Origin of the sequence: Bradyrhizobium sp. SZCCHNS3016 (genome assembly GCF_032484535.1) — a bacterium.
In the GTDB taxonomy this organism is placed as follows: Bacteria; Pseudomonadota; Alphaproteobacteria; order Rhizobiales; family Xanthobacteraceae; genus Bradyrhizobium.
In genome coordinates, this window is the sequence record NZ_JAUETE010000018.1 from 57672 (window position 1) to 115342 (window position 57671).

The window sequence follows — 57671 nt, forward strand, 5'->3', positions numbered from 1 at the left end:
TCCTGAAGCTGATCTTGGAGCTGGTCTTGGGGCCTACCCGCATCTTGCGGCGCTGCGTGCGCGGGCCGAAAGCCCGCCGCTGAGCTACGAGCCGGCCCGCCGCGAGCGCGAAGGCGACGACGACGATCAGGACGAGCCGCGGCGGTGAGGCGAACCGCTCCTGGCGAAGCACCGACCGGAGCTAGGCCGGCAGTCCCGCTTCGTACCAGCGACGCGTCGCCCTGACGATGCGCACGACCGAGAGCATCACGGGGACTTCGACGAGAACCCCGACGACCGTCGCAAGCGCGGCCCCCGAGTCGAGCCCGAACAGGCTGATGGCGGCGGCAACCGCCAGCTCGAAGAAATTGCTGGCGCCGATCAAGGCGGCCGGAGCCGCGACGCACCAGGCCACGCCGAGCCGGCGGCTCAGCCAATAGGCGATGCCCGCGTTCAGATAGACCTGGATCAGGATCGGAACGGCAAGGATCGCGATGACGACCGGCTGCTTCAGGATCTGCTCGCCCTGGAAGCCGAACAGCAGCACGAGCGTACCGAGCAGCGCCGCGAGGGAGACCGGTTGCAGCACCCGCAAGGTGCGCTCCAATGCCCCGCCCTTCGTCCGCAACAAGGCGCGACGCCAGAGTTGCGAGATGATGACGGGCACAACGATGTAGAGCAGCACCGACAGCAGCAGGGTGGTCCATGGCACCGAGATCGAGGCGACGCCGAGCAGCAGGCCCACCAGCGGCGCGAACAGGAACACCATGATGACGTCGTTGAGCGCGACCTGGCTCAGCGTGTAGTGCGGCTCGCCGTCGCACAGATTCGACCAGACGAACACCATCGCCGTGCACGGCGCCGCCGCCAGCAGGATCAGACCGGCCACGTAGGACGACAACTGGCCTGCGGGAAGCATCGGGGCGAACACGTGGCCGATGAAAACGCTGCCGAGCAGAGCCATCGAAAACGGCTTGATCGCCCAGTTCACGACCAGGGTGACGCCGATGCCGCGCCAATGCTCCTTCACGTTGCCGAGCGCGGCGAAATCGATCTTCAGCAGCATCGGAATGATCATCAGCCAGATCAGGGCCGCGACCGGCAGATTGACCCGCGCCACCTCCGCCGACGCGACAGCCGCGAACAGCCCCGGCATCAGATGGCCGAGACCGATGCCGACGATGATGCAGAGCAGGACCCAGACCGTCAGATAGCGCTCGAAGATCGTCATCGGATCAGGCCACGTCGGAGCGGAACGACGTTGCGCCCTCGCCCGTCCCGATCTCGCGCAGCCGCGTGCCCAGCGACATCGAATCGATGCGACCGAGCGGCAGATTGATGAAGGCGTCGATCCGGTTCTTCAGATAGCGGAAGGCGGTCGTGAACGCCGCGAGCTTCTCCAGCTCCGTGCCTGCGGCCGCCGCCGGATCCTCGATGCCCCAATGCGCCGTCATCGGCTGCCCCGGCCAGATTGGACACGCCTCGCCGGCGGCGTTGTCGCAGACGGTGAAGACGAAATCCATCGCCGGCGCGCCGGCGATGGCGAACTCGCTCCAGCTCTTCGAGCGCAGATCGTCGGTCGGATAGTCCATGCGCCTGAGCAGCTCGAGCGCCAACGGATGCACCGCGCCCTTGGGCGTGCTGCCGGCCGAGAAGGCGCGGAAGCGGCCGGCGCCGTCCTTACGCAGGATCGACTCCGCCAGCACCGAGCGCGCCGAATTTCCGGTGCAGAGGAACAGCACATTGTAGACGCGATCAGACACGATTCTTCTCCTTGCGCTTGGGCGGACAGCAGGGGCTGAGGCTTGCGACGACGGGAGCGCAGACCTCCGGTCGGCCGCCGCAGCAGTCCTGCAGCAGAAACAGCGCGACCTTCTGAAATTGCGCGAGGTCGATGCGGTAGACGATCGATCGGCTGTGCCTGATCGAGCTGACGAGGCCGGCGCGCGCCAGCACGGACAGATGCGCCGACAGCGTGTTCTGCGGCACCTCCAGCAGACGTGCGAGCTCGCCGGCCGGCAGACCGTCGGGCTCGTGCTGCACCAGGATGCGAAAGGCCTGCAGGCGCGTCGGTTGCGCCAGCGCCGCCAAGGCCAGAACGGCTTGTTCGTTTTCCATATATCCAGAATTATCGATATATAGAGTCGGCGTCAAGGCCGACGAGCTCGAATGGTCAGTGTCGACGAACGGGAGACGAGGCGCCGGAAGGCTCATCGCAAGCGCAGGCGGGTGCCGTCGACGATGAGCTCGCCGTCCCGTTCCATGCGTGCCAGCGCACGATAGAGCGCCTCATGGGTGACGCCGAGCTCGGCGGCCCAGTCCTTCTTCGACCGGCCGAGCTCGACCTCGCCGCCCTCCCCTTCGGTCTCGATGAAATGCACGATCCGCTCGCGCGCCGTCTTCAGGCTGAGCCGCTCCGACTGCGCCCGGACCTTGCGCAACTCGCGGGCGAGATGATCGCACCATCGGTCCCCGATCTCGGGACGACGCAACGCTTCGGCGAAGGCCTTGCGGTCGATCGCGAGCAGCGCAGAGTCCTGTGTCGCGACGGCGTCGCAATGATACGTTGACTGATCGAGGCTGGCCTCGGCGAGAAAGCCCCGGCGGGCCCGCTGCAGGACGATGTCGTCGCCGGCGCGCGAGCTGCGCACCAGCCTCACTTCGCCGGTCAGCACGAAGAACATCGCCCGTGGCCGATCCCCCCGGCAGAACACCGTGCCCTGGTGCGGCACCTGGACGTGCCGGGTCTGCAACCGCGCGGCCGCCGGCAGCGCGGCAAGCAACGGCGACAGCCGTGCAAGGGCGCGCCAGTCGAGCGGCGGGCGCGTGCCCTCGGGCGGGAGATGGATGATCCTCGGCATATGATCAGGATCATATGTGCCGCCGGCTGCGCGGTCTAGGGAAGACGTCACCGCGTTCGCTCAAATGGAGGTCCTCATGCGCCTGCGTCTTGCCGCCATTTTGCTGGCCTTCGTTGCGTCCGCCGGCATCGCCACGGCGCAGCACCACGGCCATCACGACCACGGCAGCCACGGGGCGCTTCCGCCAGACCCGCGCGAGCGGGTGGCGTTTCCGCCCGATCTCGCCGAGCACACCCTCGCCAACATGCGCGACCATTTGCTGGCGCTGCAGCAGATCAACGACGCGCTTGCGGCGGGCGAGCCGGACAAGGCCGGCCAGATCGCCGAGCAACGCCTGGGGATGAGCTCGCTGCGGCTGCACGGCGCCGCTGAGGTCGCCGGGTTCATGCCGCAGGGCATGCAGGAGGCCGGAACGACGATGCACAAGGCGGCGAGCCGCTTCGCCATCGAAGCGCAGAACGCGGGCGTGACCGGCGAGCTCAAGCCGGCGCTGAAGGCGCTCGGCGAGACGATGGCCGCCTGCGTCGGCTGCCATGCCGGCTACCGGCTGAGATAGCGCGCCGGACGACCGACCGCGCGCGGCGCGCGCTCGTGGATATTTCCAATGTTCTAGAAATATCGTTTGACTCCGGCGGGCCGCATGCCGCATCCTTCACACCATGAAGCTCGATGACGCCGCTGCCCGCCTGGAAGCCCTCGGCAACACCACGCGCCTGAAGATCTACCGCGCGCTGGTGCGCGCCGGGCATGCCGGGATGCCGGTCGGCCGGCTGCAGGAGCGGCTGAAGGTCCCGGCGTCCACGCTGTCGCACCACGTCAAGACGCTGGTCGCGGTCGGGCTGATTTCGCAGATGCGCGAGGGCACGACGCTGGTCTGCCATGCCGAATACGACGTGATGCGCTCCCTGCTCGGCTTTCTGGTTTCCGAATGCTGCGTCGAGGAGCGCGACTGCGGCACCGCGAGGCCGGCGGCTTGATGATCTCGCCTTTTAATTCGATGCTTCTAGAAGTATAGGAGGAGTACATGACGGACGCCAAGACGGTCGCGATCATCGGCGCCGGCCCGGTCGGGCTGGCGGCAGCGGCCCATGCGCTGGCGCGCGGCCTGAAGCCGGTCGTGCTGGAAGCAGGTCCGGAAGCCGCGCATGCGGTGCGGCAATGGCAGCACGTCCAGTTGTTCTCGCCGTGGAAGTACAACATCGATACAGCGGCGGCGCGGCTGCTCGCTGCGACGGGATGGAATTCGCCCGAGCCCGAGGTCTATCCCACCGGGCGCGAGCTGATCGAGACATATCTGGTACCGCTCGCGACACGCACGGAGCTGCGCGACGTCGTCAGGACCTCGCATCGCGTCACCGCGATCAGCCGAGCCGGCTTCGACAAGGCCAAGTCGAAGGGACGCGCCGATGCGCCGTTCGAGATCCGCATCCACAACGGCAAGGGCGAGGCGGCGCTGCAGGCCGACGCCGTCATCGATGTCTCCGGTGCCTGGTTCTCGCCCAATCCTGCAGGCCACGGCGGGCTGCCCGCGCTCGGCGAGGCCGCGCATGCGGCGCGCATCGCCTATGCGATGCCGGACGTCCGAGGCGCGCAGCGCAGCCGCTATGCGGGCAAGGCGGTCGCGGTGCTCGGCGCCGGCCACTCGGCGATCGGCACCTTGATCGATCTGGCCGCGTTGGCCGAGGACGCGCCGGGCACGCAGGCGATCTGGCTGTTGCGCAGCGACGATCCGGCGAAGGCGTTCGGCGGCGGCAGCGCCGACCAGCTCGCCGCGCGCGGCGAGCTCGGCCTGGCCTTTGCCGCGCTGGTGCGTTCGGGCCGCATCCGGCTCGAGACCGGTTTCGGCGTCACGGGGATCACCGATGAGGACGGAAAGTTGCAGATCATCGCGGCCGGTGACCGCAGCGTCGGCGCGGACGAGCTGATCGTCGCCACCGGCTTCCGTCCCGATCTGTCGCTGCTGGCGGAGCTGCGCCTGCAGCTCGATCCGGCGATCGAAGCGCCGGTGGCGCTGGCGCCCCTGATCGATCCGAACGAGCATTCCTGCGGCACGGTACGGCCGCATGGCGCGCGCGAGCTGGCGCAAGCCGACGAGCCCGGACTCTATCTCGCGGGCATGAAGAGCTATGGCCGCGCGCCAAATTTCCTGATGATGACGGGCTATGAGCAGGTCCGTTCGATCACCGCCGACATCGCCGGCGACAAGGCCGCCGCGCAGCGTGTCGAGCTGAAGCTGCCGGAGACCGGCGTCTGCACCCGCGGCGGGCTCACGAGCATTGCAGCCCTGCCCGGCTGCTGTGGCGGACCGGCGCCGTCCGGCGTAGACAGTTGCTGTGCCGATGATGCCAAGGCCAAGGAGGCTGGCCGCAGCGGCTGCGGCTGTTCGTGACGTAGAGCCAAGCAGAGGTTTAACGGAATGCAGGCACGACGGCTGGGCGTGGTCATCGCTCTCGGCACCGCCCAGACGCTGGCCTGGGGATCGAGCTACTATCTGCCGGCGATCCTCGCCGACCCGATCGCCAGGGATCTTGGCCTCTCGAACAACTGGTTCTTCGGCGCGTTCTCGGCCTCGCTGATCATCTCCGGCCTGTTGGGTCCGCGCATCGGCCGCCAGATCGACCGCGTCGGCGGCCGTCAGGTGCTGTGCGCCTCCAACATCGTGCTGGCGATCGGGCTGGCGCTGCTCGGCCTGTCGCATTCGCTGTGGGTGATGGCGCTGGCGTGGCTGTGGCTCGGCGTCGGCATGGGGCTCGGCCTCTATGACGCCGCGTTCGGCGCGCTCGGGCGCATCTATGGCAAGGATGCACGCGGCGCGATCACCGGCATCACCCTGATCGCGGGCTTCGCCTCCACCGTTGGCTGGCCGCTGAGCACATGGGGGCTCGCGACGATCGGCTGGCGCGAGACCTGCTTCGCCTGGGCGATCGCGCATCTCGTGATCGGCCTGCCGCTCAATTTGTCGCTGCCGCGTGCAACGCAGATGGCGCCCGGCGAGGTGCCGACCGGCAAGCCGAACATCCCGCTCGACCGCCCGATGGTGCTGATCGCGTTTGCGATGGCCGCGGCCTGGACGGTGACCGCGGCGATGGCGGTGCATCTGCCGCGGCTGATGCAGGCGTTCGGCGCGACGCCGGCGCAGGCGCTGTTCGCAGGCATGATGATCGGGCCGGCGCAGGTCGCCGCGCGGGTGTTCGAGGCCGGCTTCCTCAGCCGCTTCCATCCGCTCGCCTCGGCGCGGCTCGCCTGCATCACCCATCCGATCGCCGCCGTGACGATCGGTCTGTTCGGCGGCGGCGCCGCGGCGGCCTTCGCGCTGCTGCACGGCTCGGGCAACGGCATCCTGACGATCGCTCGCGGCACCCTGCCGCTCGCGATCTTCGGCCCCGTCAACTACGCCTACCGGCTCGGCCTGATCGGGGCGCCGTCACGGATCTGCCAGGCCTTCGCGCCGCTGCTGTTCGGCCTGCTGATCGACGGGCTCGGCCGCGGCGTGCTGATCGTGTCGGCGAGCCTCAGCCTGTCGGCGCTCGCCGCCTTGATGCTGCTCCCGGCCGGGCGCGCCGAGGCGGCGGTGCCGCGCAGCACGACCGACAAGGCGGCCTGAGCCGGTAGCACTTCCTTAACCAGCTTTCTGCGCCCACAGCCCAACCTGCCGCTGCGGACGGGCATCCTGGGGCGCATATACGGAAAGTTGAAGGTTGGATTGAAGGATACCCGTGGTCATACGGGGGTGTTCACCACACGATGGCATTGCAGCGCAAACACATGCTTCGTGTCGGAGCGGTGGCCGCCTGCGTCGGGATCTTCCTGGCCGGCGCCGATTTGGCCGTGACCGCGCTGATCGGCAACCAGACCGCGCGGCAGCTCAGCGAGCTCAGCAAGGTGGCGCTGCGCCGCTCCGAGGCCGCGATCGACTCGGCCGGATCGATCCTGAACCGCCTGATCGCGAAAGGACCGATGGATTGCAGCGCCGTCGCGCTGCAGGCGCTGCGCCTTCACGTCTATCAAGGCACCATCATCAAGGACATCCGCACCGTCGATCGCGGCGGCGCGGTCGAGTGCGCGGCCTATTCCGAAACGCTCGAATTCGACAATGGCTGGGCGCGGCGCGACGAAATGTTCAAGTCCGCCGACGGCGAGCTGCGGCTGTTCCGCGTCGAGCAGTTCACCGGCGCCGCGTTCGGCGTGATGCGCGACATCGACGCGCAACGGTCGCTGGCGGCGATCCTGCGCATCGACCGCAACCTGCTGGACGTGATGCCGGTCGGCCTGCGCGCCGAGAGCAACGTCACCCTGACCCTGCCCGATGGCGAGCAGGTGGCCGGCTATCATCCCGATACATTAGCCAAGACGCCGGCGCAGACCGTCGCCTTCACCACCGTGTCCGACCGCTATCCGCTGCAGGCCACGATCCATGTGCGACCGCAGAGCCTGAGCGCGCGCCGCGACCTCGCTTATCTCCTGACGATGCTCGCCGCCGGCACGCTGGGCGGCATGTTCGGCCTGCTGCTGGCGAGCTATCTCAGCCGGCCGGTGGACCCGGTCGCCGAGCTCGATCGCGCGCTCGCGGCCAACGAGTTCAAGCCCTATGTGCAGCCGACCTTCCGACTGAAGACCGGCGACATCGTCGGCTGCGAGATCCTGGCGCGCTGGGAGAAGCCGGACGGCCGGCTGATCCCGCCGGTGAGCTTCATCCCGCTCGCCGAGAGCACCGACCGCATCGAGAAGCTGACCTGGCAGCTTCTCAAGACCGCCTTGCGCAGCCGGAGATGAAGCAGGACAAACTGTTCAAGCTGTCCGTCAACATCACCCCGCGCCATCTGCTCGGCGACCGCTTCATCGACGATCTGCGTAACACGGTTGCGTCGTCATCGGTCTCCCCCCGCCAGGTCGTGCTCGAGGTCACCGAGCGCGAGGAACTCGCCGATCTCGCCAAGGCGACTGATGTCGTGAAGGAGCTCAGCGAGCTCGGCTTCCGCGTCGCGCTCGACGACGTCGGCATCGGCCATAGTGGCCTGTCCTATATCCAGCGGCTGGGCGCGCGCATCCTGAAGATCGACAAGTTCTTCGTCGACGCGATCACCCGCGACCAGTCCGCCATCGTGGTGGTGCAGATGCTGGTGGCGCTGGCGCGCGAGCTCGACATGTCGGTGGTCGCCGAGGGCATCGAGCATCAGGAGCAGGTCGATGCGCTGATCGCCTGCGGTGTCGAGGAGGGCCAGGGCTACCTGGTCGCGCCGCCGCTGTCGCTCGGCCGTTTCAAGCAGTTCCTCGACGTGCACCGGGCCTCGGCCGTTCCCGGCCAGGCCGGCGAGCCGGAACTGGCCGCGTGACGGCGAGCCCGCGCGCGTCGGGCACACGCCTCACTGCCTGGTCATCTGTCCGCGGATCTCGCCGCCCGGGTTCGCCTGGGTGTGGACGTTGGCGTACCATTTGCCGGCCAGCAGATCGGCTGCCTGCGCATCGGTGATCACGGCGGAGCCCGTGATCGGCGGCTCCGGGCTCTTGAACGGCAGCACGATGCCGGCGTTCTTGCCGGGCTCGCTGGGCCCGTGGAAATGCGCGCCGATCGGCGGGCCGCTGAGGCCGGAGAACGTGACCTTCCAGCTCAGCGTCTTGGTCGCGGTGTCGAAGCTCGCTTCGGCCACGCCCGACGCGGCGGACGCGTTCGGCGGCACCTCGCTGGCGGCCTTGAGCTCGGACTTTAAGATGACGGTTTCGGCGCGAGCAATCGGCGCGGCCGCGACGCAGGCGACGGCGAGCAACGCCAAATGAACGAATGTCCGTCCCATGGTTTTCCTCCTAAATCGTTTTGTGCAGTCTCAGTGTTCGAGACCCCACGGGCAAGCCGATATTCCGTGGAACGCGTTAACAGCCCAGGCATGGGCAGCGGTCCCGGCCGCGTTGATTGAACAATCCGGACCCCTGTGCCAAACAGGACGGGAACACAAAGGCCTCGAAAGAAAGCCATGGCGGATCGAATGGTTGCTTCCAGGACGGCGCGCGGCAAGGTGGGGCGGCCTCCGCTCGAACGTGCCGGCGAGGTCGAGGAGCGCATTCTCGACGCGGCAAAGACGGTGTTCCTCGCAAACGGCTTCGAAGGCGCGAGCGTCGACGAGATCGCGCACACCGCGCGCGCCGGCAAGCCGACCATCTACGCGCGATTTCCCAGCAAGGCCGCGCTGTTCGCGGCCGTCATCGGCCGCCAGGCCGCGCGCAACACGCAGTATGAGAACCTGGTGCCGCAGGGCCGCACCTTCCGCGCCCGGCTGATCAGCCTCGGGCTCACCTTGATCGAGCGCGCCTTCGTCGAGGACACGATCGGCCTGATGCGCACCGCGATTGCGGAAAGTCCGCGCTTTCCCGAGCTGACGCTCGAGATCCAGGACACGGCGCGCAAGCGCGCCACCTGCAATGTGAGCCATGCGATCGGCGAGCTCGCGCGCGCCGAAGGTCTCGCCGGCAAGGGCGCCTTCTCGGCCGACCGCATCGAGGACAGCGCACGGATCTTCCTCGATCTCGTCGTGTTCGCCGTGCTGATCCGCAGTCTGCTCGGCGAGGACATGCGCGCCCTGAAGAAGGAAGCCCAGGCGCATGTCGAGAAGCGCGTCGACTTCTTCCTCGCCGCGACGACGTGATCCTAAATCTTTTTGTCCTTGCGCAGCTCCGGAAAGATCGTCTCGTCCTGCAGGATCACGTCCGCGGTGCGCTGATAGTGCGCCGTGAGCAGCGCAACCGCGCGTTCGGTGTCGGCGTCGAGCACGGCGTTCACGATGTCGGCGTGCTCGTCGCCGACGGGGCGTGACGGAAACGCCTTGCGGATCGACAGCCGGCGGTAGCGATAGAGCTGGTCGGCAAGCTGGCCGCAGAACGCGATCAGCGACTGCGAGCCGCAGTTCGAGATCAGGACCCGATGATAGATCCGGTGCAGCCTCTCCCACTCCGGATTGTCCTCGAACGTCGTCGCGCTGAGCGAGCGCGGCGCGCGGCTGAGCCGATGCTGCGCCAGCACCAGTTGCTCCTCCCAATCAGGCGTCGCCGCCGCCATCGACTCGCGCAGCGCCAGCGCCTCGACCCAGCAGCGCGTCTTGGTCAGCTCGGCGAGCTCGGCGCGGCTGATGTCCTTGACGTAGAAGCCGCGCTGCTCGCGCACCTCGACCAGTCCGTCGGCAGTCAGGCGGTTGAGCGCCTCGCGCAGCGGCGTCTGCCCGGTCTGATACGTCTCGGTCAAGAACCGCATCTGCAGCTTGCGCGACGGCGCCAGCCGGCCGGACAGCAGGTCCTCGCGCAGCCGGTCATACACATGACTCGCCTGGGTCGACGGGCCCTGCCCCTCGGCCTCCAAAACCGCATCCACGTCCGATCTCCTCTGAATCAGACGACATATATAGAGCCGGGCCACAGAACATAAAATTTATAAATTCTGATTGATTTCGATTTTTTCTGTAATAAAAGGGACGAGCCGGTTTCGCCGGCCAGGGATAGAAACGTCGCGCGTCCTCACCCGGGCATCGCGCAGGAGGACACGCTCATGACCCGGTTTCCGGTCGCGGCTCTCCGCAGCGTCGATCTGGGCACGCCAGATCTCGCGCGTTCGGAAGCGTTCTATCGACAGACCTGGGGGCTGGAGCGCGTCGCTGAGGCCCACGGCATCGTCTACCTCCGTGCGACCGGCAGCGACCATCATGTCGTGGCGCTGCACCGGAGCGAGCGCACCGAGCTGCAGGCGGTGACATTCCGCCTCGCCGATTCCAGTGATTTCGATGCCGTCGGCCGCAACGCCATCCATGAAGGCGCGACGCTGATCGCAGCGCCAGCGCCGAACCCCGGCCCCGACGGCGGCGTGATCATGAGCCTGCGCGGCCCCGAAGGCGGCGTGCTGCGCTTCGTGCATGGCGACATCAGGCACGACGCCAAGCCGCCGCGGCCCGAGCTCCCGGAGCGGCTCGCCCACGTCAACCTCAACAGCACCGATGTCGATCGTTCGGCGGCATTCTACCAGAAGGCGCTCGGCTTCCGCCTGACCGATCGCTCCGCGGCGATGGCCTTCGTTCGCTGCAATTCGGACCACCATGCCGTCGTGATCGCTGCGGCGAAGGTCAACGGGCTCAACCACGTCGCCTTCCTGATGCCGACCTGGGAGGGCGTGATGCGCGGCGCGGGCCGCATGATCGATGCCGGTCATCCGATCGCCTGGGGTGTCGGACGCCACGGCCCCGGCGACAATGTCTTCGCCTACTTCATTGATCCCGTCGGCACGGTCATCGAATACACCGCCGAGGTGCTGCAGGTCGACGACGACTATGTGGTGCGCGGACCGGAGCATTGGGTCTGGCCGCCTGGCCGCACCGATCAATGGGGCATCGCGCCGCCCAAGGCCGAGCACGTCAAGGCCGCGCAGCTCGCGGTCGGCTACGCCGCCTGACTCGCTTTCCAACTCCAGAGTTTCCAGATCCATGTCCGCCACGTCAGATCACAAGCATTTCGAGGTCGTGATCGTCGGCTTCGGTCCGACCGGCGCCATCGCCGCGAGCCTGCTCGGTATGCAGGGCATCAAAACGCTCGCGATCGACCGCGCTGTCGAGATCTACGACAAGCCGCGCGCGATCGCGCTCGATCACGAGATCATGCGGCTGTTCGACAATCTCGGTATCGCCGAACAAGTCAGCCGGTACGTCGCGCCGTTCCCGGCGTCCGAGCATTTCGGCGCGCAAGGGCAGTTGATCCGCCGCATCGACATGGTTGGCGAGCCCTATCCTCTCGGCTACACGCCGAGCATGGTGTTCACGCAGCCGCCGGTCGAACAGGTGATGCGCGATCGTGTCGGCCGCTGCCCATCCGTGACGATCGAGCTCGGCACGACGCTGGTCGACATCCGCCAGGACAGTTCTGCGGCGACGGTCGTGCTGAAGCGCGAGGACGGCACCACGCGCGAGGTCACCGCCGACTACGTGATCGCCTGCGACGGCGCCTCGAGCAGCGTGCGCCAGAAGCTCGGCATCAGCTTCGACGATCTCGATTTCGACGAGCCGTGGCTCGTGGTCGACCTCCTCGTCAACGACAGCGGCGTCGGCAAGCTGCCGAAGACAGCCGCTCAGTTCTGCAATCCGGCGCGGCCGACCACCTACATCATTGGTCCCGGTAACCATCGCCGCTTCGAGATCATGCTGCGGCCGGGCGAGGACCGACATGCGATGGAGCAGCCGGATCAGGTCTGGCAATTGCTCTCGCCCTGGCTCTCTCCGGACGATGGCGAGCTGTGGCGCGCGGCGAGCTACCGCTTCCACGCGCTGGTCGCAAGCCGCTGGCGCCGGGGCCGCGTCCTGCTCGCCGGCGATGCCGCGCATCAGCAGCCGCCCTTCATCGGCCAGGGCATGTGCCAGGGCCTGCGCGATGCAGCCAATCTGTGCTGGAAGCTCGCGCGCGTGTTGCGCGGACAATCGACCGCGGCCCTGCTCGACAGCTACGAGATCGAGCGCAGCACGCATGTGCGCGAGCTGACCACGCGCATCAAGGCGATCGGCCGCGTCATCTGCGAGCAGGATCCGGAGGCCGCAGCGGCACGCGATGCGCGTATCCTTGCCGAAGGCGGCGGCCTGCCGCGCACCATCACCCGGCAGGAGATCGTGCCGCCGCTGACGCAGGGATTGCTCGCGACCAAGGCAAACGCGGCCAATGGCACGCTGTTTCCGCAGCCCTGGATCGTCGGTGATGGCGGGCGTGCCCTGCTCGATACCGTCGCCGGCACCGGATGGCGGCTCGTCCTCGACGGGCGGGGCACGCTGAACTCGAGCTCGATCGACGCTGCGACCCGTGACGCCGGGATCGGTGCGATCGCCATCGGCGGTCACGGCTTGCACGAGGAGAGCGCGGTCGTCGCACGCTGGTTCGAACGCCTCGGCTGCAGCGCCGCGCTGGTGCGACCCGACCATTATGTCTACGGCGTCGCGACGGACGCGCCGGAGCTCGCCGCGCTGCTGAGCGAATTGAACGAACGACTGCACTAATCAAAACAAGAGACTATCAAACGGGGAAACGCCATGACGACAACATCGGACACCGCCAGACCCAGTGTGGGAGGACGCGCGATCGCCGTCCTCATCATGCTGTTCCTGTTCCAGACGCTGAACTTCTTCGACAAGCTGGTGTTCGGCCTCTCGGCCGTGCCGATGATGAAGGAGCTGGGTCTGAGCCCGAAGGAGTTCGGCCTGATCGGCAGCAGCTTCTTCCTGCTGTTCTCGCTGTCGGGCATGGCGGTCGGCATGTTCGTGGTCGGCCGCTTCCCGGTGAAGTGGCTGCTCCTGATCATGGCCGGTGTCTGGTCGGCGACGCAGATCCCGATCTTCTTCTCCGGCTCGATCGCGGTGCTGGTGATCTGCCGCATCATCCTCGGCGCCGGCGAAGGGCCGGGCCTGCCGACCGCGCTGCACGCCTGCTACAACTGGTTTCCCGCCGACCGGCGCAGCGTGCCGAGCGCCGTGGTGCTGCAGGGCATCAGCGTCGGTCTCTTGGCCGGCGGTCCGATCCTGACCTATGTCATCGTGAGCTATGGCTGGCGCACCGGCTTCCTGTTCTGCGGCCTGCTCGGGCTGGCCTGGATGCTCGGCTGGTTCTTGGTCGGCGGCGAAGGCCCCTACTCCGCCCTTGCGCCGGAGGCTTCGGCGGCGAAGGACAAGGCGTTGCCGGCGCGCGTGCTGTGGGCCGATCCGACCGTGATCGGCGTCATCATCATGTCGACCGCGTCGTACTGGATCGTCGGCATGTCCGCGACCTGGCTGCCGCCTTTTCTGCAGCTCGGGCTCGGCTACAAGCAGGTCGATGTCGGCTGGATCATCTCAGGGATCTATCTGTTCCAGTCGCCGCTACTGCTCGGCGGCTCCTGGCTGACGCAAGTTCTGCAGCGCAAGGGCTTCAGCCTGCGCGCCTGCCTCGGCCACGCTTCGGGGCTGGCGCTGCTCGCCGCCGGTTGCGCGCTGCTGCTGAGCATCGTCACCTCGGGCCCGCTGCAGCTCGCCTGTATCGCGATCGCCTTCGCCGCACCGAGCCTCACCACGATCTTCGGCCCCGTCGCGCTCGGCGCCGTGGCGCCGGCGATCCAGCGCGGCCGACTCATCGTCGTGATCTACTCCGGCAACGCGGCATCCGCACTGGTATCGAATGCGCTCACCGGCTGGATCGTCGGCGAGGCCGGAAACAACGCGCCGCTCGGTTACGCCCACGCCATGACATTCACCGCCGGCGTGCTGATCGTCGGCGCCATCTCGGCCTTCGCGCTGATCTTCCCGGAGCGCAGCATCGCGCGCTTCGCGAAATCGGCGCAAGAACCAGCTTCTCCCTCCGCCGTACCGGCGATTTCGACCTGAGGACATCGGATGAGATTTGCAAGCTTCACCATCGACAATGCGCCGACCTGGGGACTGGTCGAGGGCACTGAGATCGCCGATCTCGGTGCTATCCTGCGCGACCGCTTCCCCGACCTGAAATCGGCGATCGCAGCGGACGCGCTGAAGGAGGCGGCCGCAGCGGCCTCGGGCGCGAGGCGGTATCCGCTCTCCGCCATCAGCTTCCTGCCGGTGATTCCGAACCCTGACAAGATCCTCTGCATCGGCTTGAACTACGAGACGCACCGCAAGGAGACCGGCCGCTCCGAGGTCGAGACCCCCACGGTGTTCGGCCGCTTCGCCAACAGCCAGACCGGGCATCTCACCGACATCATCCGCCCGCGCGTCTCGACCGATCTCGATTTCGAGGGCGAGCTCGCCATCGTCATCGGCAAGCCCGGCCGCTACATCCCGCGCAGCGAGGCTTGGCAGCACATCGCCGGCTATGCCTGCTACAATGAGGGCAGCGTCCGCGACTTCCAGCGCCACACCCACCAGTTCACGCCGGGGAAGAATTTCCCGGCCACCGGCGCGTTCGGTCCGTGGCTGGTCACATCCGACGAGATCGACGATCTCGGCCCGCTCAGGCTGCAGACGCGGTTGAATGGCGAGGTGGTGCAGGACGCCACGATCAGCCAGATGATCTTCGATATCCCGCGCCAGATCGAATACTGCTCGTCGTTCACCCGGCTCGAGCCCGGCGACGTGATCGCCACGGGAACGCCCGGCGGCGTCGGCTCCCGCCGCACGCCCCCGCTGTGGATGAAGCCCGGCGACGTGGTCGAGGTCGAGATCGACCGGATCGGTCTGCTGCGGAACGGGATCGCGGACGAGGCGGTGTGAGCGCCCCTGATGTTCTTGACCGTCATTCCGGGGCAGCCCGCCAGGGCTGAACCCGGAATCTCGAGATTCCGGGTTCGATGCTTGCGCATCGCCCCGGAATGACAGCCGAACAACAGTGCCTACTCAATGCGCCATCGCCGGCCCGCCGCCGAGCTTGACCTTGCGGAGCGTCAGCGCCAGCGGAATCGCCGACAGCGAGATCAGCATCAGCGCCCAGTAGACGTCGACATAAGCGAGCAGCGACGACTGCATCTGCACGGTCTGGCCGATCCAGGCGAGCGCCTGCTGCTGCGCCTGGACCAGCGAGCTGCCATGCGCGGTGAAGTAGTTGGTCACCTGGTGCAGCGTGTCCTGATAGGCCGGATTGGACGGAATCGCATTCTCGACCAGCCGGCTCTGGTGGAACTGCGCACGGTGCGCCAGGATGTTGGCCGCCAGCGACACGCCGATCGAGCCGCCCGTGTTGCGCGCGGCGTTGATCAGCGCCGAGGCCTGATCGGTCTTCTCAGGCGGGATGCCGTTGTAGGACGCCGTGGTGATCGACAGGAAGATCAGCGGCAGGCCAATTCCGATCAGCATGCGGGATTCGGCGAAGAACCAGAAATCCACATTGGCGTAGACCCGGGTGAGGTCGTACATCGCGAACGCCACGACGGCCGCGCCCGTCATGATCATGTATTTCGGCTGCACCTTGCCCGAGAGGCGTCCGACGACGAACATCATCGCCATCGTCACGAGGCCGCCCGGCGACAGCACGAGGCCGGCCCAGGTCGCAGTGTAGCCGAAATCCTGCTGCACCATCTGCGGCAGCATCTGCGTGGTGCCGAGCAGGATCGCACCGGTCGCAAGCATCACCAGGAAGCTGGCGCCGAACTGGCGCGACGCCAGCATGCGGACATCGACCGTCGGATTTTTCTGGTTCATCTCCCACGGGATCATGGCGATGAAGGCCGCGACGCAGACCGCGGCGGTCACCATGATGAAGCGCGAGTCGAACCAGTCGTCCTCCAGGCCGCGATCGAGCATCAGTTCGAGCGCGCCGAGGAAGGTCGCGACGAGAAGGAATCCGACGACATCGAAGCCGTGCGCCTGCTTGCGCCGCTCCGCCGTGACTGCGGCCGGCTCCTTCAGGATCAGTCCGATCAGGATCATTGCCGCAACACCGACAGGGCCGTTGATCAGGAAGCACCAGTGCCACGACGCGTTGTCGGAGAGATAGCCGCCGAGCGTCGGGCCGACCACCGGCGCTACGACCACGGCGACACCGAACAGCGCGAAGGCCTGGCCGCGCTTTTCCGGGGGAAAAGAGTCGGCGAGGATCGATTGCGCCACTGGCACCATGCCGCCGCCGCCGAGGCCCTGCATGATCCGGAACAGCAGCAGCACCTGCAGATTCCAGGCGAAGCCGCACAGCACCGAGCTCACGGTGAACAGGCCGAGGCAGAGCAGGAAGAAGGTCTTGCGGCCGAAACGCTTGGCGAGATAGCTCGACGCCGTCAGGATGATCGCGTTGGAGACGAGATAGGTCGTCACCACCCAGGAGGATTCGTCCTGGCTGACGCCCATGCCGCCGGCGATATAGGGCAGCGCGACGTTGGCGATGGTGGTGTCGAGCACCTCCATGAAGGTCGCGAGCGCAACCAGCACGGCGATGATCCAGGGACTGCCGGCGCGCGGCGCGGAGAGAGCAGCGGCCTCGCTCATGGCATCAGCCTTCTCACAGCGCAGCCTTAAGCCGCTCATAGAGCGACGGCTTGGGATCGACGCGCACGGTCGGCACCACCGACATGCCCGGCCCGAGTGCGACGTCGGTCGGCGGATCGTCCATCTCGATCTTCACGGGCACACGCTGCACGATCTTGACATAGTTGCCGGTCGCATTCTGCGGCGGCAGCAACGAGAAGGCCGGGCCCGAGCCGGACTGCACGCTGGCGACATGGCCACGGATCTCGCGCTCGGGATAGGCATCGATCTCCAAGGTCACGGGCTCGCCGGGGCGCATCTGGTCGAGCTGGGTTTCCTTGAAATTGGCGGTGACCCACACGTCGTCTGGCACGAACATCGAAAGCGCCGTGCCTTGTGCCGCGAACTGGCCGTCGGCGGCGCTGAGATTGACGACGCGGCCGGACTGCGCCGCGGTCACGGTCGTGTAGGACAGATTGAGCTGGGCCTGGTCGCGCTGGGCCTGCGCCTGAGCAAGATTGGCGTCGGCGCTCTCGCGCTGCGCCTTCAGTGACTCCAATTGGAGCTGCGCGACCGAGAGGTTGGCCTGCGCCGAGGTCAGCGCCGCCTTCTGCTGCTGGAGCTGCGATGTGTATTGCTGCTCGCTCTGCACCGTGCCGGAGCCGGTGCGGGCGAGGTCCTGATAGCGCTTGGCCTGCTGCTCGGCGAAGGTCAGCCCGGCCTGGGCCTGCTCGACCTGGGCCTGGCCCGCGGTGATCTGCGCCTGCTGCACCTCGATCTGCGCATCGATGTTGCGGATCGCCGCCTGTGCCGACTTCACCTGCGCATCGGCCTGCGCCAGCGCGGTCTTGTAGTCGCGATCGTCGATGCGCGCGATCACGTCGCCGGCTTTGACGTGCTGGTTGTCGGTGACCGGGACGGCGGTGATGTAGCCGGAGACTTTCGGCGCAATGGAGAACTGGCGGGCCGCGATGAAGGCGTCGTCGGTGGTCTCATAGTGACCGGCCGCATCGTAGTAGACGTAGCCGCCGGCGCCGATGGCGAGCAGCAGCACGAGACCCAGCGCTGCCCCAAGCGGATGCCGCCGGATCAGGCTCCTCCGGGACCCCTCCTGGCGCTGCCCGTGCTCCGTCGGCGACGGGCCGGGCTCCGCAGCCGGCGCCTTGGCCTCGATCTGCTGCGGAGTCTCGCCGGAGGCATCCCCGCGCCATTGCCGCACGGCACGATCGCGGGCCGCGACCGCCGGACCGTCGTTGGCCGCCGATGGGACCTCAGCCGATGACAGAGCTTGCTGTGTCATCACGTCTCCTTGAATAGAACGGAACCGTTTCGTTTCTAGAATTGGGCGTTATGCAGATGGGATGCAATGGCGGACCGCGATGCGGACAGCTAAACTTTTCGTCATTGGAGGCCGCCGGCGCGCGATCCCCTGCGCCTTCACCGCGATCCGCCGTCAGCAGGATCAACTGCGTGACGCAGCCGGGGTTGCAGCCTCACGTCATCGCGTTGACTCGATCAACTCGGCTAAATACAACACACGCATAATAAGAAATTGTTAGGGTCGGCAACCAACCACCACGGCGGGTGCCGACATGGTCATATTGCGAGGCACGCATGCCCGTCCGTCAGGTACCAGGCTCAGACCTGCAATACGTGCTCATCGCCTTCGACGCGACGGGGCAGGAGCGGCGAGAGGCCGACGGTTCGCTCGCGAGCGAGATGGTGGTGAACCGCCTTCATGCCCTGGGCGCGGCAGTCACCGATGTCATCCTGCTCAGCCATGGCTGGATGGGCGACGTCCCCGCGGCGATCGAGCAGTATGATCGCTGGCTTGCCGCCATGGCGGCGCTCGAAGCGGATCGGCTCGCCGCCGCGCGGCAGCGTCCCGGCTTTGCCCCCGTCATCATCGGACTGCACTGGCCGAGCCTGCCGTTCGGAGACGAGACGCTTCCATCAGGCGGCGGCGGGTTGCTGTCCACCGACACACCGGCGGCATCGCTCGAGGCGGAGGTGGACCGCTATGCGGTCCGCATCGCCGACACCCCGGCGGCACGCGCCGACATTCGCTCGATCCTCGAGCAGGCGCGCATTGCGCCGGCGGCGGCCACGTTGCCGGACTCGATGCGCGATGCCTATCTCAGGCTGTTCGCCGCGGCCGGCCTTGCGATGGGCGATGCGAGCGGACGCCCCGGCGCCGAGCAGGACCGGTTCGATCCGTCCGTGATCGTGAGCGAGGCGCGGAGCGCGCCGGCCGACGCAACCGCCGGGACGCTGGGCCTCGGCGATGATCTGCGCGACGCGCTGCTGGCGCCGCTCCGCATCCTGTCGTTCTGGAAGATGAAGGATCGCGCGCGCCAGTTCGGCGAGGCCGGCGCCCATGATGTCCTCGTCAGACTGCAGCAGGCGGCGCCCACAGCCCGGGTTCACCTGATGGGTCACAGCTTCGGCTGCATCGTCGTGTCGGCGGCCGTCGCCGGAACGCCCGACGGCCGTGCGCTGCCGCGCCCGGTCGAGACGATGTTCCTGGTCCAGGGCGCACTGTCGCTGTGGTGCTATGCCGAGAGCATTCCGCAGGCCGCGCCGACGCAGGGCTATTTCCGGCGCACGCTGCTCAAGGGGCTCGTGCGCGGCGCCTTCGTGACCACCCGCTCGAGCTACGACCGGGCCAACGGATGGTTCTACCCGCTCGGAGCGCGGCTCAAGCAGCAATATCTGCTCGATACCGACTATCCGCTGTATGGCGCCATTGGCAGCTTCGGCGTCCGCGGCACCCAGCCCCTGGCGATCGTCGACATGCCGATCCAGGATGTCGGCTTCAGCTACAATTTCGGCAGCGGCCGGGTCTACAACATCGAGGCGAGCCGCATCATCCGGAACGGCGGCGGCGCAGCCGGGGCCCACAGCGACATCGCCCACCCCGAAGTGGCGCACGCTTTCTGGGCTGCGATCCTGGCCGCGCCGATGGCCGTGCGGCCGCAACCCGGCCCGGGCGGCGGGCTGCTCGGCAGCGACATCCGCCACTTCGATCAGCAGCTCTGGCGGCAGCGGACGTTCGAGAGTGCTCCGTTCCCGGAGCAGGTGCAGAAGCAGGATCAGCAGCAGGTCGAGCCGGCCCAGCGGCAGCAACGCGAGCAGCAGCAGCGGGAGCAGGGTCAGCATCAGCAGCAGCAACGGCAGCAGGAAGACCAGCAGCAGCAGGTTCAGCTGCAATATCCGCAATGGGTGCCGGCGCCGCCGGTCGCGCAGCCACCCCCGTTCGAGAACCGCAAAGCCTATCCGCCCGGCGAGCAGCGCTGGATCAACGCCGGCTTCGAGGATCTCGATGCGCCGTTGAAGCCGGGCCAGTGGTACACCTTCGCTTTCGACGTCGACATCCAGCAGAGCGGCGTCTCGTCGGTGCCGCTCGCCGACGAGCAACTGTTCCCGGAAGGGACGTCCGATGTCACCTTGACCATCCAGCTCGACAGCGACGATTTCGAGCTGTCGGACAAGAGCCGCCCGCTGCGGCTGCCGCGCACAGGCAAGTCGCGCAACAAGGCGCGGTTCGACCTGTCGCCGAAGAAATTCGGCCCGTCGGCGCTGCGGGCGACGGTCCACAAGGACGGCAATTTCGTCCAGCAGATGGACCTTGTCATCGATGTCGGCGCGGCGCCCTCGCCCCGCGTCGAGGGCGCGCATGGCCGGCCCTATTCCTCCGCCAGCGTGCTCAATCCGCGCGACGTCGGCCTGTCGATCATGCCGATCGCGGGCGGTTACGACTGTCTCGTCTGGAAGCCCGTCACGGTGCGCGCCCGGCTGCCGTTGCTGCCGGACTACCTCGCCAAGTCGATCGAGATCGCGCGTCAGGAGCTCATGAAGGTCGTGACCTATCAGAACGCGGCCGGCAGCTTCGTCTTCCAGAGCGGGATCGACATCGCCGATGCCGACCGCGACGCCGCGCTCAAGATCATGGCGCGCGCGGGAGCGGCGCTGTTCACAAAGCTGTTCTTCGGCCCCGCCGCCGCGCAGGATTCCAAGGACATCGGCGAATTCCTGCGCAAGCTGACCAGCGACCGCTCCAGGCGGCTGAAGCTGCAGATCGTGGCGGAGGCGACCACGGTGCCGTGGGGCCTGCTCTATGTCGGCGATGCCTCGGCCGGCGCCAAGCTCGACTGGGACAATTTCATCGGCATGCGCCACGTGATCGAGCAGATCCCGATGCAGAACACGCCGCGCGTCTCCGACTGCCTGATCCCCAGCGACAAACCCGAACTCAGCATCAGCGTCAACGTCAACGACAACATCGACCGGCAGATGGGCGCCGACCTCGTCGCCCAGCAGCAGCGCTTCTGGGTCGCGGAGAAGGCGGCACGCCGCAACGTCCACGTGGTCTCGCGCACGACCAGCAAGGAGCTGGTCAAGGCGCTGGCCGACGAGACCACCAACGACCAGATCCTCTACCTCTATTGTCACGCCCGGGCGACCGGCCTCGACGATCCCGGCGGTCCCGACGGCTCCAGCCTGGTGCTGACCGATGCCGGCATCACGCTGGGCGAGCTCAGCTTGGACGCCCCGACCAGCAAGCTGCTTCCCGGCAATCCCCTCGTCTTCATCAACGCCTGCGAGTCGGCCGAATTGTCGCCGGCGTTCTACGACGGCTTCGTGCCGTATTTCATGGCCAAGGGCGCGCGCGGCGTGGTTGGAACGGAATGCAAGACGCCGGCGATCTTCGCCACGGCCTGGGCGAAGCGCTTCTTCGAAAGCTTTCTCGACGGCGTACCGCTGGGTGAGACGTTCCTCAGCCTGCGCCGGGAATTTCTCCGCGAGCACGGCAACCCGCTCGGACTGCTCTACGCGGTCCATTGCGACGGCGACACCCAGGTCGCGCCGTCATTGCCGCGGTTGCCGCCGACGGCCCCCGCGCCGAACGTGCAGCCGGCGCTCGGCACCGGCACCTGACAGCGTCCTCAGCGCGCCGGCTCCGGCCCGGCGAGACGCACGACGAGAGCCAGCGCGGCAACGACCGGTGGCACGACGAAGCACCAGCTGCCCAGGCGCACGAACAGCAGCGCGGCGGCGCCGCAGCCGAGCGCAAAGGCGAGCACGTTGATGGCCATCTGCATGAGCCGCGCGGGCGGCGGCGCCTGGCCCTTGTCACCGACATAGATCCTGTCGGCGAGATCGATCATCACCTGCGTCGTGGTGCCGGTCATCAGGGTCGAGGGCGGCGCGGTCGGCAGATGGATCCGGTGCACGGCGTTCTGGATCGCCATCGCCGCGACCAGCACCATGCCGGTGATGATCGCCTCGCGGCTGTCGCCATCATGGAACGCGCCGAAATGCACCGCGAGCGCGGCGCCGAGGATCAGCAGCACGAGCTTGACCGCGATAAGGATCTCGAAGGCGCGCGCCCCCCGCCGCGACAGCAAGGTGCCGGTCAGGCGTGTCGCGATCACAACCACGCAGAACACCGGAAGCGCCAGCAGCTTGGCGACCGCGCCCGAGGTCCCGAGCGCCAGCGCCGCGCCGAGCGTCACGAAGTTGCCGGTGACGTGCGCCGTGAACAGGCCCTGCAGCGCCAGGAAGCCGGCCGTGTCGACATAGCCGGCATTGACGCTGAGCAGCAGCGGCACAACGTTGCGGGACACGAATTGCGACATGTGTGGTCCTACCTTCGTTGTTCAGAGCGCGTATTTCAGCTCGATGCCGATGTAATCGCTATCGTGGCCGCCGGCGCGGCGCAGCGCATCACCGATCTTGTAGTGCACGGCTTCCAGCGCGCCGGTGAGATTGGCGCTGAAGCGATAGTCGGCGCGCAGCTGCGCGTAGACGCCGGACCACGAGCTGCCCTGCCCCGCGGTGCCGGCCACCGCGACATTGGGCTGGACGTAGATCGCGTCCGCCGTCGTCGCGCGCCATTGCAGGCCGATGGCCGCCATGAACGACAGATCGGTCGCGGGTCTCACCGTCAGCGACGGCTTGAGGTGGACCAGGTTGGTGTAGCCGGTGAAGCCCGCGAGCGTGAAGTAATAGCCGTTCGGGAACAGCGGATTGAAGGTCTCGATCCTGTTGTCGCCGGGATGGCGGTCGCCGGAGGCGCCATCGAGCTGAAGGCCGATGCGCGGCTGCCAGGCCAAATCGGCGAAGGTGTAGCCGGCGCGGGCGCCGGCGCCCCAGGCGCGAATCTGCTTCGCCCCGACCGAGCCCGCCTGCCCCATCGCCTCGAGATCCCAGTCGAAGCCCGCCAGCTTGCCGGCGAAGCGGATGTCGAGCACGTGACGCTGCTCGGCACCCGCTGCGTCGAGGAAGCGCGCATTGTCACGCTGATAGTAGGAATAATACGACGACAGCTCGTTGGTGCCGAGCACCTGGCGCTCGACTCGGAAGGTGTGGAACAGGAACGATCCGTTCGACGTATCGTCGAACGGGCGCACCAGATTGTATTGCACCGGCTGGCTGACGAACCCGATGAAGCGCCATGGGCCGCTTTCCCAGTCGGCCCACAGCGCGTCGAAGGACTGGCGCACGTTCGGCCCGTCGCGCGACGAGACGAAGCGCTGCAGGTCGAAGTCGAATTCCTGGCGCCCGACGCGGGCCTTGAAGGTGCCCTTCTCCGTCGCATCGACATAGGCGAGGAAGGCGAGCCGGAGGTCGAGCGGGTCCTGGTCGACGGACGTGATCTTGGCCTTGCCGAAGGCACGGTCGTCCTCCAGCTGGACGAACAGCTGCCAGTGCTCGTTGAGATGTGCGTCGGCATGGATCTGCAGCCGTTGCAGGACATGCTGATCGGGTTTCGTTCCACCGATGCCGAAGCTCGCGGCATCCAGGCTCTCGAATCGCTCGCGCAGGTTCATGCCGAACGAGACGTAGCTCTGCGGATGATCCTGCTGCAGCGGGATGTACTTGATCGAATCTGATGGCGCCGTGCGCAGCGCCGGATCGGCGAGCACCGACCAGTCCTCCTGCCAGCGGTTGGTGCGGATCGCCGGACGTGAGGCGTTGTCCTCGGCGAGAGCTGACGTGGCCGCACATAGCGCGCCGAGCAGCGCGCTCGCGACCACCGTCTTTCTCAGGACCCGCGCCATCCGTCACCTCTCGGGAATCGCAGCAATACCCTACTTCGACGGCGCATGAATCTCCGCGACATAGCCGCCGGGAAACTGCACCACCGCCTGTTCGCGCCTATCCGAGGTGAAGGGTTCGACCAGCACGGTCGCGCCTGTTGCTTTCGCCTTGTCGAGGGTCGCCTTGAGATCGGCGACCTCGTAGCCGGTCATCTCGCGCCCGAACGGATATGGCAGATGGCCGTCGGTCACGAGCACGGTCATCCGCCCGAACACCGAATCGATGCGGAGGCGCCGATAGTGATCGTTGGGACGACCGATCTCGACCCCAGGCGCCTTGGGGTCGTCAGAGACGACCTTGCCCTTGGAGAAGCGCAGGAAGGCGCGCGTGAAGGCCTCGACGCGATCGGGCGAAACATAGACGCGGTTGTCGGGAACGGTCTGGAACGCCGCGTAGGACGGCTTCGTCGTGTGCCAGTACAATTGCATGTTGACGCCGCCCGGCCACTGGATCACCGCATCACGGCCGATCGGATCGGGAAACGGCGCAACCACCACGTCGGCGCCGGCGGTCCTGGCCGCCTTGATCGCCGCGTCCAGATCGGTGACGAGATAACCGGTGCGCTCGGCGCCGAATGGGTACGGGATTGGTGTCTTGAAGCCGAACAGCGAGACGGTCCCGACCGGCGTCTGCAGCAGCTGCGAGGTCGTGCTGCTCGGAGCAGGCGTCACCGTCGCAACCATCTGCTTGGTGCTCAGGCCGCCGAAGGTGGCGAGGAAAGAGGTAGCGAACTTCTCGACGTCGTCGGGCGCGACATAGACATGCGTGGTGTCGTATTGCGCGCCCACGCCGATCAGCGGCGCCGCGTCCTTGGCGAGAGCGGGCGCGGCGAGCAGCGTGGTGGCAATGACGGCACCGAGCAGATGACGGGAACGGACCATGACGACCTCGAATGAGCAGATGTAGATCAAGCGCGGCGCGCGCGCCAGGAGATGATCGAGACGAGCACGAGGCCGGCGATCAGGCCGAGATGCTCGAAGAAGGCGTTCAGCGCCATGAAGCGCTCATGGCCGGCCATGTGCCAGAAATCATTGGCGGTGAGCATCGCAACGAGCGTGAGCACACCGAGCGCGCCGGAGCCGAGCCAGACGAACCTGTTCGCGATGACGAGCACCGAGCCAATCAGCTCGACGGCGATCGCGGCCGACGCCCACAGCGCCGCCGGCTGCAGGCCGAAATGCGCCTGCTCAGCGATGGCGCTTGGGAAGTCCATGAACTTCTGGACGCCGCCGATTAGATAGGCTGAAACCAGCGCGACCCGCGCCGCGGGCCACAGCCAGCGCCAGTCGAGCACCGCGGCGATCGGCCGCGGCGTGTCGGACATCTCCGCCATCTCAGACCGCCCAGCAGGCGCAGCCGAGCGCGCCCCAGAAGCTCTTGAGATCGGAGACCGGCAGGCTGGAGGACCATGCCCGCGCGTGGTCGTGGCCATGCATGCCGCACGCGCTGGCGCAGCCGCACATCTGCATCGCCTGGGCGCGGACGGTGCCGTCGTCGCTCTTTTCCAGCCAGGCGCCATAGCCGCCGAAGCGGCGCACCGGCGACCATTCGGGCATCGCCGGCGGCGGAGCGGCGTCATCCAGCGGCTTGAACGCGGCGGCTGCGTAGACGATGCGGCCACCGACCATGGTGAGGTCGCTGGTGATGTCGGCGATCTCGGCCTCCGCACAGGAGAAGAAGTCGCGATCCGGCACGATCAAATCGGCGAACTGCCCGACCGCAATGCGGCCCTTCCTGCCTTCTTCGTTGGAGAACCAGGTGACGTTCTCGGTCCACATCCGAAGCGCCGTCTCGCGATCGAGGCAGTTGCGCTGCGGATACAGTCGCAGGCCGCCGACGGTGCGGCCGGTCACCAGCCAGGACAGCGAGACCCACGGATTGTAGGAGGCGACGCGCGTCGCATCGGTGCCGGCGGAGACCTTGACGCCCTTGTCGAGCATCGTCTTCACCGGTGGCGTCGCCTCCGCCGCGCCAAAGCCGTAGCGCTCGACGAAATACTCGCCCTGATAGGCCATGCGGTGCTGCACGGCGATGCCACCGCCGAGCGCGGCGATACGGTCGATCGACTGGTCCGAGATGGTCTCGGCATGATCGAAGAACCAGTGCAGCCCGTCGAGCGGGGTATCCTGATTCACCTTCTCGAACACGTCGAGCGCGCGCGAGATGGTCTCGTCATAGGTCGCGTGCAGCCGCCACGGCCACCTGTTCTGGACCAGGATGCGCACGACCTCCTCGAGCTCGCCTTCCATCTCGGCCGGCATGTCCGGCCGCGGTACGCGAAAATCCTCGAAATCCGCGGCAGAGAACACCAGCATCTCGCCGGCGCCGTTGTGGCGGAAATAGTCGTTGCCCTGCTTGTAGGACGAGCTCTGCGTCCAACGCAGGAAGTCGTCCTTCTCGCCCTTCGGCTTCTGCGTGAACAGATTGTAGGCGAGCCGGATCGTGAGCTGGTCGTCATCGGCGAGCTTCTGGATCACGGCATAGTCGTCCGGATAGTTCTGGAAGCCGCCGCCGGCATCGATGGCGCCGGTGACGCCGAGCCGATTCAGCTCGCGCATGAAATGGCGCGTGGAGCTGAGCTGATAGTCGAACGGCAGCTTCGGGCCCTTTGCGAGCGTCGCATAGAGGATCGCGGCGTTCGGCTTCGCGAGCAGCAATCCGGTCGGCTTGCCCTGGGCATCGCGCGCGATCTCGCCGCCGGGCGGCTCTGGCGTGTCCTTGTCGTAGCCGACGGCGCGTAGCGCGGCGCCGTTGAGAATGGCGCGATCATACAGATGCAGCAGGAACACCGGCGTGTCCGGCGCGACCGCGTTGAGCTCATCGATGGTCGGCAGCCGCTTCTCGGCGAACTGGTGCTCGGTGAAGCCACCGACCACGCGCACCCATTGCGGCGGCGGCGTGATCGCGACCTGCGCCTTCAGCATCGCCATTGCGTCAGCGAGCGACCGCACGCCGTCCCAGCGCAGCTCCATGTTGAAGTTGAGACCGCCGCGGATGATGTGCAGGTGATTGTCGATCAGGCCCGGCAGCGCGCGCCGGCCCTTCAGGTCGATGATCTTCGTCGCCGGGCCAGCGAGCTTCATGACGTCCTGCTCACGGCCGACCGCGGTGAACACGCCGTCCTTGATCGCGACAGCACTCGCCTGCGGGTTGGAGCGATCCAGCGTCGTGAACAGGCCGCGATGCAGGATGAGGTCGGGATGATCGGTCATGAGGTCTTCTCGTCTCGCGCCGAAGCGATGGTTGTGTCTGCCCGGCCGTGATGGCCGGGCAGCATGCCGAAGATGTGCGTGGCGCAGGCCGCCTTCTGCCACGCGGCAGCAAGCGTGGTGCCGTTCAGGAGCTGCTTGCCCACGGGGATCACCTGCTCTCCGACGAGAATTCCGAGCAGGCCGACCAGCGCCACCAGCGGCGGCGCCGGCGAGCGGACCTGAAGCAGGCTGTAGATCACGCCGACCAACAGACCCGCCCCGAGCGAGAACAGATAGATCTTCATCGCTCGTCCCAGGGCTACTTTGCGCCGCCTTCCGAGGCGTGCTCGCCGAGCGCCCACTTCGAGAAGCGGATCTGGATGCCGTAGGGCGAATGCGCCTTGAGGACCTCCATCATGCCGTCATAGGTCTCGGCACGCGCCCAGTCCTGCTGCAGCTCGAAGGCGAACTGGCACGAGGTGATCGGCACCGCGCCGGCCTGCACCGCGCGATCCATCGCCCGGTTGTGCGCTTCGAGAGACAGGTCGCCGCAGGCATCGGCCGGGATGTAGATCTCATAGCCTTCGCGCAGCATGTCGAGCGTCGGGAACAGCACACAGGCCTCGGTCCAGAGTCCCGCGATGATGAACTTCTTGCGGCCGGTCGCGGCGACCTGCTTGCGGAAGCCGGCGTCGAGCCAGGAGTTCATCGCCGTGCGGTCGACGATGTCGTGCTCCGGAAACAGCTCGGTCACCTCCGGCATGAAGGGACCGGAGAACGAGTCCTTGGCGACCGTGGTGAGCACGGTCGGGATCTTGAACAGCTTGGCCGCCTTGGCGACGATCTGGATGTTGTTGAAGACGCCGAGGCGATCATGAGACTGCACGCCCTGATACATCGCGGGCTGATAGTCGATCAGCGCCACGGCGCAGTTCTGCGGGGTCAGCATTTCGAGCTTGGACACGAGGTTCTCCTTGGAGGGCCGAATCGATCAGGTGAGAGAAGCTCGCGGCGCCAGCGTGGTGGGCGCGAAACGCCGCCACGAGAAGACACCGAAAGCAATGAACACAGCGAGCGTGACGAGCTGAGCTGCGGCGAACGGCGGCTCGCTCTGCGTCGGCGCCAGGACATTGAGCACGCCGATCTTCTGGAACGACTGCACGATCGCGACGAAGACGTTGAGATAGAGCGAGAGCAGCGCGGTGACGACGTAGACCCGTCGCCACCATCCCGACAGCGCGAACGCATAGAGAGCGGCGCTGGCCGCAATCAACAGCGCGAGCAGGATGATGCCGATGATGCGCGGCGGGTCGAGACCGAACGGCGGCAGCGGAAAGCCGGTCACGCCGGTGAGGAAGGTCGTGACCAGGAACAGCGCCGCCCAGGCCGCCAGATGGCGGCCTGCCAGCATGCCGGCGAGCATGACGAGCCCGGTCGCGATTCCGATCAGGCTCAGCACCACGTGGATCTGAAGAAACAGGGCCGTCGGAATTCCCCAGGTCATGCAAGCCTCCTCTGATCAGCTCTTGATGAAGGACAGCAGGTCGGCGTTGATGGTCTCCGCCTCCGTGGTCGGCATGCCGTGCGGAAAGCCCGTGTAGGTCTTCAGCACGCCGTTCTTCAGCAGCCTGGCCGACAGCGGCGCCGAATCCGCGTAAGGCACGATCTGGTCGTCCTCGCTGTGCATGACCAGCACCGGCAAAGTGATCTTCTTGAGGTCCTCGGTGAAGTCGGTCTGCGAGAACGCGACGACGCCGTCGTAGTGCGCCTTGGCGCTGCCCATCATGCCCTGGCGCCACCAGTTCTGGATCACGGCCTCGGACGGCTTGGCGCCGGGCTTGTTGTAGCCGTAGAACGGCCCAGCGGCGACGTCGCGATAGAATTCCGCGCGGCGCGTGGCGACCTGGGTCTGGAAGTCGTCGAACACCGACTTCGGCAGCCCGCCCGGATTGGCCGCGGTCTGCACCATCAGCGGCGGCACCGCGGCGATGATGGCAGCCTTGGCCGCGCGGCTCTCGCCATGGCGCGCGAGGTAATGCACCACCTCACCACCGCCCGTGGAATGGCCGACATGGATCGCGCTCTTGAGATCGAGATGCGCGGTCAATGCCGCGAGATCGTCGGCATAATGGTCCATGTCGTGGCCGTCGGCGACCTGGGCCGAGCGGCCATGGCCGCGGCGGTCATGGGCGACGACGCGAAAGCCGTGATTGAGGAAAAACAGCATCTGCGCATCCCAATCATCCGCTGACAGCGGCCAACCATGGCTGAACACGATCGGCTGGCCGGAGCCCCAATCCTTGTAGTAAATCTCTGTGCCGTCATTGGTTTTCAGAACGGGCATGATTTTCTCCTGCGCGCCAGCCATGCGGTCGCACCAACGAATTTCGTGTCGCGATCGCCAATGCCCGGTGCTATGCAATCTCATGTGCATCTGCACAATGACCCGAGGAGGCCAAAGCACTGGCTCCAGAAGGCCAAGGGATGGCTCAGCAGATTCGAACCACATCGTCGTCCTGGATGCGCGGCGTCGCGACGACACTGAACGAGCAGGGTCTGGATGCGGCCGCGCTGTTCGCCGACGTCGGCCTCTCGATCGACGATCTCGACGATTGCGATCGCCGCTGGCCGACCGAGGCACTGAGCCGGTTGTGGGTGCTGGCGGCGGAGCGTTCGGGCAATCCGGACATCGGGCTCGCCAAGCTCGATGCGCCGCGACCTGACAACTATGGCGTCGCCGGCTACGCCATGATGTCGAGCCCCACGCTTCTCGCCGGGCTGACGCGCCTGATCCGCTACATGTGCCTGGTAAGTGACGCCGTCACCATCACGCTCGAGCAGGGCAATGGCGGCCGCTGGGTGCGGACCGACGTGTTCGGCGGTGAATGCCCGATTCCGCGGCAGCGCTATGACTACGGCGTCGTCAATCTGCTCAATCTATGCCGGTGGATGCTGGATCGTCGCTTGACGCCGCTCGCCACCCGCTTCTCGCACGCTGTGCCGCTGTCGATTGCGTGCTACAACAGGGCTTTCCAGTCCCCGCTCGAATTCGATGCGCCGTTCAACGGCTTTCTGGTGTCGGATCAGGATCTCGCCTGCAAGCTGACGACCTCGGCGCCCGAGCTTTCGGCAATCCACGATCGGATCGCCGACGAGGCGCTGGAGCGCCTGGTCAAGACCGACACCGCGCATCGCGCCCGCACCGCGATTGCCAAGCTGCTGCCCGACGGCAGCCCGTTGCGCTCGGCCATTGCCGCCGAGCTCGGCTTGAGCGATCGCACCTTCCAGCGCCGGCTCGCCGATGAAGGCCTCTCCTTCAGTGATCTCGTCGATGATGTCAGGCGCGAGCTCGCCCAGCGCCATCTCGCCGATTTCCGCATGACGCTCACCGACATCGGCTATCTGCTCGGCTATGCCGACCAGAGCACCTTCTTCCGCGCATCCAATCGCTGGTTCGGCGAATCACCAGGCGAATATCGCGCCCGCGTGATGGGGGGACATCAGCAGGAGATCGCCGCCGCGCGGCTGATGCGCACGGCTCGAACCAGCATCGGGTGATCTCAATCAGTAGAACCGGTACAGATGATGCACCGGGCCGTGGCCATGCCCGACGGTGAAGCGATCGGCCGCCGCGATGGCACCGGAGATGAAGGCCTTGGCATTGCGCACGGCCGCCTCGAGGCTCTCGCCCTTCGCCAGCCCTGCGGCCACGGCCGACGACAGCGAACACCCCGTGCCGTGGGTATTCTTCGTCGCAACGCGCGGTGACGCCAAGGCGATGCAGGCGTCCGCCGTGATCAGATAGTCGGTGCTGTCGGCGCCCTGCCCGTGGCCGCCCTTGATCAGCACGGCCGGACAGCCAAGCGCGAGCAGCCGGCGGCCTTGCGCCGCGATCGTCTCGTCCGAGGTCGCGACCGGCTCGTCCAGCAGCGCGGCCGCCTCGGGCAGGTTCGGCGTGATCAGCGACGCCCGCGGGATCAGCCCGCGGCGCAGCGCGTCGATCGCATCCTCCGGCAACAGCCGGGCGCCCGACGTCGCCACCATCACCGGATCGAGCACCACGTGTGACGGCGTCCAGCGCGCAAGGCTTGCGGCAATGGCGTCGGCAATCGGCGCCTGCGCCACCATGCCGATCTTGACCGCGCCGACGGCGAGGTCATCGAACACCGCATCGATCTGCGCGGTAACGAAATCGGGGGGCACCAGGTGCACCCCGGTCACGCCCTTGGTGTTCTGGGCGGTCAGCGCCGTCAGCACCGACGCGCCATAGACGGCCAGCGCCGCAAAGGTCTTCAGGTCGGCCTGGATGCCGGCTCCCCCGGAGGAATCCGAACCGGCGATGGTGAGTGCGACGGGGGTGCTCATGCCCCTTCCTAGCGCGGGCCGGCCGCGCCCGGCAAGCAGGCCCGGCCACCGGAGAAAGCGTATCGACTTCGCCGGAAAACGCTATATTGAGGCGAAAGATGCCTTCCGGAGACAGCCCGCAATGGTTCCCTTCTTCGTCCAGATCAAGTGCAAGCTTGGCCAGTCCTACACGGTCGCCAATGCGCTGGCGGAAGCCGAGATCGCCTCCGAGATCTACTCGACGGCGGGAAATTATGACCTGCTGGTGAAGTTCTACGTCGACAATGCCACCGACATCGGCCACTTCGTGAATGAGAAGGTCCAAATCCTGCCCGGCATTCAGGACACCCACACCATCATCACGTTCAAGGCCTTCGGCGCCACCTAGCGACGAGCTCGTCCAAGCCCGGGACGGCCTGCCCGTCGGCCACCTGCCTCACGACAAAGGCGCCCGTCGTGACCGACGGGCGCCGAGGTCCTGAAAATGGGTCAAGCATGGTTTCGTCATGAAAGACGGTGGGCGGCCCGAGGGCCGTGTCCGCCAGTGCGTGTCAGCAGGCTGAAAAGCCGGACCTTTCGATCGCGAGGGGTCATGGGGGGACCGTCGAACGGCCCGGCTTTCCTTTCGGGCAACTTGGCGATAGGCGTCTATAACCGGTGCGCGGAGCATCGGGTCAAGGCGGGCGACCGATCCGATACGGTCGATCAAGAAGTTGAGACGAAAACTCAAGAATGACTGCGGCGCCGCGTGAAGAGTGAGATCAAAGCCGTTTCGTCCCTGCTGCCGAGCTACGGCTTTTGCGCCGAGCAGATGGACACCGAGACCAACATTGCCGCGTGGCGTGAGGCCACGTCGACGTTCTTCGAGGTCGACGAGCTCGCGGCCGGCGAGGCCGCTCCGTTCCGGGCGGACGTCTTGTCCTACGCGCTCGGCTCCGTCCTGCTCGGATCGGCCCGTGCGAGCGGCCAGCGGTTCCGGCGATCGGCCGAGACCGTCGCCCGCAGCGGCGTGGATCACATCATCCTGCAGCTCTACGTGAACGGCAGCTATGAGGGCGTCGCGGGCGCCTCGCCGATCCGGGTCGAGGCCGGCGACCTCTGCGTGCTCGATCTCGCCCAGACACTCGAAACGCGCGCGACGCCGTTCGAGAACGTCACGTTGGTGGTGCCGCGTCCGATGTTCGATGCGCGCCTGCTGCAGGTCGACGACCTGCACGGCCTGGTGCTGCCGTGCAGCGGCGCGCTGGCGCCGCTGTTGGCGCGGCATTTCGGCGCACTGCTCGACTGTGCGCCGCGCATGAGTTTCGACGAGTGCCAGGCCGCGGTCGAGGGCACGATCGCGCTGATCTCGGCGTGCCTGCGCGGCGAGCTCGAACGCCGCGATGCCGACCGCAGCGTGACCGCAGATGTGTCGCTGCTCCGCATCCGCAAATACATCGAATCGCAACTGTCGAGCCCAGAACTCAGCGCAGACGCGGTGGCGCTGCATTTCGGTCTGTCGCGCGCTTCGCTCTACCGCCTGTTCGCGCCGATCGGCGGCATCGCCGACTACATCCGCCGCCGCCGACTGCACCGTGCGTTCTTCGATCTCGCGGGAACCGGATCGCGGGCGTTGCGCATCAGCGAGGTCGCGCGGCGCTGGCAGCTCGGGACCGATGCGCATTTCACGCGGCTGTTCAAGTCCGCCTACGGCATCACGCCGAGCGCCGCGCGCGAGGCCGCCATGCTGGGCTCGCCACGCCTGTCGGTCGACGCGGACGCCGAAACCGCCTCGCCGCTCAGCCGTTGGATGCGAGGGATAGCAGCGCCCCGGACCGGGGAATGAGCGCGACGACGGCCGCCGAGTGCGGATCGTCGTCCTCGGCTGCGTCGTCCTCGGATGCGTCTTCGGCCGGCTGCGGCTCGTCGGCCTCGGACGCAGCGCGCGCGATCTCCAGATGCTGCTCGAGCTGCTCGACCGGCATCGGCCGGCCCAGCAGATAACCTTGCGCGAAGTTGACGCCGAGCGAGCGCAGTTGCACCAGCTGCTCTTCGGTCTCGACGCCTTCGGCGGTGATCTGGATGCCAAGCCCCCGCGCCAGCGTCACGACCGAGGAGATGACGGCGGCACTTTCGTCGCGCACGCTCAGATTGGCGACGAAGGACTTGTCGATCTTGATCTTGTTGAACGGGAACGCCGTCAGCGAACGCAGCGACGAATAGCCGGTGCCGAAATCGTCGAGTGCCAGCGAGATGCCGAGGCCCTTCAGCCTGTCGATGAAGCTCTCGTTCTCGGCCGCGCGCTCCAGCAGCACCGACTCCGTGATCTCGATCTCGAGACGCTTCGGATCGAGGCCGGACCTCGCGAGCGCCGACTGGATGACGTCGAACAGTTCCGCCTGCTTGAACTGGACGGGCGACAGATTGACGGCGATCTTGACGTCGTCCGGCCATGCGGTGGCGTCGTCGCAGGCGCGCCCGATGATCCATTCGCCGAGCGGCACGATCAGGCCGGTCGACTCCGCAAGCGGGATGAACTTGTCCGGCGGCACCAGCCCCTTGACCGGATGACGCCAGCGCACCAGCGCCTCGACGCCGCGCCGCTCGCGCGTCTCGGCGTCGTAGAACGGCTGATAGTGCACCTCGAACTGGCACTGCGCGATGGCGTCGCGCAGATCGCCCTCGAGCGTGTTGCGCGCCTCGAGCTCGGCCGACATCGCATCGTCATAGAGCGTGTAGCAGCTGCGGCCGGCGGATTTCGAGCGGTAGAGCGCGAGGTCGGCCTTCTTGAGCAGGTGCTCCTGGTCGCGGCCGTGCTGGGGCGCGAGCGAGATGCCGATGCTGGTGCCGATCTCGACCCGTTGCCCGGCGAGCTGGAACGGCTCGGCGATCAGCTTGGTGATGCGCTGAGCAAGCTCGATCGCGGCGGCGCGCTGGTCGGTGAAGCCGGCCTGGATCAGGGCGAACTCGTCGCCGCCGAGCCGGGCCAGCACGTCCTCGTCGCGCAGTTGCGATCTCAGCCGCTGCGCGACCTGCACCAGCAGCTCGTCGCCGGCGCCATGACCGAGTGAATCGTTGACGTTCTTGAAGCGGTCGAGGTCGAGCAGGAAAACGGTGAAGCGGCCGTTCTTCTCGTCGTTGATGCGCTCCATCTCCTCGAGGAAGAAGGCGCGGTTCGCGAGGCCCGTCAGCGCGTCGGTCTGCGCCAGCTCGAGCACGCGGCGATTGGCGAGCGCGAGCTGCAGGGCGTTGCGGCTCGATAGCGCGAGATACACGGCGAGGAAGATCGTCGTCGCCACGCCGGCCGCATACAGCGCCAGTGCGCGGTTGTGGCTCGCCATCAGGCTGCCGCCGGCGGGCGCCGCCTGGAACACCCAGTCGGCATCGCCGATGCGCAAGGTCGTCGACCAGATGCTGGGGTCCGCGGGCCAGCGCTGCGGGTCCACCCCGGAGGCGTTGATCACGCGTTCGGGCGGTAGAAGGTTGATCGCGAGCGCCGGGCTGTTGGGATTGTTCGCGCGCACCGACTGCAGCAGCGTCGGCAGGTCGAACACGCCGATGATGAAGCCGCTGAGATTGCGCCGGCGGTCGGCGACCGTCGTGCGCGACGTCCCCTTGGCGTAGACGGGGATGCCGATCATCACGGCGTTGTTGCGCTCGTTCTGATTGATCAGGTTCTGACGCGTGCGCAACGCGCCGATCACGTCGTAGTCGCGCGACTGCTCCAGCACGGCGCGATGGTCGGGAATGCTCCAATAATCGAGGCCGTAGACCGGCGAGGTCTTCGCCTCGGTGGAGAAGTAGACCGGATAGTATTCGTCGCTCTCCGGCGCCACCGTGCCGTCGGGATAGGACTTGATGCGAAAGGCGGGAACGCCATCGGTAATCGCCGCCGCCTCGTATTCGCCGCGCTCCTTGCGCTTGATCCGCGGCAGCCACGCCAGGCGGAGCATGCCGCGATGCGCCTCGAACAGGCGCGCGCTGAAGGTCTGGTACTCGCTGCGGGTAATGTCGTCGTTGGCGGATTCGAAGCGGGTGCGCAGCGCGGTCAGCCGGCTGACATATTCGTTGACGCCGTTCTGGACCAGGATCGCCTGGGCTTCGGCCACACCTTCGAAATCGGTGCGCGCCAGCCGGTTTTCCCAGCGTCCCACGGCAACCGTCCCGACGACCGACAGCACGACGCCGACGCATGCCGCGATGATCGCAGGGCGATAAAGGCGGTATCGCGATAACGACGCGCGCAGCCTCTCCCGCCCGCTACCGCTGCGAGCATCATCCTTTTCCGGCAGCGTCGGTGCGCTGTACTCTTCAACCTGCAATATGGCCCCCGCCAAACGGCTGCCCCTCACCACGATGCGGCCGATGCTGGCCGCGGTAAGTTAAGGACGGTCAAAGATGATCCGTTGTGGAGTACCAGAAACCGGGGCTTGGTTAACGGCTGACTGTTGAGGGCCGCCCAAAACGCGATCAAGCGCGGGCTACGTCCTTAGCGAGGTCTTCATTCAACACGCCTAGACTGAGTTGTCATCCAGCGTACCCGTGCATCGAAGATCGCAATGAACTGGTTTTCAAGCCTTCGGATCTCCATCGCTCTCATCCTGATCGCCGGCGGGCTCCCGCCCGGGCCTGCGCGCGCCGACGAGCTCGGCGTCACCAACGACTCCATCATGTTCGGCCAGGTGGCGGCGCTGGAAGGCCCGTCGGCCGCGCTGGGCCAGGCGGCGCGCCAGGGACTGCTGGCGGCCTTCAACGAGCTCAACGCCAAGGGCGGCGTCTACGGACGCAGGCTCAAGCTGGCGAGCCGCAACGACGGCTACGATCCCGATCGTTCGGTGGTCGAGACCATCAAGCTGATCTACGAGGATAAGGTGTTCGCGCTGATCGGCGCCGTCGGCACGCCGACCGCGATGGCCACCGCTCCGATCGCGGCGTCGAACGACGTCCCCTTCATCGGGCCGATCTCGGGCGCCGAATTCCTGCGGGCGCCCGAATTCCAGAACATCGTGAACATCCGCGCGAGCTACGCGGCCGAGGCGGAAGCCTCGATCAAGTACCTCACCGAAGAGCTTCACCTGACCCGGATCGCGATCTTCTATCAGGATGACGCGTTCGGCCGCGACGTGCTGGCCGGCGTGAAGACACATCTCGATCGCCGCGGCCTCGAGCTCGCGGCCGAAGGCACGTTCGAGCGCAACACGCGCGCGGTCGGCGCGGCGCTCAAGGTCATCCGGCGCGCGGAGCCGGAAGCGGTGATCCTGGTCGGCACCTACGGCCCGTGCGCCGAGTTCATCAAGATGGCGCATCGCAGCGGCTTCAACCCGACCTTCACGGCGGTCTCCTTCGTCGGCGGCAACGCGCTCGCCAAGGAGCTCGGCCCGGAAGGCCGCGGCGTCATCGTCTCCGAGGTGGTGCCGTTTCCGTGGGACACCGACCTCCGCATCGTCGCCGACTATCAGGCCGCGATGAAGACGCTCGATCCGAGCCAGACGCCGGATTTCATCGGCCTCGAGGGCTACATCACCGGCCGCCTGGTGGCCCGCGCCCTGGCGATGACCGGGCCTAACCCGACCCGCGCCGAGCTGCTGCGCATCATCAACGAGGTCGGCCAGTTCGACATCGGCGGGCTGGTGGTCAGCTTCGGCAACGCGCGCAAGGAGAATCCACCGCCGGTGTCGCTGACGGTGATCCAGAGCGACGGCAGCTTCAAGCCGATCTGATCCGCGTTGCGCGCCGGCCGAACTGATCAGCCCGCGGGCTTCTTCGGCTTCGGCGGGCCTTCGACCGGCGGCAGCGATTTCAGATACACCGCCATCGCCTTGCGATCCTCGGGCGTGAGCTGCGAGGTGTTGCGGATCACCCGCGCCATCGAGCCGCCGGCGCTGTCGCCGTCGGGCAGTTGTCCGGTCTCGAGGAAATAGCTGATGTCGCTCTCGCTCCAGTCCGACAGACCCTTCTGGGTGATGTTCGGCACGAAGCCCTGACCTTCCGGATCAGGCCCACCCGCCAGACGCTGCGCCGAGACGATGCCGCCGAGCGCATTGCGCGGGCTGTGGCATTCGGCGCAATGGCCGAAGGTATTGACCAGATAGGCGCCGCGATTCCACTCCGCCGGGCGCGAGGCGTTGGCGGCAAAGGGCTTGTCGCCGAAGAACAAGAGCTTCCAGACCCCGACGGTGCGGCGGATGTTGAACGGGAATGGCATGTCGTGCGCGCGCGAGGCCCCGGCGACCGGCGGCAGCGTCTTCATGTAGGCGAAGAGATCGCGGACGTCGTCGATCTTCGCGGCCGCGTAGGAGGCATAGGGAAACGCCGGGTAGTAGTGGCTGCCGCCCGGCGACACACCCCTCACCACCGCATTGACGAACTCGGCCTCGCTCCAGCGCCCAATGCCGTCAGTGGGATCGGGCGAGATGTTGGGCGCGTAGAACGTGCCAAACGGCGAGGTCAGCGGCAGCCCGCCGCCGAGCTTCAGTCGATCCGGCTGGTTCGGGACGGCATGGCATGACGCGCAGCCGCCAATGTTGAACATCTCCTGGCCATTGGCGAGATCAGGCGCCCGTGTCGCCGCCGCGAGCACCACGGTCGACGGGCTCGTCAGCCACCAGAATACCACAAGGCCCGCGGCACCGAGCACACAGACAGCAAGCAGAAGGCGTCGCAACATGGTCGCTCCGTCACGGCGGGGAGGATGTCATGGTTTTCGCCGCAAGCTCCAAGGCGTCGGCGGCGATCGATACGACAGGACGCACGGGCGTACAAACAAAACAGGCGCACAAACAAACGGGGCGAACGCGCAGCACGCGTTCGCCCCTCGCATGAGATCACATCAGGTCAGCTGGCCTTGAGCCGGAAGGTCTCGTGGCAACCGCCGCACTCCTTGCCGATCGCCGGCGCGGTCGCCTTCAGGCTGTCGAGATCCTTGATCTTGGCCTTGGCCTCGGTGACCACCTTGGCGAAGCTGTCGATCTTGGTCTTGAAACCGGCCTGGTCTTCCCAGATCTTCGGCGACGGGCTGTAGTCACCCTCGAACTTCGCGCCCTTCACACTGGCGGGATACATCGTCGGCAGCTTCTTGGCCGTCTCGTCGAGCTGCGCCAGAGCGGCATTGACCGCGGCCTGGTCGTACGGCTTCTCGCCCTTCACCATGGCGATGAGAACACCGCCGAGGTTCTTGGCGTTGGCCTTCATCGTGTCCTGGCTATGCTTGACCAGATCCTGCTGTGCCATCACGGCGCCGGCCCCTAGCAGCAAAGCTGCGACAGCCACGACAGTCCGCTTCATCAATTCGCTCCTTTGTTGTCACAATCCCGTCCAGCCCACCTGGACGGGTCGCTCGGTTGGTCAACCCCTCAACCGGCGGATTATTCCGGAATTGAGGCGGATATCGGAGGAGATCCGGAGGGAGAGTACTCAGAGACTATGACGGCGATGCTGCTCCCGGATCGCAATCCAGACGCGCTCCGGGGTCGCCGGCATGTCGATGTGATCGATCTTGTACTCGCGCCAGAGCGCTTCGACGATCGCATTGACCACAGCCGGGCAGGAGCCGATCGCGCCCGCCTCGCCCGCGCCCTTGACACCCATCGGATTGGTCTTGCAGGGCACGTTGTGGGTCTCGAAGGTAAAGGACGGCGCGTCGGCGGCGCGCGGCAGCGCGTAGTCCATGAAGCTGCCGGTGACGAGCTGAGCGTCGGAGTTGCTGTAGACCACCTGCTCCATCAGCGCCTGACCGATGCCCTGCACCGCACCGCCATGCACCTGGCCGGCCAGCAGCAGCGGATTCAGCGTCACGCCGAAATCGTCGACGATGACGTAGTTGACGATTTTGATGATCCCGGTCGCCGGATCGATCTCGACCTCGGCCACATGCGTGCCGTTCGGATAGGTGCCGTCGGCGCTGGCGAAGGTGGCGCTGCCGTTGAGCTTGGCGGGATCTGTGCCCGGACGCTTGGCGAGATCGGCGAAGGAGATCGCACGGTCGGTGCCGGCGACGCGGATCACGCCGTCGGCGATCTCGAGATCGCCGAGGCCGGCCTCGAGCGCTTCGGCGGCGATCTGCTTGAGCTTGTCGCCGAGCTCATGGGTGGCGCGCTGCACGCTGACGCCGCCCGACGGGATCGAGGCCGAGCCGCCGGTGCCGAGGCCGGTCGCGATTTCGGCCGTGTCGCCCTGGTGGATGTGGACGCGCTCCGGCGGCAGGCCGAACTGCTCGGCGACGATCTGGGCATAGGCGGTCTGGTGGCCCTGCCCGCTCGACTGCGTGCCGATCAGGATGGTGACGTCACCATTGGGATCGAGCCGCACATTGGCGGTCTCCTCGCCCATGGTGCCGCAGACCTCGACATAGCTCGCGAGCCCGATGCCGCGGATCAGCCCGTGCTTCTTGGCGGCCTTGGCGCGCTTCGGAAACTCCTTCCACTGCGCGATCTCCATCGCGCGCTTGAGATGCGCGTTGAAGTCGCCGGAATCGTAGACCTTGCCGGTCGCGGTCTTGTAGGGCAGCGCGCGCGGCGGAATGAAGTTCTTGCGCCTGATCGCATCGACGCTCATGTCGAGCTTGCGTGCGCAGGCATCGACCAGGCGCTCGATGACATAAGCCGCCTCGGGGCGGCCCGCGCCGCGATAGGCGTCGACCGGCACGGTATGGGTGAAGATCGTGCGCACCCGGCAGTGGAAGGCCTGGATGTCGTAGAGCCCCGGCAGCATGCCGGCGCCGCCATGCGGAATGTACGGCGCGAAGGTCGAGAGATAGGCGCCCATGTCGCCCATCAGGTCGACGTCCATCGCGAGGAACTTGCCGTCCTCGGCGAGCGCCATCTTCGCGGTGGTGACGTTGTCGCGGCCCTGCGCGTCGCCCATGAAATGCTCCGAGCGATCGGCGGCCCAGCGCACCGACTTGCGCAGCCGCTGCGCGGCGACCGCGAGCAGCGCGTATTCCCGGTAGGGAAACAGCTTGGTGCCGAAGCCGCCGCCGACGTCGGGGCAGATCACCCGCATCTTCTCGGTCGGGATCTTCAGCACGTTCTGGCAGAGGATGTCGCGCAGGCGGTGGCTGCCCTGGCTGCCCGCCGTCAGCGTCAGATGGTCGCGCTTGGTGTCGTATTCGCAGACCGCGGCGCGCGTCTCCATGAAGCTCGCCACCACGCGCGGATTGACGATGCGGATCTCGGCGACCGCATGCGCTTTCGCAAAGGCGGCCTCGACCGCGGCCTTGTCGCCGATCGCAACGTCGAACAGCACGTTGCCCTTGTGCTCGGCCCACACCTGCGGCGCATCCGGCTTGATCGCATTCACGACGCCGGTGACTGCCGGCAAGGTCGTCCATTCGACCTTGATCGCCTCCAGCGCGTCGCGCGCGTGATCGAGCGTGTCGGCAACGACGAAGGCGATGGCATCGCCGACATGGCGCACCTCGTCCTTGGCAAGGATCGGATAAGGCGGCGCGGTGAACGGATCGGTCTCGAGGTTGAACAGGCAGGGCAAACCGCCGAGCTCCGCCGTGTCGTCGGCGGTCAGGATCAGCGCCACGCCCGGCAACAGCCGCGCCTGGGTGACGTCGATGGTGAACTTGGCATGCGCCTGCGGCGAGCGCAGCACCAGGGCATGCAGGGCGGCCGATGGCGCGAGATCGTCGGTGTAGCGGCCCTTGCCGCGAATCAGCGCGTCATCCTCTTTCCGGAGAACGCCTTGTCCGACGCCGAACTTGATAGGAGCTGCCATCTGGTTTCACTTCCCGCTTGCATTGTCGCAACTATTGGACGGCATATTGCAGCGGAACGAAGACTCGCGCAAACGCCATATGGCCACCCCCGGACCCACGCGCGGTCAACTCTCGGCAGGCATGCCAGCAGCTCGATGCTGCAGCGCAAACCTCAGCGCCGCACGAGGGCCTTGAGCCAGCGCGGGCCGAACAGAACGAGAATGGCGCCCGCATAAATGACGGCGCCGACGATGATCAGCAGACCGAGAACGGCTTCATCCTGCATGCGGCCGAGCGATGCGAGATGGGTCGATGCCACCAAGGCCGTCGCCCACAACGTTGCCGCGAGCACCGCGCCAGTTCCGGCAAATTTCAGCAGCGACATGGTGAGCCGCCGATCGAACCGCAGATAGCCCTTGTGCACGGCGAAGCCGAGCACGAGCAGCAGGTTGATCCAGGCGCCGACGGCCGTCGCCAGCGCGAGGCCGACCTGGGCGAGCGAGCCCATCAGCAGCACCTTGAGCACGACGTTGGCGGTCAGCCCTGTGAGCGAAGCCTTCACCGGTGTGGCGGTGTCCTTGCGCGCATAGAAGGTCGAGACCGCGCTGCGAATCATCACGAACGGAATGAGCCCCACGGCATAGGCCGCGAGCGTCGCCCCCGCCGCCGCGGCATCGCCCTTGGTGAAGGCGCCGCGGGCGAACATCGCGCGCGTGATGACGTCGGGCACGGCAAGGAACGCGGCGACGAACGGCACCGAGAACAGCAGCGTGAACTCGAAGGCGCGGCGCTGCTGCTCCATGGCGCCCTCTTGGTCATTCGCCGTCAGCCGCCGCGACATCTCCGGCAGCAGCACCGTGCCGATGGCGATGCCGATGACGCCGATCGGCAGCTGGTTGAGACGATCGGCGTAATACAGCGCCGAGATCGCGCCTGCCGGCAGGAACGTCGCGATGATCGTGTCGGCGAACATCGCGACCTGCGTGCCCATCGAGCCGAGCGTGGCGGGCCCCAGCGCCTTGAAGAAGGCGCGGATGTCGTCGTCGAGCTTGAGCGGCGCGAAGCGCGGCAGCCCGCCATGGCGGGCGAGATCGCCGGCGAGCAGGAAGTATTGCAGGAAGCCAGAGATCAGCACGCCCCAGGCGGCGGCATGACCGACGCCGGGAAAGAACGCCGCCAGCGCCAGGGTCGCCATCATCGCGAGATTGAGGAAGATCGACGCCGCCGCAGCGCTGGCGAAGCGCTGCATCACGTTGAGCATGCCGCCATACAGCGTCACCAGCGTGATCAGCAGCAGATAGGGAAAGGTGATCCGTGTCAGCGTGATCGCCAGGTCCCGCTGCGCCGGATCGTCGGTGAAGCCGGGCGCCAGGATCATCATCGCCTGCGGCATGAACACCCAGGCGAGGATCAAGAGCACGATCTGCGAGGCCAGCAGCAGCGTGAAGATCCGGTCGGCAAACAGGCTCGCCGAGGCCGGCCCCTTCTCGCCATGGACATGCGCATAGGCCGGCACAAAGGCGGCGTTGAACGCGCCCTCGGCAAAGATCGCCCGGAAGTGGTTGGGCAGCCGAAACGCAATGAAAAACGCATCCGCCACCGGCCCAGCGCCAAGAATCGCCGCCAGCATGATGTCGCGGGCAAAGCCGGTGAGCCGAGACAGCAGCGTATAGCCGCCGACAGTGAAGATACGTCCGAGCATGGGGGCTTCTAGAGCATTGGGGGGCGGGTTTGAAGCGGAGAACGCGGGCGATGCCTGCTTGGGGCTAAAATGTGGCGACAGGCTCGCTGTCACCTCGCCCTGCTTGCGGGGAGAGGTCGGATGGCATCGAAGATGACATCGGGGTGAGGGGGACTCTCGACGGGCGCGGTCTGCGAAGCAGCCCTCACCCTATCCCCTCCAGCCGTTCCGAGTGGTATTCACAGAGATGAACGACACGGCCAACGTCCTCGGTGCCGGCTGAGAGAGCACCATGCCCCACGTCAGAACCAAAGCCCCCAACGGCGACGGCATCGTGATCGTGCCGGAGGCCGACTACGACCGGATGATCGAGGAGCTCGAAGACCTCCGCGACAGCCTGATGGCCCGGCGCACGCTCCGCGAGATCGAGAGCGGCCAGAAGCCCGGCACTGCCGCAACATTGAAGAAGATCGCCAAGGCGCTGCGGATCACAGTCGATGATTTGATCTAGGTCATGTACTCATAAATGGATTCCGTTAGCTGGCGAACGGTGATTCACTCCCCTTGGACATGGCGCGGTTTGACCTGAGCGATCGAGAATGGTCTTTGATCAAGCCCTTGCTGCCGAATAAGCCATGCGGTGGCGGTCGGGTCGACGACCGGCGGGTTCTCAACGGCATCTTCTATGTGCTGCGGACAGGCTCGCCCTGGCGAGATCTTCCGGAACGCTATGGTCCTTACACGACGGTCTATAACCGCTTTAGCCGCTAGGCCAAGGCAGGCGTTTGGGTCCAGATTTTCGAGGTGCTGGCAGCTCGCTCGCCGCAGTCGATGGCGCTGATCGACAGTTCCATCGTCCGCGCCCATCAGCACGCCGCTGGGGGTAAAAAGGGGGCAAGGATCACGCCATTGGCCGCTCTCGTGGAGGACTGAGCACCAAGATCAATGCAGTCGTCGACGAGAACGGATTGCTGGTCCGGCTGACGCTAACCTCGGGGCAGGCCCACGATCTGCGTGCCGCGCCATTTCTGCTCCAAGGGCTAAAATGTCGTGATGTCGTGGCCGACCGCGGTTACGACGCCGACGCCCTCCTGCACATGATCAGAGCTGGCGGAGCTAGGGCTTATATTCCTTCCACCAGCCAGCGAGTAGTCCAACGTTCCGTCAGCCGACGCATCTATGGCCAGCGCAATCTCGTTGAGCGGTTCTTCTGCAAGCTTAAGCATTTCAGGCGCATCGCTACCCGCTTCGATAAGCTCGCGCGCAACTTCCTCGCCGCGGTAGCTCTTGCCTCAGCACGCCTCTGGACAAGAGTTTATGAGTCCACGCCCTAGCCCGTAGGGCGGGATTAGCGCAGCGTAATCCGCCGCGCCCAGCGCAAAACTTCCAACGACATTGCATGTTCGTCCAGATCGTCTGGCGAGAGTATATGGACGTTGCCCATGCAAGCATTTGGCGAGCGAAATCGAGCCCAGCATGACGGCGGATTACGCTCCGCTAATTCGTGACGCAGTCGTACTGATACTACTGAGTACCGCCCCACGCTCGCGAAAGCATCGGGGACGGAGTTTAAAGCGGCGAACGCGCAGAAATTCCGCTCAGGGCCGAAGTGCGGCGGTTCGAGTTGCACTCTTGTGTCTTCGAAATCTGCCAGGATGTGCGAACGGGCGGTTCTGACCAACCGCCCGTCGCTGGATCTGAGCCCGATTGTGCTCAAAGGCCCTTTTGGAGCCTGTCGGGGAGCGTGGGACAGGTCCGGTGTCTTCCTTCAACCCGAACAGTTGCACGGGCTTCGAGTCCTCACCTTGCAAGGAAGGGAGCCGGATGATGGCACAGAATGATCTCGTTGTCGCGGTATCGATGTCGCCAAGGATAAGGTCGATGCTGGTACCCGAGCGCTTGGGTCCAAGCAGATGTTCGAAAGGACGGATGAAGGCCGGCGCGACTTCGTGGCGTGGCTGCGCCGGAACAAGATCGGCAAAGTCGTGATGGAGGCCAGCGGCGGCTATGGGAGTGGGCCAAGCTGGCGCGGGGCCGCCAAAGTCGACGTTCGTATCGTCGACCCAAAGCGGGTGCGGAGCTTCGCTCGATCGGCCGGGCGCCTGGCCAAGAACGACAGCATCGATGCGGACACGATCGCCTGGTTCGCCGAGACCTTCAATGAAGCTGCGGGTCAGGCCTACGATGCGGCCCGAGAGAAGCTTCAGCAGATGGTCAATGCGCGCCAGGCAACGAAGGACATACTGGTTGGACTGACGAACCAGGGCGAGCATGAATTGCCTGTGGAAGTGCAGCGTCTGCACACGCGATTAGCCAAGGTGATCAGCACCGAGTTGAGCAAGCTCGAGGCCGAGATATCCGCCGACAACACTGGCCTCCCGAAGCTGAGGTCAAGTTTACGCTGCTGCGGATAGCGCGGCGCGGACGACGGTGGCTCCTCCACTGGTGTGGAGGGCGGGACGCAACGCACAGCTCCGGCACAACGCGCCGCGAGACCGTGACCGCGCGTCTGAGATTGGGCGTCCTGTGATGCGCCTGATGGGATGAGTGACCGATCGATGCAGCGCCCGTTGCTGGCATTCGCCGTCTCCCCCCTCCCCACCGCATTAACCAGCTGCTAACCATGTCGCGGGCAAGATCTGCCGCGCCGCGCTACGCAGCTGCGGCCGCTCGAATCGTCGCCGTCTTTGGCCGCACGGAGAAACAGCCTTGAGCACCGTAGGTTCGCGCGCCTTCCAGAAAGCCCGACAGGAGAAAAAGCAGAAGAAGCTCGCCGAGACGCTGGCACTGGCGTACAGGGCCTTCCAGGCCGGACGCCAGGCGGAGGCGCAGGCGCTGTGTGCGAAGCTACTGCAAGAGCTTCCGGACTATTTCGACGCCATACATCTGCTCGGCGTCTCACTGGTATCCTCGTCCCGATTCGCCGAAGCGACCGTGTTCCTAACCCAGGCCGTCGCGCTTGAGCCCAACTCGGCGGATGCGCACTCCAATCTCGGCTGGGCGCTGGTCAATTGCGAACGCTATGAAGAAGCGCGCGCCGCGCTGGAGCGATCGCTGGCGCTGAGGCCGAATGCGCCGATCACCCTGCGCAATCTCGCGATCGCCCTGCTGCGTCTGGGGCAGGGCGAGGCGTCGCTCGCCGCCGCGGCGCGTGCCCTCGCGCTCAAGCCGGACGACGTCGACGCCTGGTGCAATCGCAGCGTCGCTGAGCTGATGCTGCGGCGCTGGGACGCCGCCGCCGCCAGCGCCGAGTGCGCGCTGACGTTCAACCCCAGCCATTTCGAAGCCACCGTCAATAGAGGGCTCGCCCATCTCGAGCTGCATCATTTCGAGCTGGCGGAAGCGAGCTTCAATGCAGCGCTTGCCGCTCGACCCGCCCATGCCGAGTTGCTAGCGCATCGCGGCCGACTATACATGATCTCCGGGCGCACGGCCGAGGCCGAAGCCGACTTCGATCGCGCGATCTCGCTCGATCCGGACCTGCAGGTAGGCTGGCAGGGTAAGGCGCAGATCTGGCTGCTCAACGGCAACGTCGCCCAGGCGATGGCGGCCTGCAAGCGTGTGCTCGACACAAATCAGACAGCCCAGGCCGCGCTGACCCTACTCGGCGCCTGCCATGGACGGCTCGGGGACGTCACGAGTGCGATCGCACTGTTCGATCAGGCGCTGGCGGTGCAACCGGACTACGAAGAGGCGATCACAAAGAAGATCTTTTATCTCGATTTCCTGCCCGGCGCCGATTTCGCCGCGCATCAGGCCGCGCGCCGCTATTGGTGGGACATGGTGGGGTCCAGGCTGCCGCGTCGTCAGCTTGCGGCCCGCTCGCTTGACCCCGACCGACGTCTCGTCATCGGCTACGTCTCAGGCGACTTCCGCACCCATTCGGCCGCCTTCGCCTTCTTTCCGGTGCTGCGCGCCCACGAAAAGACGCAGGTCCAAATCAACTGCTATTCCACCTCGCGGTCGCGCGACCACCTGACCGATGCGTTCCAAGACATCGCCGACGTCTGGGTCGATGCCGCCACCCTGTCCGACGACGAGTTCGCCGATCGCATCCAGGCCGATGACGTTGACATCCTGGTCGATCTCTCCGGCTATACGTTGGGCAACCGGCTGACGGTGTTTGCGCGCAAGCCGGCGCCGATCCAGGCCACCGGCTGGGGCAACGGAACCGGGACGGGCATGCAGACGATGGACGTGCTGTTCGCCGATCCGGTCACAATCCCTCCCGAGGTCCGCCCCCTTTTCGCCGAGCGCATCTACGACCTGCCCTCGCTCAACACGACCGATCCGATCACCGACATTCCGCTGTCGCCGGCGCCGCTGCTGCAAAACGGCCACGTGACGTTCGGCGTATTCAACCGCATCGACAAGATCTCCGACGCCGCGATCACACTGTGGTCGCGACTGCTGCGCGAGATCGAAGGCGCGAAGATGGTGGTAAAGCATCTGGCTCTCGACGATGCGCTGGTGCGCAACGGTCTAATGGCTCGGTTCGCGGCCCAGGGCATGCCGGAGGAGCGCGTAGTCTGCATGGGCGCGAGCGACCGGCGCAGCCACCTCGGCGCCTTTTCCGGGATCGACATCTCGCTCGATCCGTTTCCGCAGAACGGCGGCGCGAGCACCTGGGAGTCACTCTACATGGGCGTCCCGGTGGTCGCCAAGCTTGGCACCAGCGCCTCATCGCGGCTCGCCGCCGGCATCATCCATGCCGTCGGCCTCGACGACTGGATCGCCGCAGATGACAACGACTACGTCCGCATTGCCAAGACCTACGCAGCCCAGCCGGAGCGGATGGCCAGACTGCGTGCCGAGCTGCCAAATCGGATCGCGCGCTCGCCGGCCGGTAACGTCGCTAACTATACACGGTGCGTCGAGGCCGCGTATCGGCAGCTCTGGCGGGACTATTGCGCGAGGTCCGGCGGATGACGCTCACGGCCTCCCAAAGGACGGACGCACATCGAGCTGCGCCTGTGAGGCACACAATCTGTGCAATGACGAGCGGTATAACTACTTACCATGCCGGTTTGACACTGCCGAGCGCGGTGATGCCGCGGTCCTGCTATTTGCACGTGCGGCCCGCCGCAATCTAGCAGTCCGCTGGAATACCCGCATGAGGCCGACGGTTTGACTTTGAAGTCTGAGCCGACGGGGGCGTTGCGAGGATCGCAAGACCGTCCGCCCGCGAGGGAGCGAGGGACGGTGTTACGCGGCGATCAGCTTGGGTATCCGAACGAGGTTATAGCCGATCAGGTTGAGCAGGAAGTCGCTGAGGACGCGTTCGCGACCACGGTGCTTGGTCTTGCGCATGGTTCCGTGCTGCTTGCCCCATCCGAAGATGCATTCGACCATGGCCCGGCATGTCTGAGACATGCCGTAACCAGCGTGCCGGGTGGTGCGGTCGTCGATGGCACTCTGGCGCCCGTTGGGATTGCCACTGTTGTATTGGGCGACGTGCGGCGTGACATTCATCTTCCGCAGCTTGGCGACGTGCTCGGCGGTGTCATAGGCCTTGTCCTCGCCCACGGTGATGCGGCGGCCATCCTTGTTGGCTTTGGATTTGAGCATGGCTTCCGACGCGGAGCGTTCGGCGGTTCCGTTGGCATGGGTGACACGCCCATCGACCGCCAGGCCGTTCCGGTTCTCCATGGTGACGTGGCCCATGTAGCAGAGTCGGGCTTCCTTGCCCTGCGCCTTCCGATACAGTCGGCTGTCGGGGTCGGTCACGCTGGCATGGGTGTCGTTCTTGCGCTTCTGGCCGTGGAAGTTCGCACCATCGTCGCCGTCGTCCGAGTCATCCTTCGGCCGGAAACTCTTATGCGAGGCCCAGGCCTCGATCAGCGTGCCGTCCACCGAGAAGTGCTCGCTCGACAACAGCGGCTTCACCTCGGGATGGTTCAGCAGCTTCGCCATGAACTTGGCGAACACCTCGCCGTTTTCCAGCCGGGTACGGTTCTTCGTGAATGTCGTCGGGTCCCACACCCGATCGTCCGGCGCCAACCCCACGAACCAGCGGTAGAGCAGATTGTAATCCAACTGCTCCATGAGCTGACGCTCAGAGCGGATGCCGTAGAAAACTTGCAGCAGCAGAGCGCTGAGCAATTGCTCGGGCGGGATCGAGGGGCGGCCTTCCTTCGAGTAGAGCGCGCCCAATGCACGGTTCAGGTCGCGAAGAACGTCTCGCACCAGCTCCCGGATCTTGCGCAGCGGATGATCCTTTGGAACACGCGCCTCCGGCGAAATGTACGAAAACAGCCCGCCCTGATCCTCGAACTTGCCCCGCATCCGCCCCCTCCGAGACTCGCCAAGATCAGTGAATCACGAAAATCCGGCAAAAACGATAGTTTTTCAGCGGACTGCTAGTACCCACTTTCCCTGGCACGTTAGTCATGATTCAACATCGGCATGGTACCCGAAGCAAGAGAAGATAGACCGCCCATTCACGCCCCATAGGGACAGGATTGTCGTTTCGGACCATCAGCGGGGCAGATCAGCTGCCTGCGAGCCCGCAAGCTAGCGAAGACCTCAGCCCGCCACAGCGCCGCGGACGGCGTCGATGATGCGAACCTGCGTCGGCTCGTCGAGATAGGCGTGCATCGGCAGGCTGATGACGTCGGCGGAGAGCTGCTCGCTGACCGGCAGGCCGCCATCGACGCTCGGGAAGATGCGATAGGCGGCCTGCTGATGCATCGATTTCGGATAGTAGATCGCGGTCGGAATGCCCTGCGCCTTCAGCGCGGCGGCGAAGGTGTCGCGGTCGACGCCCTTGGGCAGGCGGATGGTGTATTGCGCCCAGACCGAGGTGCAGCCCTCGACGAGACGCGGCACCTTCACAACATCGGCCAGCGCGGCCGTGTAGCGCTCGGCCACCTTGTTGCGCGCGACGATCTCGTCCTCGAAGATCCTGAGCTTCTCGATCAGGACCGCGGCCTGGATGGTGTCGAGCCGCGCGGTGAGGCCGAGGCGAACGTTGTCGTATTTGTCGCTGCCGCCGCCATGGGCGCGCACGCTGCGCAGGCGCTCCAACAGGCCGGCATCGTCGGTGAGGATGGCGCCGCCGTCGCCGAAGCAGCCGAGCGGCTTGGCCGGATAGAAGCTGGTGGCGGTCGCCAGCCCGAAGGTGCCGATGCGGCGGCCCTTGTAGCTGGCGCCAAAGCCCTGCGCGGCGTCGTCGAGCACGAACAGGCCTTCGTCCCCAGCGATCGCGGCGACCGCATCGTGGTCCGCGCTCTGTCCGAACAGATCGACCGGGATCACGGCCTTCGGCTTGAGACCGAGCCGCTTGGCGGTTGCGATGCCGCGGTGGAGCGAGGCCGGATCGATGTTGAAGGTGTCCTCCAGCACGTCGACGAACACCGGCGTGGCGCCGGTCAGCGCCACGGCTTCGCCGGTCGCGCAGAAGGTGAAAGACGGGCACAGCACGGCATCGCCCGGGCCGATGCCCTGGGCCATCAGCACCATCAGCAGCGCGTCGGTGCCGCTGGAGCAGCTCACCGCGTATTTGGCGCCGCAGAATTCAGCCAGCTCCTTCTCGAGCTGGATGATTTCGGGGCCGCCGAGAAACTGGCAATGCGCGAGCACGCGGGCGACGGCGTCGTCGAGCGACTTGCCGAGCCGCTGGCGCTGCGCGGCGGTGTCGATGAACGGAATGGGCTGATGACGCAGGTGCTGGTTCATGAGCTCTGACAAAGGTTCGGATCGAGACGATGGGGTGAAGCGGAGGCGTGGCCGGCTAGCCGGCCACGGCGCGACGCTTGGTAGCAGCCGCCTCGGCGGGACGATGGCTCGAGGTCTCCAGGCACTGCGTGGCGATCGCCAGACTCGCGACGCCCTCGTCGCCGGTGACAGCCGGCGAGGTGCCGGAGCGGACCGCATGCAGGAAGGCGATCAGCTCGGCGCGCAGCGGCTCGTCATGGCCGACCGGGAGATGGCGCATCGAGTAGCTACCATCCGGCTTGAAGCCGAAGCACTCGGTGACCTGGCGCGTCAGCAGATCGCCCATGATGTACTTGCCGCGCGTCGCCACGGTGACGTTGCGCGCCTTGAACGGCGTCAGCCAGTTGGTGTTGATGTGGGCGAGCACGCCGGAGGCGGTGCGGAACTGCAGGAGCGCGATGTCCTCGCGCTCCGCCACCGCACTCGACAATTGCGGCTGCACCTCGATGATGTCGGATTCGGTGAACCAGCGGATCAGGTCGATGTCGTGCACGGCGAGATCGATGACGACGCCGACGTTGGACATGCGCGGCGGGAACGGGCCGACGCGGGTGATCGCGATCGACAGGAGGTCCTCGCCGGCGATCGCCTTCTTGATCGCGGCCACCGCCGGATTGAAGCGCTCGACATGACCGATCATCAGGGTGACGCCGGCGCGATGCGCGGCCGAGACGATCTCCCTGCCCTCCTCCACCGTCGAGGCGATCGGCTTCTCGACCAGCAGATGCACCTTGCGGGCGATGCAGGCGAGCGCGAGCTCATGATGCAGGTGGGTCGGGGCGGCGACGGTCACCGCATCGACGCCCTCGGCGACGAGTTCATCGAGCGTCTCGAAGGTCGGGCAGTTCGCAAGCTCGGTGACGCGGTTGCGATGCGCCGGCAGCGGATCGACCACGCCGACCAAGTGCACATCAGGCAGTCCGGCGAGCACGCGGGCATGGTTGCTGCCCATCACGCCGGCTCCGATGACGCCGACTCGCAGCGCCTGCCTCAGCTCGGCCTTGTGGCCCGCCCCCTTGGAACTCATGTCATCGACCCCATCAATGTCCCCGGATTGCGACGTCACGGATTGGCCATGACGGTTAACGAACTGCAAATCACCGGTCGAAGCTCTCCTAGCATGCCGGTTGAAGCGAGGCGAATGCGGAAACCTTTTTCAGGACACGATTTGATTCAGAAAGTTACATCGGGCGTGGACGAAAACCGCTGTCTTTTGAACGGCGTGCGCGATGCCCTTCACGTGTGGCAAGTGCCCTGTTCACGCGTCCCGACATGCCGCGGACACAACGGTTGCAGCGGCTTCACGCCTGCGTGTTGGCCGCGGCCGGAGGTAACGCGGTGCATCCCGCCAGCGAAGGAGATCACGTCACTTCGCGGGAGAACACCCATGACCCTCAGCCTCGCCTCGCTCCGCTACGCCTCATCCTTCGCCGTGCTGCTCGCCTCGCTTGCCCCGTGGTCGCCGTCGGTGGCCGCCGTGGATCGGCCTGTCGTCATCGAGCTCTTCACCTCGCAGGGCTGCTCCTCCTGCCCGCCTGCAAATGCCTATCTGAACGAGCTGGTGCGGCAGCGCCGCGACGTGCTGCCGCTGGCCTTTCACGTCACCTATTGGGATCGGCTGGGCTGGAAGGACCCGTTCTCGTTGCCGGCCGCCACCGACCGCCAAGCCCGCTACGGCAGCCGCTTCGGCGACGGCTCCTACACGCCGGAGATCGTCGTCGACGGGGTGACGGGTCATGTCGGCTCCAACAGGGCCGAGGTGGGAGCCGCGATCGATCGCGCCAGGGGCGCGAGCGCGACGGCGGCGCGGCTCAAGCTCGCGCGCAATGGCGACAGGCTCACGGTCGAGGTCGGCGGCGGTGAAGGACGCGGACGCCTCTTCCTGGTCGGCTTCGACCATCGGCACGAAACGGCGATCCGCCGCGGCGAGAATGGCGGCCGCACGCTGGAGGAGCTCAACGTGGTGCGCTCGGTGCGTCCGCTCGGGGATTGGAGCGGCACCGCGCTGCGCCTCACCGAACCCATGCCGGAGGGCGAGGATGCCGCCGTGATTCTCGAAGCGGCGGACGGGCGCATCGTCGGCGCGGCGCGCTGGTAGTTGCGGAACGGTCAGGCGGAGGTGCAGCACCGCCGCCAGAACTGACGGTACCCCTCCTCGACCTTGCGCGTGTAGGTCTCGACATTGCCGGCGGCGGAGCTCAGGATCATCTGTGGGAGCTCCGCACGCAGCTTCGCCAGGCCCTCCGGATCGCCGGCATGACGGCGTGCGATGGCGAGGTAGCCTTCATCGTCCTCGGCTGCCCAGTCGCCGAGGCCGACCGCGGTCACGACCGCACCGCCGGCGCGCGCCGACGGCGTCGACCCGAGCTTGGTGATGACGGGCACGCCCATGTGCAGCGACTCCCAGGTGCTGGCACCGCCGTTCTGCGGGAACGGGTCCAGCGACATGTCGATCGCAGCGAATTCCGCCAGATGCTCGTTGCGCGCGCTGGAGCCGAGACAACGGACGCGCTCCGCGGCGATGCCATGGCTGACGAAGCGGCCGATCAAGGTGTCCCGCAGATAGGCGTCATCGAGTGCACCGTTCTTGATGATGATCCTCGCGCTCGGCATCTCCTGCAACAGCCTCGACCACACGGCCAGCGCGGCGTCGGAGATCTTGTCGATGCGGTTGAAGACGCCAAAGGTCACGTAACCGTTCCGCAGCATCGGCAGCGGCGTCTGGGCGACGCCGACGATCGCGTCCATCGTCACCATGCACGGCAGATCGTAGATCTGCTCGGCGAAGAGGTGCCGGACCGCCGGCGGAATCGAGACAGGGTCGGCCAGCACGTAGTCCATCGTTGGCAGTCCAGTGCCGGTCGGATGCCCCCAGGCGCTCGCCTGGATCGGAGCCGGGCGCCGCGCAAAAACCGCAAGACGATTGCCGGCCGAGTGGCCGGAGAGATCGACCAGAATATCGACATTGTCGGCCTCGATCCGGTCGGCCAGCTCGTCGTCCGCCAGCTGGCAGGCATCGACCCAGCCGTCGGCGAAGGACATGAACTGCTCCGTCACGCCATCGCGCAGCGGCGAGCTGGAATAGCAGATGACCCGAAAGGCCTTGTGGTCATGCAGGCGGAGCACCGGCATGAACGAGAGCGCCGCCGAATGGTTCCGGAAGTCTGACGACACGTAACCGACGATGATCAGCCGCTCGGGATCGAGGTTGCGGTCCTTGAGATGACGGCGGGGCAGCGCGGCGCCGATCCGGTCCCACCATTCGCGTCGGGCCGCCTGCTGCATGGCGAAGTCAGCCTCGGCAATGAAATCGAGCGCGAAGATCTTCTTGAGGATAGCGTCCTCGAATGTCGGATTGATCTCGAGCGCGCGGTCGAAATGCTGCATGGCGGCCGCCGTATCGCCCTGCTTGGCGAAACAGGCACCAAGCCAGACCAGCGCGGTCTCCGAGGCCGGATTGTGCTCCAATACGCGCTTGCACGCGGCCATAGCCGGGGCGATCTGCTCGGTGAGCACGCCGACATGGGCCTTGCCGATCAGCGCCGCCTCGAGCATCGGATCAGTAGCCAGCGCCGCATCGAAGTCCGCCTCGGCTTCCTTGAAGCGACCCATCTGGATGAAAACGCGGCCCCGCCGCGCGATGACAGCCGGCATGCCCGGCTTCATGGCCAGCGCGGCATTGAAGGCCGCGAGCGCCTGCTCGAGATGGCGCAGATTGACGCTGACGAGCCCCTTGCCGAAGGTGGCCTGCATGTGGCGCGGGGCCAGCGCCAGGGCGCGATCGAAACTCTGCCGGGCCTCTTCGTTGCGCTGGAGCAGCAGCTGCGCCATGCCGCGGTTGCAATAGGCGTCGGCAAAGTCCGGCTTCAGCGCGATGGCGCGGTCATGCATCTCGATCGCCGGCGCGAACAGCTGCATGTTCATCAGGGTGTTGCCGAGGCTGGTCAGCGCCGTGGCGAAGCTCGGCTTCAGCGCGATGGCGCGCTCCTGCGCCGCACGGGCCTCCTCATAGCGCTTCATGCTGAACAGGACGAGGCCGAGATTGGCCTGCGCCTCGGCATTGCGCGGCTCAAGCGCGGCGGCCCGGGTCAGCGCCTGCTCGGCGAGATCGAGCCGGCCACTGTCCAGCGCGGAGGCGCCGAGCAGATGCAGCGCCTCGAAATGGTCCGGCACCAGCGCCAGAACCTGGCCGCACACCGCCTGGGCATCGGCATGCCGGCCCGCCCGGTAGGCCTCGACGGCCTTCGGCAGCAGGCTATCGGCCTGCTTGCGATTCTTCTTCTGCAGGCGCGCATTCTGGAACGCGCGCGATCCGATCGTGCTTTGCAACGAAGCTCTCCGGCGGACGACGTCCGGGGCTGTCTAGCACGGCTCGCGTGATTCGAGGCGAGACCCGCCCTACTCGCGGCGGTAATCGTCCTCGATGCGGATGATGTCGTCCTCGCCGAGATAGGACCCGGTCTGGACCTCGATCAGCTCCAGCAGGATCTTGCCCGGGTTCTCCAGCCGGTGCACCGCGCCCATCGGAATGTAGATCGATTCGTTCTCATGCACGGTCTTGACGGTCTCGTTCACGGTGACCCGCGCCGCGCCGCGCACCACGATCCAGTGCTCGGACCGGTGATAGTGCTTCTGCAGCGACAGGCGCTGGCCCGGCTTGACGATGATGCGCTTGACCTGATGACGCTCGCCATTGTCGACCGACTGATAGCTGCCCCAGGGCCGGTGCACCTTGATGTGCGTCTCGGTCACTTCGGGCGCCACGGTCTTGAGCTTGGCGACCAGCCGCTTCAAGCCGTTGGCATCGCGCTGGCGCGACACCAGCACGGCGTCCTGCGCGGCCACGACGACGAGATCGTCGACGCCTTCGAGCGCGACCAGCGCCTTGTCGGTGACCACGTTGCAGTTGCGGGAATCCTCGAACACGGCGGTGCCGCGCGCGGCATTGCCCTGCCCGTCCTTGTCGGACAGTTCCCAGACCGCATGCCAGGAGCCGACGTCAGACCAGCCGCACGACACCGCCACCACGGCGGCACGTTCGGTCTTTTCCATCACGGCATAGTCGATCGAGATCGGCTTGGCCGCCGCGAAGGCATCGGAATCCAGGATGATGAAACCGAGGTCGCGGCCGGCCTTGGAGACAGCGTCGATCACCGTCTGCACGCTGCCCGCATCGAACTTGCGGTATTCATCGAGCAGGACCGACGCGCGGAACATGAAGTTGCCGCTGTTCCAGAGATAGCCCTCGCGGATGTAGCGCTCGGCGGTCGGCTGATCCGGCTTCTCGACGAATTTTGCGACGGCCCGCACTTCCCCGGATACCGATGCACCCGGGCTGATATAGCCATATTCGGTGGCCGCGCGCTCCGGATTGACGCCGAAGGTGACGATGCGGCCGGCCTCGGCGGCAGCGAGCCCCTGCCGGCACGCCGCGAGGAAGGCCGCGGTGTCGCGAACGACGTGATCGGCCGCGAGTGCCAGCACGACAGCGTCCTGATGGCGCGACTGGGCGAAGGCGGCTCCGGCTGCGATGGCCGGGCCTGAATCACGCCGCATCGGCTCCAGCAGGACGTCGGCCTCGATGCCGATCTCGGCCAGTTGCTCCAGCACCATGAAGCGATAGGCCAGGTTGGTGATGATGATCGGCCGTTCGAACAAGTCGGCATCGGATACGCGCAGCAGCGTGTCCTGGAATGTGGAACGGGTGCCGAACAGCGGCAGGAACTGCTTCGGGCGAACCTCCCGCGATGCCGGCCACAGCCGGGTCCCAGCGCCGCCGCACATGATGAGAGGAATGATGCGTCCGGTCATGAATCAACCCGTTAAATTCGGTGATAGTCGCGGTACCATTTCGCAAAACGTCCGATGCCGTCGGCGATCGAGGTCGCCGGCCGGAAGCCGATGTCGCGTTCGAGGTCGCTGACATCAGCATAGGTCGCCTCGACGTCGCCGGGCTGCATCGGCAGCATCTCCCTGATGGCCGGCCGCCCGAACTCCTTCTCTAGTAGTGTTATCACGTCCATCAGCTGTTCGGGATGATTGTTGCCGATATTGTAAATCCGCCATGGCGCCCGGCTGCTCGACGGATCGGGTCTGTCTCCATCCCAATCCGGGTTTCCCTGGGGCGGGCGGCCGATCAGGCGGACGATGGCCTGCACGATGTCGTCGACATAGGTAAAATCACGCCGCATCCGGCCTTGATTGAACAGCCTGACCGGCTGTCCTGCGAGGATGGCCTTGGCAAAGATGAACATCGCCATGTCGGGACGGCCCCAGGGGCCGTAGACGGTGAAGAAGCGCAGCCCGGTGGCCGGCAGGCGGTAGAGATGGCTGTAGGAATGCGCCATCAGCTCGTTGGCCTTCTTGCTTGCCGCATAGAGGCTGATCGGATGATCGACATTGTCCTTGACCGAGAACGGCAGCTTGGTGTTGGCGCCATAGACCGATGAGGACGATGCGAACAGCAGATGCTCGCAGCCATGATGGCGGCAACCCTCGAGGACGTTGATGAAGCCCTCGAGATTGGCATCGACATAGGCGTGCGGATTTTCCAGCGAGTAGCGCACGCCGGCCTGGGCCGCGAGATGCACCACAGCGGGAAAGCGATGCTGGGCAAACAGCGCCTTGATGCCGGCACGGTCGATGAGATCGAGCTTGTGAAAGGTGAAGCCGGGCGCCGCCTTCAGAAGGTCGAGCCGCGCCTCCTTCAGCTTCGGATCGTAATAGGCGTTGATGTTGTCGATGCCGACCACCTGCCGTCCCTCGGCGAGCAGCCGCTGCGACAGGTGAAATCCGATGAAGCCGGCGGCGCCGGTCACGAGGATGGGATGATCTGCCATGGTCGCTCCGTCAGGGTCGCCACAGTTCGATGGCGGCGGGTTTGCTCGCGCGGTCGAGCTTCATCTTGACGTCGAGCACGAGGCCGCTCTCCTCGCCGAGGAGGCTCTGAACCAAAGGCCAGCCTCCGGCCAGGAACTGATCGTGCGACACGGCCAGCACGACCGCGTCGGCTGGACGCAGCGCGCCAACTGCCGTGAGGCCGATGCCATACTCCTCGTGCACCGCCGCCGTATCGGCCAGGGGATCGGCGACCTGCACCTCGACGCCGAACGACTGCAGTTCGCTGATGATGTCGATCACCCGCGAATTGCGGATGTCCGGCACATTCTCCTTGAAGGTCATGCCGAGGATCGTGACGAGGCCGCT

49 protein-coding genes and 2 pseudogenes (2 of these 51 cut by a window edge) are annotated in these 57671 nt (G+C 66.3%); 21 read left to right on the forward strand and 30 right to left on the reverse strand.

Features of this window, described 5'->3' with window-relative positions; genetic code table 11:
* Window positions 1-148, forward strand: the 3' portion of a protein-coding gene (locus tag QW881_RS28075) for a hypothetical protein (RefSeq protein ID WP_315758353.1). Its footprint begins 122 nt before the window's first position; 148 of the gene's 270 nt are visible here — the last part of the coding sequence; the start codon falls outside the window, past its left edge; it ends in the stop codon at window positions 146-148.
* A 33-nt stretch (window positions 149-181) separates the two neighbouring features.
* Here QW881_RS28075 and arsB read toward each other — a convergent pair whose 3' ends face one another.
* From arsB to QW881_RS28095, 4 genes are all read right to left on the reverse strand, one after another.
* Window positions 182-1210, reverse strand: a complete 1029-nt coding sequence (arsB, locus tag QW881_RS28080) for an ACR3 family arsenite efflux transporter (RefSeq protein WP_315758354.1) — start codon at window positions 1208-1210, stop codon at window positions 182-184.
* Window positions 1211-1214: 4 nt separating this feature from the next.
* Window positions 1215-1742 (reverse strand): arsenate reductase ArsC, encoded by a 528-nt coding sequence (locus tag QW881_RS28085; RefSeq protein ID WP_315758355.1) that lies wholly within the window; start codon window positions 1740-1742, stop codon window positions 1215-1217.
* A complete protein-coding gene (locus QW881_RS28090; RefSeq protein WP_315758356.1) occupies window positions 1735-2097 on the reverse strand; it encodes a metalloregulator ArsR/SmtB family transcription factor in 363 nt (120 codons plus the stop codon). The genes QW881_RS28085 and QW881_RS28090 overlap by 8 nt, the downstream gene beginning before the upstream one ends.
* A gap of 92 nt (window positions 2098-2189) precedes the next feature.
* Window positions 2190-2840 (reverse strand): Crp/Fnr family transcriptional regulator, encoded by a 651-nt coding sequence (locus QW881_RS28095; protein WP_315758357.1) that lies wholly within the window; start codon window positions 2838-2840, stop codon window positions 2190-2192.
* Between the two features lie 76 nt (window positions 2841-2916).
* Between QW881_RS28095 and QW881_RS28100 the strand changes: the two genes are divergently transcribed.
* The 5 genes and pseudogenes from QW881_RS28100 (at window position 2917) to QW881_RS32645 (ending at window position 8173) form a co-directional block, all read left to right on the forward strand.
* Complete coding sequence (locus QW881_RS28100; RefSeq protein WP_315758358.1) at window positions 2917-3396, forward strand: hypothetical protein; 480 nt, start codon at window positions 2917-2919, stop codon at window positions 3394-3396.
* Between the two features lie 103 nt (window positions 3397-3499).
* A complete protein-coding gene (locus tag QW881_RS28105; protein WP_315712726.1) occupies window positions 3500-3817 on the forward strand; it encodes a metalloregulator ArsR/SmtB family transcription factor in 318 nt (105 codons plus the stop codon).
* A 47-nt stretch (window positions 3818-3864) separates the two neighbouring features.
* The gene (locus tag QW881_RS28110; protein ID WP_315758359.1) at window positions 3865-5229 is read left to right on the forward strand and encodes an NAD(P)-binding domain-containing protein; all 1365 of its coding nucleotides are present in this window, start codon (window positions 3865-3867) and stop codon (window positions 5227-5229) included.
* A 27-nt stretch (window positions 5230-5256) separates the two neighbouring features.
* Window positions 5257-6444 carry an MFS transporter gene (locus QW881_RS28115; RefSeq protein WP_315758360.1) on the forward strand — a complete coding sequence of 396 codons (1188 nt, stop codon included), beginning with the start codon at window positions 5257-5259 and terminating at the stop codon, window positions 6442-6444.
* 161 nt (window positions 6445-6605) lie between these two features.
* Window positions 6606-8173, forward strand: a pseudogene (locus QW881_RS32645) (EAL domain-containing protein).
* A gap of 30 nt (window positions 8174-8203) precedes the next feature.
* Here the strand turns inward: QW881_RS32645 and QW881_RS28130 are convergent.
* Window positions 8204-8632 (reverse strand): CHRD domain-containing protein, encoded by a 429-nt coding sequence (locus QW881_RS28130; RefSeq protein WP_315758363.1) that lies wholly within the window; start codon window positions 8630-8632, stop codon window positions 8204-8206.
* Between the two features lie 189 nt (window positions 8633-8821).
* Here QW881_RS28130 and QW881_RS28135 point away from each other — a divergent pair, with 189 nt between their 5' ends.
* Window positions 8822-9478, forward strand: a complete 657-nt coding sequence (locus QW881_RS28135; protein ID WP_315758364.1) for a TetR/AcrR family transcriptional regulator — start codon at window positions 8822-8824, stop codon at window positions 9476-9478.
* A gap of 2 nt (window positions 9479-9480) precedes the next feature.
* Here the strand turns inward: QW881_RS28135 and QW881_RS28140 are convergent, their stop codons facing one another.
* Window positions 9481-10197, reverse strand: a complete 717-nt coding sequence (locus QW881_RS28140) for a GntR family transcriptional regulator (protein ID WP_315712735.1) — start codon at window positions 10195-10197, stop codon at window positions 9481-9483.
* Window positions 10198-10371: 174 nt separating this feature from the next.
* On the opposite strand from QW881_RS28140, the gene QW881_RS28145 reads away from it, so the two are divergent.
* Genes QW881_RS28145 through QW881_RS28160 form a run of 4 tightly spaced genes read left to right on the forward strand, consistent with a single transcriptional unit; the run spans window position 10372 to window position 15064 of the window.
* Window positions 10372-11265 carry a VOC family protein gene (locus tag QW881_RS28145; RefSeq protein WP_315758365.1) on the forward strand — a complete coding sequence of 298 codons (894 nt, stop codon included), beginning with the start codon at window positions 10372-10374 and terminating at the stop codon, window positions 11263-11265.
* 31 nt (window positions 11266-11296) lie between these two features.
* Entirely contained in the window at window positions 11297-12847 is a 1551-nt protein-coding gene (locus QW881_RS28150; protein WP_315758366.1) for a bifunctional 3-(3-hydroxy-phenyl)propionate/3-hydroxycinnamic acid hydroxylase, read from the forward strand.
* Between the two features lie 33 nt (window positions 12848-12880).
* Window positions 12881-14203: an MFS transporter gene (locus QW881_RS28155; protein WP_315758367.1), complete on the forward strand. Its 1323-nt coding sequence runs from the start codon at window positions 12881-12883 to the stop codon at window positions 14201-14203.
* Window positions 14204-14212: 9 nt separating this feature from the next.
* Window positions 14213-15064: a fumarylacetoacetate hydrolase family protein gene (locus QW881_RS28160; protein ID WP_315758368.1), complete on the forward strand. Its 852-nt coding sequence runs from the start codon at window positions 14213-14215 to the stop codon at window positions 15062-15064.
* 123 nt (window positions 15065-15187) lie between these two features.
* On the opposite strand, the gene QW881_RS28165 is transcribed toward QW881_RS28160, so the two are convergent.
* Together QW881_RS28165 and QW881_RS28170 are read right to left on the reverse strand one after the other, a co-directional pair.
* Complete coding sequence (locus QW881_RS28165) at window positions 15188-16768, reverse strand: DHA2 family efflux MFS transporter permease subunit (RefSeq protein WP_315758369.1); 1581 nt, start codon at window positions 16766-16768, stop codon at window positions 15188-15190.
* Window positions 16769-16781: 13 nt separating this feature from the next.
* Complete coding sequence (locus QW881_RS28170; protein ID WP_315758370.1) at window positions 16782-18047, reverse strand: HlyD family secretion protein; 1266 nt, start codon at window positions 18045-18047, stop codon at window positions 16782-16784.
* Window positions 18048-18361: 314 nt separating this feature from the next.
* On the opposite strand from QW881_RS28170, the gene QW881_RS28175 reads away from it, so the two are divergent.
* On the forward strand, window positions 18362-21685 hold the full coding sequence (locus tag QW881_RS28175; RefSeq protein WP_315758371.1) for a CHAT domain-containing protein: 3324 nt from the start codon (window positions 18362-18364) through the stop codon (window positions 21683-21685).
* 8 nt (window positions 21686-21693) lie between these two features.
* Here the strand turns inward: QW881_RS28175 and QW881_RS28180 are convergent, their stop codons facing one another.
* Genes QW881_RS28180 through QW881_RS28220 form a run of 9 tightly spaced genes read right to left on the reverse strand, consistent with a single transcriptional unit; the run spans window position 21694 to window position 29386 of the window.
* Window positions 21694-22386: a YoaK family protein gene (locus QW881_RS28180; RefSeq protein ID WP_315758372.1), complete on the reverse strand. Its 693-nt coding sequence runs from the start codon at window positions 22384-22386 to the stop codon at window positions 21694-21696.
* Window positions 22387-22407: 21 nt separating this feature from the next.
* On the reverse strand, window positions 22408-23811 hold the full coding sequence (locus tag QW881_RS28185) for an alginate export family protein (protein WP_315758373.1): 1404 nt from the start codon (window positions 23809-23811) through the stop codon (window positions 22408-22410).
* A gap of 30 nt (window positions 23812-23841) precedes the next feature.
* On the reverse strand, window positions 23842-24732 hold the full coding sequence (locus QW881_RS28190; protein WP_315758374.1) for a glyoxalase: 891 nt from the start codon (window positions 24730-24732) through the stop codon (window positions 23842-23844).
* A gap of 26 nt (window positions 24733-24758) precedes the next feature.
* Window positions 24759-25184 carry a DoxX family protein gene (locus QW881_RS28195; protein ID WP_315758375.1) on the reverse strand — a complete coding sequence of 142 codons (426 nt, stop codon included), beginning with the start codon at window positions 25182-25184 and terminating at the stop codon, window positions 24759-24761.
* A 1-nt stretch (window position 25185) separates the two neighbouring features.
* Complete coding sequence (locus QW881_RS28200; protein ID WP_315758376.1) at window positions 25186-27063, reverse strand: amidohydrolase; 1878 nt, start codon at window positions 27061-27063, stop codon at window positions 25186-25188.
* On the reverse strand, window positions 27060-27347 hold the full coding sequence (locus QW881_RS28205) for a XapX domain-containing protein (protein WP_315758377.1): 288 nt from the start codon (window positions 27345-27347) through the stop codon (window positions 27060-27062). Before QW881_RS28205 ends, QW881_RS28200 begins: the two co-directional genes overlap by 4 nt.
* Window positions 27348-27361: 14 nt before the next feature.
* Complete coding sequence (locus QW881_RS28210) at window positions 27362-28006, reverse strand: hydrolase (protein ID WP_316159115.1); 645 nt, start codon at window positions 28004-28006, stop codon at window positions 27362-27364.
* Window positions 28007-28033: 27 nt separating this feature from the next.
* On the reverse strand, window positions 28034-28546 hold the full coding sequence (locus QW881_RS28215; RefSeq protein ID WP_315758378.1) for a hypothetical protein: 513 nt from the start codon (window positions 28544-28546) through the stop codon (window positions 28034-28036).
* 15 nt (window positions 28547-28561) lie between these two features.
* On the reverse strand, window positions 28562-29386 hold the full coding sequence (locus QW881_RS28220) for an alpha/beta hydrolase (protein WP_315758379.1): 825 nt from the start codon (window positions 29384-29386) through the stop codon (window positions 28562-28564).
* Window positions 29387-29526: 140 nt separating this feature from the next.
* Between QW881_RS28220 and QW881_RS28225 the strand changes: the two genes are divergently transcribed.
* Window positions 29527-30600: an AraC family transcriptional regulator gene (locus QW881_RS28225; RefSeq protein ID WP_315758380.1), complete on the forward strand. Its 1074-nt coding sequence runs from the start codon at window positions 29527-29529 to the stop codon at window positions 30598-30600.
* Between the two features lie 6 nt (window positions 30601-30606).
* On the opposite strand, the gene thiD is transcribed toward QW881_RS28225, so the two are convergent.
* Window positions 30607-31407 carry a bifunctional hydroxymethylpyrimidine kinase/phosphomethylpyrimidine kinase gene (thiD, locus tag QW881_RS28230; protein WP_315758381.1) on the reverse strand — a complete coding sequence of 267 codons (801 nt, stop codon included), beginning with the start codon at window positions 31405-31407 and terminating at the stop codon, window positions 30607-30609.
* A gap of 121 nt (window positions 31408-31528) precedes the next feature.
* Between thiD and QW881_RS28235 the strand changes: the two genes are divergently transcribed.
* Both QW881_RS28235 and QW881_RS28240 read left to right on the forward strand, forming a co-directional pair.
* Window positions 31529-31774 (forward strand): Lrp/AsnC ligand binding domain-containing protein, encoded by a 246-nt coding sequence (locus tag QW881_RS28235; protein WP_315712762.1) that lies wholly within the window; start codon window positions 31529-31531, stop codon window positions 31772-31774.
* 372 nt (window positions 31775-32146) lie between these two features.
* Complete coding sequence (locus QW881_RS28240) at window positions 32147-33211, forward strand: helix-turn-helix domain-containing protein (RefSeq protein WP_315758426.1); 1065 nt, start codon at window positions 32147-32149, stop codon at window positions 33209-33211.
* Here QW881_RS28240 and QW881_RS28245 read toward each other — a convergent pair.
* On the reverse strand, window positions 33165-35687 hold the full coding sequence (locus QW881_RS28245) for an EAL domain-containing protein (RefSeq protein ID WP_315758382.1): 2523 nt from the start codon (window positions 35685-35687) through the stop codon (window positions 33165-33167). The two genes, QW881_RS28240 and QW881_RS28245, sit on opposite strands and share 47 nt — an antisense overlap.
* Before the next feature lie 237 nt (window positions 35688-35924).
* Between QW881_RS28245 and QW881_RS28250 the strand changes: the two genes are divergently transcribed.
* Entirely contained in the window at window positions 35925-37085 is a 1161-nt protein-coding gene (locus tag QW881_RS28250; protein ID WP_315758383.1) for an ABC transporter substrate-binding protein, read from the forward strand.
* A gap of 26 nt (window positions 37086-37111) precedes the next feature.
* Here QW881_RS28250 and QW881_RS28255 read toward each other — a convergent pair whose 3' ends face one another.
* From QW881_RS28255 to murJ, 4 genes are all read right to left on the reverse strand, one after another.
* The gene (locus QW881_RS28255) at window positions 37112-38032 is read right to left on the reverse strand and encodes a cytochrome c (protein ID WP_315758384.1); all 921 of its coding nucleotides are present in this window, start codon (window positions 38030-38032) and stop codon (window positions 37112-37114) included.
* 167 nt (window positions 38033-38199) lie between these two features.
* Complete coding sequence (locus tag QW881_RS28260) at window positions 38200-38649, reverse strand: cytochrome c (RefSeq protein ID WP_315758385.1); 450 nt, start codon at window positions 38647-38649, stop codon at window positions 38200-38202.
* Between the two features lie 129 nt (window positions 38650-38778).
* The gene (locus tag QW881_RS28265; protein ID WP_315758386.1) at window positions 38779-41088 is read right to left on the reverse strand and encodes a xanthine dehydrogenase family protein molybdopterin-binding subunit; all 2310 of its coding nucleotides are present in this window, start codon (window positions 41086-41088) and stop codon (window positions 38779-38781) included.
* 152 nt (window positions 41089-41240) lie between these two features.
* Complete coding sequence (gene murJ / locus QW881_RS28270) at window positions 41241-42770, reverse strand: murein biosynthesis integral membrane protein MurJ (protein ID WP_315758387.1); 1530 nt, start codon at window positions 42768-42770, stop codon at window positions 41241-41243.
* A gap of 271 nt (window positions 42771-43041) precedes the next feature.
* Here murJ and QW881_RS28275 point away from each other — a divergent pair, with 271 nt between their 5' ends.
* The 4 genes and pseudogenes from QW881_RS28275 to QW881_RS28290 all read left to right on the forward strand — a co-directional run bounded on the left by QW881_RS28275 (window position 43042) and on the right by QW881_RS28290 (window position 47678).
* On the forward strand, window positions 43042-43260 hold the full coding sequence (locus QW881_RS28275) for a helix-turn-helix transcriptional regulator (protein WP_315758388.1): 219 nt from the start codon (window positions 43042-43044) through the stop codon (window positions 43258-43260).
* A 59-nt stretch (window positions 43261-43319) separates the two neighbouring features.
* Window positions 43320-44083, forward strand: a pseudogene (locus QW881_RS28280) (IS5 family transposase).
* A 579-nt stretch (window positions 44084-44662) separates the two neighbouring features.
* Complete coding sequence (locus tag QW881_RS28285) at window positions 44663-45163, forward strand: IS110 family transposase (RefSeq protein ID WP_315758389.1); 501 nt, start codon at window positions 44663-44665, stop codon at window positions 45161-45163.
* Between the two features lie 295 nt (window positions 45164-45458).
* The gene (locus tag QW881_RS28290; protein WP_315758390.1) at window positions 45459-47678 is read left to right on the forward strand and encodes a tetratricopeptide repeat protein; all 2220 of its coding nucleotides are present in this window, start codon (window positions 45459-45461) and stop codon (window positions 47676-47678) included.
* Between the two features lie 276 nt (window positions 47679-47954).
* Here the strand turns inward: QW881_RS28290 and QW881_RS28295 are convergent, their stop codons facing one another.
* The 3 genes from QW881_RS28295 to QW881_RS28305 form a co-directional block, all read right to left on the reverse strand.
* A complete protein-coding gene (locus QW881_RS28295; RefSeq protein WP_315758391.1) occupies window positions 47955-49034 on the reverse strand; it encodes an IS5 family transposase in 1080 nt (359 codons plus the stop codon).
* Window positions 49035-49274: 240 nt separating this feature from the next.
* Window positions 49275-50426, reverse strand: coding sequence for a DegT/DnrJ/EryC1/StrS family aminotransferase (locus QW881_RS28300; RefSeq protein WP_316159116.1), 1152 nt, complete (start codon window positions 50424-50426; stop codon window positions 49275-49277).
* A gap of 55 nt (window positions 50427-50481) precedes the next feature.
* The gene (locus QW881_RS28305; protein ID WP_315773368.1) at window positions 50482-51492 is read right to left on the reverse strand and encodes a Gfo/Idh/MocA family oxidoreductase; all 1011 of its coding nucleotides are present in this window, start codon (window positions 51490-51492) and stop codon (window positions 50482-50484) included.
* A gap of 360 nt (window positions 51493-51852) precedes the next feature.
* Between QW881_RS28305 and QW881_RS28310 the strand changes: the two genes are divergently transcribed.
* Window positions 51853-52563, forward strand: a complete 711-nt coding sequence (locus tag QW881_RS28310; protein WP_316159117.1) for a DUF1223 domain-containing protein — start codon at window positions 51853-51855, stop codon at window positions 52561-52563.
* Between the two features lie 11 nt (window positions 52564-52574).
* Here the strand turns inward: QW881_RS28310 and QW881_RS28315 are convergent, their stop codons facing one another.
* From QW881_RS28315 to QW881_RS28330, 4 genes are all read right to left on the reverse strand, one after another.
* Entirely contained in the window at window positions 52575-54794 is a 2220-nt protein-coding gene (locus tag QW881_RS28315; RefSeq protein WP_315758395.1) for a tetratricopeptide repeat protein, read from the reverse strand.
* Between the two features lie 69 nt (window positions 54795-54863).
* A complete protein-coding gene (locus QW881_RS28320) occupies window positions 54864-56276 on the reverse strand; it encodes a mannose-1-phosphate guanylyltransferase/mannose-6-phosphate isomerase (RefSeq protein WP_315758396.1) in 1413 nt (470 codons plus the stop codon).
* Between the two features lie 11 nt (window positions 56277-56287).
* On the reverse strand, window positions 56288-57304 hold the full coding sequence (locus QW881_RS28325; RefSeq protein ID WP_315758397.1) for an NAD-dependent epimerase: 1017 nt from the start codon (window positions 57302-57304) through the stop codon (window positions 56288-56290).
* Between the two features lie 10 nt (window positions 57305-57314).
* Window positions 57315-57671, reverse strand: the final stretch of a protein-coding gene (locus QW881_RS28330) for a nucleotide sugar dehydrogenase (protein ID WP_315758398.1). It continues 927 nt past the right edge of the window; only the last 357 of its 1284 coding nucleotides appear in the window; the start codon falls outside the window, past its right edge; the stop codon is at window positions 57315-57317.

Coding starts and splice junctions, on each gene's coding strand:
- arsB (WP_315758354.1), bottom strand. CDS start 1,210: ATGACGATCTTCGAGCGCTATCTGACGGTCTGGGTCCTGCTCTGCATC.
- QW881_RS28090 (WP_315758356.1), bottom strand. CDS start 2,097: ATGGAAAACGAACAAGCCGTTCTGGCCTTGGCGGCGCTGGCGCAACCG.
- QW881_RS28095 (WP_315758357.1), bottom strand. CDS start 2,840: ATGCCGAGGATCATCCATCTCCCGCCCGAGGGCACGCGCCCGCCGCTC.
- QW881_RS28100 (WP_315758358.1), top strand. CDS start 2,917: ATGCGCCTGCGTCTTGCCGCCATTTTGCTGGCCTTCGTTGCGTCCGCC.
- QW881_RS28105 (WP_315712726.1), top strand. CDS start 3,500: ATGAAGCTCGATGACGCCGCTGCCCGCCTGGAAGCCCTCGGCAACACC.
- QW881_RS28110 (WP_315758359.1), top strand. CDS start 3,865: ATGACGGACGCCAAGACGGTCGCGATCATCGGCGCCGGCCCGGTCGGG.
- QW881_RS28115 (WP_315758360.1), top strand. CDS start 5,257: ATGCAGGCACGACGGCTGGGCGTGGTCATCGCTCTCGGCACCGCCCAG.
- QW881_RS28130 (WP_315758363.1), bottom strand. CDS start 8,632: ATGGGACGGACATTCGTTCATTTGGCGTTGCTCGCCGTCGCCTGCGTC.
- QW881_RS28135 (WP_315758364.1), top strand. CDS start 8,822: ATGGTTGCTTCCAGGACGGCGCGCGGCAAGGTGGGGCGGCCTCCGCTC.
- QW881_RS28145 (WP_315758365.1), top strand. CDS start 10,372: ATGACCCGGTTTCCGGTCGCGGCTCTCCGCAGCGTCGATCTGGGCACG.
- QW881_RS28150 (WP_315758366.1), top strand. CDS start 11,297: ATGTCCGCCACGTCAGATCACAAGCATTTCGAGGTCGTGATCGTCGGC.
- QW881_RS28155 (WP_315758367.1), top strand. CDS start 12,881: ATGACGACAACATCGGACACCGCCAGACCCAGTGTGGGAGGACGCGCG.
- QW881_RS28160 (WP_315758368.1), top strand. CDS start 14,213: ATGAGATTTGCAAGCTTCACCATCGACAATGCGCCGACCTGGGGACTG.
- QW881_RS28165 (WP_315758369.1), bottom strand. CDS start 16,768: ATGAGCGAGGCCGCTGCTCTCTCCGCGCCGCGCGCCGGCAGTCCCTGG.
- QW881_RS28170 (WP_315758370.1), bottom strand. CDS start 18,047: ATGACACAGCAAGCTCTGTCATCGGCTGAGGTCCCATCGGCGGCCAAC.
- QW881_RS28175 (WP_315758371.1), top strand. CDS start 18,362: ATGCCCGTCCGTCAGGTACCAGGCTCAGACCTGCAATACGTGCTCATC.
- QW881_RS28180 (WP_315758372.1), bottom strand. CDS start 22,386: ATGTCGCAATTCGTGTCCCGCAACGTTGTGCCGCTGCTGCTCAGCGTC.
- QW881_RS28185 (WP_315758373.1), bottom strand. CDS start 23,811: ATGGCGCGGGTCCTGAGAAAGACGGTGGTCGCGAGCGCGCTGCTCGGC.
- QW881_RS28190 (WP_315758374.1), bottom strand. CDS start 24,732: ATGGTCCGTTCCCGTCATCTGCTCGGTGCCGTCATTGCCACCACGCTG.
- QW881_RS28195 (WP_315758375.1), bottom strand. CDS start 25,184: ATGGCGGAGATGTCCGACACGCCGCGGCCGATCGCCGCGGTGCTCGAC.
- QW881_RS28200 (WP_315758376.1), bottom strand. CDS start 27,063: ATGACCGATCATCCCGACCTCATCCTGCATCGCGGCCTGTTCACGACG.
- QW881_RS28205 (WP_315758377.1), bottom strand. CDS start 27,347: ATGAAGATCTATCTGTTCTCGCTCGGGGCGGGTCTGTTGGTCGGCGTG.
- QW881_RS28215 (WP_315758378.1), bottom strand. CDS start 28,546: ATGACCTGGGGAATTCCGACGGCCCTGTTTCTTCAGATCCACGTGGTG.
- QW881_RS28220 (WP_315758379.1), bottom strand. CDS start 29,386: ATGCCCGTTCTGAAAACCAATGACGGCACAGAGATTTACTACAAGGAT.
- QW881_RS28225 (WP_315758380.1), top strand. CDS start 29,527: ATGGCTCAGCAGATTCGAACCACATCGTCGTCCTGGATGCGCGGCGTC.
- thiD (WP_315758381.1), bottom strand. CDS start 31,407: ATGAGCACCCCCGTCGCACTCACCATCGCCGGTTCGGATTCCTCCGGG.
- QW881_RS28235 (WP_315712762.1), top strand. CDS start 31,529: ATGGTTCCCTTCTTCGTCCAGATCAAGTGCAAGCTTGGCCAGTCCTAC.
- QW881_RS28250 (WP_315758383.1), top strand. CDS start 35,925: ATGAACTGGTTTTCAAGCCTTCGGATCTCCATCGCTCTCATCCTGATC.
- QW881_RS28255 (WP_315758384.1), bottom strand. CDS start 38,032: ATGTTGCGACGCCTTCTGCTTGCTGTCTGTGTGCTCGGTGCCGCGGGC.
- QW881_RS28260 (WP_315758385.1), bottom strand. CDS start 38,649: ATGAAGCGGACTGTCGTGGCTGTCGCAGCTTTGCTGCTAGGGGCCGGC.
- QW881_RS28265 (WP_315758386.1), bottom strand. CDS start 41,088: ATGGCAGCTCCTATCAAGTTCGGCGTCGGACAAGGCGTTCTCCGGAAA.
- murJ (WP_315758387.1), bottom strand. CDS start 42,770: ATGCTCGGACGTATCTTCACTGTCGGCGGCTATACGCTGCTGTCTCGG.
- QW881_RS28275 (WP_315758388.1), top strand. CDS start 43,042: ATGCCCCACGTCAGAACCAAAGCCCCCAACGGCGACGGCATCGTGATC.
- QW881_RS28285 (WP_315758389.1), top strand. CDS start 44,663: ATGTTCGAAAGGACGGATGAAGGCCGGCGCGACTTCGTGGCGTGGCTG.
- QW881_RS28295 (WP_315758391.1), bottom strand. CDS start 49,034: ATGCGGGGCAAGTTCGAGGATCAGGGCGGGCTGTTTTCGTACATTTCG.
- QW881_RS28300 (WP_316159116.1), bottom strand. CDS start 50,426: ATGAACCAGCACCTGCGTCATCAGCCCATTCCGTTCATCGACACCGCC.
- QW881_RS28305 (WP_315773368.1), bottom strand. CDS start 51,492: ATGAGTTCCAAGGGGGCGGGCCACAAGGCCGAGCTGAGGCAGGCGCTG.
- QW881_RS28310 (WP_316159117.1), top strand. CDS start 51,853: ATGACCCTCAGCCTCGCCTCGCTCCGCTACGCCTCATCCTTCGCCGTG.
- QW881_RS28320 (WP_315758396.1), bottom strand. CDS start 56,276: ATGACCGGACGCATCATTCCTCTCATCATGTGCGGCGGCGCTGGGACC.
- QW881_RS28325 (WP_315758397.1), bottom strand. CDS start 57,304: ATGGCAGATCATCCCATCCTCGTGACCGGCGCCGCCGGCTTCATCGGA.